Genomic DNA, 41,025 nt, shown 5'->3' with positions numbered 1-41,025 from the left:
GCACCGGAACGCCCGACCACCGCGACCGACACGCGGCGGACCGTCACACCCTCATGCCACAATCAGCTCGCGCACACCGGCAACGACGCCGGACACCGCCGCTCAGCAGCACCATGAAAGATCGAGGATAGGTCGTCCACGTCGCGCCCGACCATCATTCGGACGACGTCGGCGGGCTCGATCGCTTCCTTGTCGCGGGTGCCGACGAGCTTGCCGTCACGGAATACGGTGAGGCGGTCGGCGAGCCTCCAAACCTCCTCCATACGGTGCGAGATGAACACCAGAGCGACTCCTTTGTCCCGCATTTCTTCGACCAGCTCATAGAGCTGTTCCGATTCGCTGCGGGAAAGTGCCGCGGTGGGTTCGTCCAGGACGAGGACTCGGGCGTCCTCACCGACGGCGCGGGCAATCTCGACCATCTGCTGCATGCCGACGCTGAGTCGGCCGAGGGGAGTGCGCGGGTCTACCGTCGCGCCGATCAGGGCCAGCTTCGCGCGGGCGTCGGCGAGCATGCGCTTGCGGTCGAGCGTTCCCAAAGGGGTTCTCGGTTCGTGGCCGAGTGCTAGGTTCTCGGCGACGGTCATGTCCGGGACGGTGTTGAGCTCCTGATGGATGATCGCAATGCCGTGCTTGGTCGCTGCTGCGGGGGAGGCGATTTCGATCTCGTGCCCATCGAAGATGAGTTTCCCGGCGTCGCGGGGTTCGTTTCCGGCGAGGATCTTCATGAGGGTTGACTTCCCGGCCCCGTTCTCGCCCATGAGTGCATGGATTTCGCCGGGGTAGAGGTCGAGGTGGACGTCGTCCAGTGCTTGAGTTGCTCCGTAGCGTTTGGAGATTCCTCGCAGCTGTAGCAATGGTCGGGGAGAGGGGTCGTGGAGGTTCTGCTGTGTGGCCACGGTGCTCACCAGCCTTCGTAGGTGTCGATGGTCTCGTGGGTGTAGAGCTCGCTGGAGATGAGGATGGTGGGCTCGCTGGGGGGATTCCCGGCGACGATGTCCTGGGCCGCTTTGACGCCTTGCCGCACCATCTCGGCGGGGTCCTGGGTGGCGAAGCCGATGAACGGGGTGGTGGGGCGTTTGAGTTCCTCGACGGCTTCGGGGCTGCCGTCGATGCCCGTGACAATGATCTGGTCGGTGAGCCCGGCTTGTTCGACGGCGAGCACTGCGCCGAGTGCTGAAGGGTCGTTCATTGCCCAGATGCCGGTGACGTCTGGGGCGGAGGTGAGCATGTCGGTGGTGACGGTGAGTCCAGAGGCGCGGTCGTTGTTGGAGGACTGGTGACCGGCTATTTCGATGTCGGGGAACTCTTCGAGGACGTTCATGCACCCGGTGACGCGGTCGCGGATCGTCTGTAGGGGAGTCCCGTCGACGATGAGGATCCTGCCGGCGCCGCCCATCTGTTCGAACAGGTATCGGGCGGAGATCTCGCCAGCTTCGACGGCGTCCGTCATCACGGTTGCGTCGGCTCCGTCGGCGGCGGAGTCGACGGCGATGACGATCGCGCCGTTGTTCTGGGCTCGCGTGATTGCGGGCGCGATGCCTTCGCTGTCGATGGCGCTGATGACGATGAGGTCGACGCCTTGCAGTATGAAGTTGTCGATTTGGTTGTACTGCTCGGCGAGATCCAGCTGCGCATCCTGAACGTTTAGGTTAGCGCCTAGTTCACGTGCAGCGTCTTGCGCGCCCTTCTCCATCGCGGCGAAGAAGGGATTGGACATGTCCTGCACCATCAAGCCGATCGACTCGATCTTCGTAGTGCGTGGCTTCACGGCTTCGTCGCCGGTCGTGCAGGCAGTCAGCCCGAAAGCTGTTGCTGCAAAGGCGGCGCCGAGAGTGGTTCTTCGGCTGATCTTCATGACGTCCTTGTCGTGGTGTCGGAGACGGGATGGTGGCGGGTTCAGAGTCGGGTCAGGCGAGACATCCGCAGGACTCGCGAATCGTCAGCTTGGCGGGCATGACGATCCGGTCCTCTGGGAGGTAGGTGTCGGAGAATACGGCCGACTTCTCGGCGGTCTTGCGACGTTCGATCAGTTCCAGCAGTAGAGCGGCGGCTCGTCTGCCGATTAGAGAGGCGTTCTCGTCGATCACGGTCATCGACGGCGTGGTGAGAGGGGCCCAGGCGAACTCGTCGAACGAGACGAGGCCTACATCCTTCGCGGCGAGCAGCGAGTGCGCTGACAGTGCACCCATTACCCCTTGCAGTAGAGGGTTGTTGCCTGCGATGACGGCATCGGGCCGCGCTCCGGACGCCAGGTGCTCCGAGAGGGCTGCGGCGGCCGACCCGGGATCGTTCTCCGCGTCCAGGATGGTCAGGGTCGCGCTGTGCCGTAGGGCTGCTGCGCGCAGCCCCTCCACCCGGGGTGCACGGGTAGGCCACCGCGACGGATACATGACGCAGACCCAGTCGCGATAGCCGTGCATCCCGAGATGGTCGCCAAGGTCAGTGCTTGCCTGCAGGTTGTCCGTGGTGACGCTCGCTGCGCCGCCGGCTTCGGGAGGAGGGGGTGAGTCGACGAAGACTACATAAACCTCCCACCGCCTAAGGAGGTCGAGGTTCTTGGCGGACAGGGGGAGGGTCGTGATGAGTCCTGCCGGCCGCGTCCCGAGCACGGTCTGAATGGTCTGGTCCTCGGTGCTTGGTGTGTAGTGCCCCTTGGAAGCGATGTCAGAGACCATCGCGGTGTGAGGAGATCCTAATAGTTCGGCGTAAATTCCCTGCACGAGGTCGATGTAGTAACTGTTCTCGGTGCTGGCGGTGATCACTGAGATTCCGCTACGGCGGTTGCGTTTGAGGTCGCGCGCAGCGCTGTTGACGACATAGCCCAGATCGAGTGCGGCGTCGTGAACGGCCTGTTGGCTCTTCTCGGAGACGCCGGGCTTGCCGTTGAGAACTTGCGACACAGTCCAGACACTGAGTCCGCTGCGACGACTGACGTCGGCCATCGTGGGCTTCATCGCTCAACACCTCCCTAAACGTTTAGGACTGCCGGTGTGAGTAACTTACAGCTTGCCATCACAGGTGTCAAGCGTCGAGCCAGCGAGGCGAGCTCGGGTCTGCCGCTCGGATAGGTGACATCCGATCTGGCTTGCCCGTTGGGCGGCCTGGAAGGACGTGCACTATGCCCGTTCCCTATCCCCAGGAGTTCCGCGACGATGTCGTGCGGGTGGCCCGGTCCCGTGAGGACGGCATCACGATCGCGCAGATCGCGAAGGACTTCGGCGTCCACGAGATGACGCTCCACAAATGGATCCGCCAAGCCGATATCGACGACGGCAGCCGCCCCGGCAGGACCCGGGAGGAATCGACCGAGCTGCGCGAGACGGGCAAGCAGATCCGGCTGCTTCAGCAGGAGAACGAGGTCTTCCGCCGCGCCGGGGCCTACCTGTCCCAGGCGAACCTGCCGGGAAAAGGCTCCTCTACCCGCTCGTTAGCGATCTCTCCGTCGACGGGATCCCCGTCACGGTGTCCCTGCGGGTCCTGAAGCTCTCCCGCCAGCCCTACTACCGCTGGCGCCACCAGCAGCCGAACTGATCGAGGCTTACCGTGCCAACGCCCTGTTGGACGCCCACGACGACGACCCCGAGTACGGCTACCGGCTCCTGGTCGACGAAGCCGCCGAGGTCGGCGAGAAGATGTGTGAGAGGACCGCGTGGCGGTTCTGCCGGGACAACCAGTGGTGGTCCGTGTTCGGGCAGAAGCGCGACAAGAACGGGAAGCGCCCGGGACCACCGGTCCACGACGACCTGATCAAGCGCGACTTCACTGCTGATGACGTCAACGAGCTGTGGCTGACTGACATTCCCCCGCTGCGCGCTCCGCGCATGATCGCAGCGGGAGGTGCCCCTCCGAACACCCCACTGCTGAGGGCAAGCTCTACTTCTGCGCCATCAAGGACGTGTTCTCCGGCCGGATCGTCGGCTACTCCATGGACTCCCGGATGAAGGCGCGTCTGGCGGTGAACGCCCTGGACAACGCCGCTTCCCGCCGGGGTAACGTCGCTGGCTGCATCGTGCACTCGGACCGCGGATCCCAGTTCCGATCACGGAAGATCGTGCACGCTCTGAACCGTCATCACCTCATCGGTTCGATGGGGCAAGTCGGTGCTGACGGGGACAACGCCGCGATGGAGTCCTTCTTCGCACTGCTCCAGAAGAACGTCCTGGACCGCAAGCGCTGGCGGACCCGAGAAGAGCTCCGGATCGAGATCATCACCTGGATCGAGCGGACCTACCACCGACGCCGCAGGCAGGCCCGCCTGGGCCGATTGCCCCCCCATCGAATACGAGGCCATCATGAACCCGGCCGTGAGCCTCACGGCCTGATACCCCAAATGACATCTGATCGTGCGGCAGTCCCCCGCCCAGATGCTGTACTCCCGGTACGGGCTCGACTGATCTAGCTCTTCCCTCCGGTGCGATCCCGGGCATGGAGGCACGGTGGGCGCAGCGAGCCGTACGGGTCGGATCAGCGCAGGTCATCGCGCCCTACCTCGACCACCTGGTCTTTGATGACCGTGACGCCGGGGCCGATGTACCGCCCTTCGATGTCCTCCTGCAGCCCGCGAAGGGCCGGGTGCCTTGCGGTGCCCTGACGGACGGAGCCGTAATACCCAGCCGTGGGATCCACCTGGTTCGAGGACGTCCGCAGCACGCTGTTGTGGGCATTGTGGATCTGCGAGGCGGAGTCGTAGGTCTGGACGGGGGCGTCGAGCCACACGTCCCGCACATTCGGTGCGCCGATGCGCGAGCCGTCGAGGCGAAAGCCGTTCAGGTCCAGGCGCGGCACCGGGTCGGCTATATGGGTCAACATCGGAGCAGGTGAGAGGGCCCCGAGGCCCTGCGGCGGGTCAGCCCAGACCGGGTTGTGCGCCACATTGATCACCTGGGTCCCGGCCTGTGCCGGGGCCACCGTCTCCACAGGGGAGCCGATGGAGAAGCTGTGGGTCACGGTGTAGGAGCCCGGTGCGCCACTGGTGTTGTTGAACAGGGGATCTGCGGCCAGCTGCGCGGCGGTGAGACCGCCCTGTGAATGCCCCACGAACATCACCTCCGCACCAGGCGGGACGCCAGCCGCCTCCAGCGCTCCCCGGACATCGGCCATGGCCGCGGACTCTTGGCCCGCCATCGACCGCAGATTAGAATCCCACCCCGCCGAGTTGCCCTGGGCACCCCACGCATCGGGAGCCCAGATCGGCTCGCCACCGGTCGGCGGGGCGTACACGATGTATCCCGCGCTGCCATCAGCCTGCCGCACCGTCTGAATGCGGATCTGGCCAGCGGCTGTCGGGTCGAACCCGCCGCCTGGTGCAGCGAGGCCGAACATCTCCCGGCGTGCTTCGTCATGGGTGTACACAAGGTCCGCGAGAGTCTGCGGAGTGCTCGGATCCTGGACCTCACGGATCCGGTGAACCTCGACGTCCGTGCGCGGATCCAGCAGCCCAGTGTCGGTGACGAGCTCCACCGGAGCGAGCGCCATCGAGCCGCCAGCGAGGATCGCACTGGCACCGAGCTCGCTGATGGTCGGCATGCGCTCGCCGGTTGCGGTGTCCTCGAGCAGACCACCGAGATGCTCCAGGTCTCCGCGCGCCTGCTCGATGCCGTCGAGATCCCATCCCAGCGTCCCGGCGCTCCAGACCAGACCGCCCAGCAGCGCGTCCGCGCCCCAGCCGATCCCGTCGGACACCAGCCCAGCCAGATGCGACATCGCGCCCTCCGCGGGAGCCTCGAGCCAGTTCGGAATCCACGGGTTATCGCGGTCCAGATACCCCGAGCCATCCCGGCCAGGCCCGATGGTTCCCCTGTCCGTCGCGCCACGCGGAGACTGAGAAGACATGGCTCCGGTCGGATCGGAGGCCGCCTCCTGCTCCGCGGCGTGGACGTACAGCTCGAGGGCATACCGCCGGAGCGTTCGCTGGGCATCGGCCAGGTCCCGGGCGGCCACGGACTCCCAGGAAGCCTGGAACGTCTCCGCGTCCTCCCCGGTCCACGCCACCGCGTGCACTGCGCAGTCCACTCGGTCCCGGAGTCGCTCGAGTGCTCCCGCAGCGCGCATCACCCGTTGGCCGTGATCGCGGGCCTGCTGCGGTGCCATCCCCCAGAAGCTGCTCATCGCACGGACTCCAGCTGGGGCGCCGCGGTGCAGCGACGCTTCTCAGTGCGCCATGGCACTGCTGCGCCCGGCAGCTCGCGAGCATCGAACGCACAGCTGCCCGCCCCCGGCGCGCTCGCCGTCGCGGGGAGCCTCGCCTGCCGCTGGACCATCATCCGCCTCCTTGGCCACAACCCGTCCCGTCCTCGTGCCGGGAGCGTAGAAGCGCACGGAGCGCCGAATCATGGGTAGGGGCTCCGATGTGGATAAGGGGGCTTTGTGGAGGAGAGGTCGTCCGCCCCGCCCCGTCGTCCCTGGTCTACAACCGTCGGTCCCGTTCGCCCTCGTAGACTGAGCGCCGCCCGATCCATCCCTGTCGACCCCGAGGAGCCGCTTCGTGCCCCGACCGTCCCGTCCGGCGATCTCGCCGCAGCTGCGCGAGGTGTACGCGGCCCTGCTTGCCCGCGCCCCGGAGAACCGCATCGAACCGGACCTGAGCCGCATCACGCGCCTGATGGACCTCATGGGCAACCCGCAAAACTCCTACCGGTCCATCCGCATCGCGGGCACCAACGGCAAGACCACCACCGCCCGCATCCTGGAACGGATCCTGCGCGAGGCCGGTCTGCGCACCGGACGCACCACCAGCCCCCACCTGCATTCGCCCACCGAGCGGATCGCAATCGACGGTGCCCCCATCGACGAGGACGGCTTCATCCAGGCTTACGAGGACGTCGCACCCTTCGCGCAGATCATCGACGCGCAGTCCGCGCAGGCTGGCGGCCCGCCGCTGACGTATTTCGAATACCTCACCGCCATGGCCTTCCAGGCCTTCGCCTCGGCCCCCGTGGACGTCGCCGTGATCGAGACGGGACTCGGCGGCACCTGGGATGCCACCGGTGCGATCAGCCCGGACGTCACGGTCATCAACCCCATCTCCCTGGACCACCAGGACTATCTGGGGGATACCATCGCCGAGATCGCGGGGGAGAAGGCCGGAATCCTCACCCGCGAAGCCACCGCCATCATCGCCGACCAGCCCTTCGAGGACGCCGCCGATGTGCTGCTCGAGCGCATCACCGCGCTCGGCGCCGAGGCCGCGATCGAGGGCCAGCAGATCGGTGTCACCTCCCGCACCCCCGGGGTGGGAGGGCAGATGCTCACCCTGCAGGGCATCGCCGGTCGCTACGAGCAGGTGTTCCTCTCCCTGCTGGGCGAGCATCAGGCCAGCAACGCCCTGCTCGCCGTCGCCGCGGCCGAGGCGCTGCTGGGCGATGGCCGCACCGCCCTGGACGGCGAGCTGCTGCATGCGTCGCTGTCCACCATCACCTCCCCAGGCCGCGCCGAGGTGGTCCGCCAGGCGCCGACGATCCTCGTCGACGCCGCACACAACCCTGCCGGCGCCCAGACCCTCGTCGAGACTGTCCGCGAGAATTTCCGCTTCACCCGCACCATCGGCCTGGTCGGCATCCTGCAGGAGAAAGACGCCACCGAGATCCTCGCCGTCCTCGAACCCCTCCTGGACACCGTGGTCATCACCCGCTCGAGCTCCCCGCGCGCCATCCCCGCCGACCAGCTCGCGGACCTCGCCCGCGACGTGTTCGACGACGAGGACCGCGTGATCGAGGAGGCGAACCTGCCCGATGCGATCCAGGCCGCCGTCGACCTCGCCGAAGAGGGCGGAGACCAGTTCGGTGGGGTCGTCGTCGCCGGATCCGTCACCCTCGCCGCCGAAGTGCGGGACCTGCTGTGCGCCGACGGGGAGGCGTGAGCATGCCGCTGGATCTCACCCCCTCGACCCGCCCCCACGGGGCGCAGCGTGCGATCAGCGCCACCGTGCTGATCATCGAGGCGTTCGTCGTATTCTTCGCCGTTCTCGTCGCCCATCAGCTGGTGCGCGAAGACCGCGTGCTCACCTGGGCTTGGGGGATTGCGACCGTGGTCGCCCTGGTGCTCGCCTCGGGGCTGCTGCGCCGCGGAGCCTGGGCATACTGGCTGGGATTCGCCCTCCAGATCCCCGTGGTGCTGCTGGGTCTGCAGGTCAGCGCCATGTGGGTGGTGGGTCTCGCCTTCGCAGCGCTGTACGCCTACGGCGCGATCAAGGGTCACCAGCTCGATGCGGAGAAGGACGCGGTCGACGCCCGGGTGCTCGCCCAGCGCGATGACTGAGCACCAGCGCCCGGCCGTTACCCTGGTGCCATGACCGCACAGCGCACCCTCGTCCTGCTCAAGCCCGATGCCGTCCAGCGCCAGCTGCGCGGCGAGATCATCCGCCGCATCGAGGCCAAGGGCTACGACATCATCGCCCTCGCTCAGCGCACCGCCACCGCCGAGGAGCTGGCCGCGCACTACGCCGAGCATGAGGGCAAGCCGTTCTACCCCGGTCTCGTGGAGTACATGGGGTCCGCGCCGCTGGTGGCCCTCGTGGTCGAGGGCGTGAACGCCATTCCCGGGTTCCGCTCCCTGGCCGGTGCCACCAATCCCACCGAGGCCGCTCCCGGCACCATCCGCGGCGACCTCGCCTGCGAGCTCGACCTGCCGGTGATCCAGAACCTCGTGCACGGCTCCGACTCCGAGGAGTCCGCCGCCCGCGAGATCGCGATCTGGTTCCCCGAGCTCGGCTGAGCCCGACCCGCCGCCCCAAGACCGTGCCGGTGAGCCCATGAGCGCGATGATCGTCACCGTGATCTTCCTGCTGCTGGCCCTGCTGCTGGCAGCGGGGATCCTCGTCGCCGTCGCGCTGCCGCATCTGCGCTCCTCCCGTGAGCGCCGCGACCAGCGTGCCCCGGAGACTCGCCACCGCTCCCGCACGGGCGAGTGACCGCACGGCTCGAGCGTGCTCGCGGGGCGTGGCGTGGCTGTGGCGTGGTGGCTGTGCGCGGGGGCGGGGCGTGCCCGCGCCTCTGCCTAGACTGTCTGCTGTCCCGCCGCATGCCGGCCCCGTCGACCTCGGAGGTGACCCGTGGAGCCTGATGCCCTACTAGCCCTGATCGCCGGTGGTGGCGGCGGGATCGTCGTCCTCGGCGCCGGTGCCTGGGCGTGGATCCGGCACCGCACGCGCTCCGGCTCCTCCGATCAGCCCGGCGAGGACACGAAGGATTCTCGCAGCACCTCCGGCGGCAGCACCGCCACCGCCGTCAAGGAACGGCCCGCCGCCCCCACCTGGGATGACACGCTCTCCGCCCCCGCGCCGCCGCGACCGAGCGACGAGCAGACCGCCCCGGCGCCGGGCGTCGAGCAGGCCGACCCGGCACAGCCCCCGGCGCCGACCGAGCCCACGGGTGAGATGGCCCCGTCGGCCGATCCCCTTGCCACTCCCACGGCCCCCGCGCCGTCCGATGCGCCCACGGACACAGCAGCGCCGGTCGAACAGGACCCGTCGGCACAGTCCGCCGCACCGGCTGAGCCCGTCGCTCCCGCGGAGCCCGTCGCTCCCGCGGAGCCGGCAGCCCCCGTCGGCCCTGTCATCGAGACCCCCGAGGCGCCCGGCGACCGCATGGTCCGCCTGCGCGAGCGACTCTCCCGCTCCGGCGCTATCGGCCGCGGCATCCTCACCCTCCTCACCCGCGGCGGTGTGGACGAGGACACCTGGGATGAGATCGAGGAGACGCTGCTGCTGGCGGACCTCGGCCCCGACGCCACCGACGAGATGATGCAGAACCTGCGCCGCCGCATCCAGGTGCTCGGCACCGACGACCCCGTGGCCGTGCGCGACGTGCTGCGCGAGGAGCTCATCACCCTCGTCAACCCCGAGCTGGACCGCCGAGTCGCCGCCACCCGCCGCACCGCACCCGACGGCACCGAAGTGCCCTCCGTGCTGCTCATGGTCGGCGTCAACGGCACCGGCAAGACCACCACCGTCGGCAAGCTCGCCCGCGTCCTCGTCGCTGCTGAGCGCAGCGTCGTCCTCGGCGCCGCCGACACTTTCCGCGCCGCCGCCGCGGATCAGCTCGCCACCTGGGGCTCCCGCGTCGGCGTGGACACCGTCCGCTCCGACCGCGACGGCGCCGACCCCGCCGCCGTCGCCTTCGACGCCGTCAAGGAGGGCATCGAGCAGGGCGCCGACGTCGTCATCATCGACACCGCCGGGCGGCTGCAGAACAAGAAGGGTCTGATGGATCAGCTCGGCAAGGTGCGCCGCGTGGCCGAGAAGGGCCTGCATGGAGACACCGTCGCCGAGGTACTCCTGGTCATCGACGCCACCACCGGACAGAACGGCATGCAGCAGGCGCGCGTGTTCGCCGAGGCCGTGAGCATCACCGGCATCGTGCTGACCAAGCTCGACGGCACCGCCAAGGGCGGCATCGTCGTCAACGTCCAGCGGGAGCTCGGCGTGCCGGTGAAGATGGTCGGGCTCGGCGAGGGCATGGATGACCTCACGCCGTTTGACCCGTACGGCTTCGTCGACGCCCTGCTGGAGGGCTGAGAGGCCGGGGCCCAGGACGCCGGGGCCCAAGGCGCCGGGGGAGAGCGGCGGCCCGGCCTGAGCTGGGAGCCGGTGGCCTGGCCTGGGCTGGGAGCCGACGGCCTGGCCTGAGCTGGACGCGAGCGGCCTGGCCTGCGCCGCATGGCTGCGCCATCCGCCGAAAGGCGCATCGGCCCTGGACCGGGGCGCACGAGAGCCGACGGTCGTGGCGGTTCTCTCCCGGGTGCACCGGGTGCCGCCGCGGGGCGGCCACTACACTGGGGCGGTCCGCACCACCAAGGGGAATCGCTTCGTGTTCAACAACCTCTCCGATCGCATCACAGCGTCGCTGAAGGGACTGCGCGGCCACGGCCGGCTCACCGAAGCGGACGTCGACAAGACGATCCGCGAGATTCGGCGTGCGCTGCTGGACGCCGACGTCGCCGTCTCCGTCGTCCGCGAGTTCACCGGGCGGGTCCGGGAGCGGGCGCTCGGCGAAGAGGTCTCCAAGGCCCTGAACCCTGCCCAGCAGGTCGTCAAGATCGTCAACGACGAGCTGGTGGAAATCCTGGGTGGCGCCACCGGTGAGCTGCACTGGGCGAAGAACCCGCCGACGGTCATCATGCTCGCGGGCCTGCAGGGCGCCGGTAAGACCACCCTGGCCGGCAAGCTCGCGAAGTGGATGAAGTCCGAGGGGCACACCCCGCTGCTGGTCGCAGCCGATCTCCAGCGGCCCAACGCCGTGAACCAGCTGCAGATCGTCGGCGAGCGCGCCGGCGTGCCAGTGTTCGCGCCCGAGCCCGGCAACGGCGTGGGCAACCCCGTGCTGGTGGCCCTCAACGGCGTCTCCAACGCCCAGTTCCAGCAGCATGACGTCGTCATCGTCGACACCGCGGGCCGCCTCGGCATCGACGAAGAGATGATGCAGCAGGCGCGGGACATCCGCGACGCCATCAACCCCCACGAGACCCTGTTCGTGGTCGACGCGATGATCGGCCAGGACGCTGCGCGGGTGGCCGAGTCGTTCCGTGACGGCGTGGGCTTCACCGGCGTGGTGCTCTCCAAGCTCGACGGCGATGCCCGCGGCGGTGCGGCGCTGTCCATCACCGGCGTCACCGAGCGCCCCATCCTCTTCGCCTCCACCGGCGAGAGCCTCGACGACTTCGAACGCTTCCACCCCGACCGGATGGCCAGCCGCATCCTGGACATGGGTGACGTGCTCAGCCTCATCGAGCAGGCGGAGAAGGCCTTCGACCAGAAGGAGGCCCAGAAAGCCGCGGAGAAGCTCGCCAGCGGCGAGGACTTCACCCTCGATGACTTCCTGGCCCAGATGCAGCAGCTCAAGAACATGGGCTCCATCAAGAAGATGCTGGGCATGCTGCCGAACATGGGGCAGTACCGCGAGGCCCTCGAGAACTTCGACGAGTCCGAGCTGGGGAAGGTTGAGGCGATCATCCGGTCGATGACCCCGGCCGAGCGCAACAACCCCAAGATCATCAACGGCTCGCGCCGCTCCCGCATCGCCAAGGGCTCCGGCACTACGGTGCAGCAGGTCAACCAGCTGCTCGAGCGGTTCAAGCAGGCCCAGCAGATGATGCGGCAGATGGGTCGCGGCATGGCTGGCGGCGGCATGCCGGGGATGCCGGGCGGGCCCGGCATGGGCATGGGCAAGAAGTCGCGCGGCCGCCAGGCCCCGCAGCGCAAGGGCAGAAAGCCCAAGTCGAAGAACCCCGCCAAGGCAGCGCGCGAGCAGGCAGAAGCCGCGCGGAAGGCCCGCGAGGGCGGTGCAGGCGCGGGCGGTTCCGCGTTCGGTGCCGGAGCGGCCGGCCAGGGCGGGCAGGGCATGCCGGACCTCGGCGATTTCGACCCCAGCCAGCTGCCGCCGGAGATGCAGAAACTCCTCGGCGGGCGCTGACCCGCGGCGCGCCGGCCCGAGGGCCCGGCGCCTCTCCACCCTGCGAGGGCCCCACGCCGCGCCTCCACCTCGCGAGGGAGTCGTTTTGAGCCAAAATCTGGCTCAAAACGACTCCCTCGCGAGGCCGCGGGGTGCGCTGTGCTGTGGGGCCGTGCGGCGGTGCCTGCATCCACGGCACAGCGCCGGCGCCTCAGGCCGCCCGCTCAGCATGCAGGGCGCGGAGAAAAGCCTGCGGCCTGCGAATATCGGCGATGGAGATGCGCAACACCCTCCATCCCATGCGCCGCAGCGCCGCGTCCTTGCTGAGGTCCTTCTGCCATTGCGTCCGGTCCACGCGGTGGAAGTCGCTGTCGTACTCGATCGCGATGCGTTCTGCCGGATACGCGAGGTCCACGTAGTAGTGACGGCCGGTCGACGGGTCCCGCACCTTGAGGTTCGGCACGGGCTCCGGTAGCCCGGAGTCGATGAGGAGCAGGCGAGCTCGAGTCTCCATCGGCGACCACACGCCCTCGCGGGCTTCCGCCGTCGCTGCGACGACTGCGCGCGCCCCGGCTCCGCGCAGCTGACCAGCCATTCGCCGAACATCCTCGAGCGCCCATGGCATGACACACCCCTGCCCCGTGGTGACCAGCGCGTCGACGCAGATCACCAGGTCTTCGCGAGAGAACCGGCGGCTCAGTTGCTGCAGAACACGCACCGGATGGAAGAGATTCACTCCGCGGTGATCGAACGCCACGATTGGATGCGACTCATGCAGGCGAATGCGGGCTGTGGCTTTCTGACCGCCCCGGCGTTCGACGGCGCAATGCAGTGGCTCGCCGTCTGCGTGTGTCAGGCCGGCGGGGAGCGGGAGCCCGAGGTACTCCGCAGCGGTGACATGGGAGATCGGCGCGCCGGGCACAACGTATTTCTGCAGCGCGCGGACGGTTGTGCGCAAGTCTGCTGGCGCATCGGCGCGCGTCACGAAACCGGGCAACGGTGCGAGGATCTGGTCCGAGGCGAGGACCCGGGTGTGCATACCCTGGGCGAGAAGCTGTTTGCGCTGGTAGATCGCGCCCGGGCGAAGATCGTGTGCATGCCGCAGAGCCATGCTGTGACCCTAGACAGGGGCCGCCGCCCCTCGTCGCCCCGGACACCGCATTGTGGACAGCAGGGCACTGTGGAGGACGTATCGATGCGGGCACGGGGTATCGTGCACTGCGTCCAGCGCGAAGGAGTCATTCTGAGCCATTTTCTGGCTCAAAATGACTCCTTCGCGGGGTGGAGGGGGCCCCGCGCGCGGCTCGCCCGCCCCGCCAGCGCCGCGCCCGCCCCGCGCCGCGCCGCGCCCCGTAGGCTCGGGGCATGCTCCGTGACTCGATGCCTGCCCGCCGCACGCCCTCCTACCTGCGCCCCGCCCCGGACGGCGCGCCGGTGCTGCACCTGACGGGCCCGGTGATCCTCGACGAACAGCGGGAGCTGCCCGAGGCCTGGGTCGTCGGCGGGCTCATCCACCACGAGAAGCCCGAGCTGCCCCACGGCACCGAGGTGCGCACCCTGCGCGGCGCGGTCGTGCCCGGGCTCGCGGACCTGCACTGCCACCTCGGCATCGGAGACGGCGGGGGCGGGATCTCTATCGAGGAGGCCCGCGCCCAGGCCATCATCGATCGTGACACCGGGGTGCTGCTGGTCCGTGACGCCGGCTCGATCATCGACAACTCCCCGCTGCAGCAGCAGGGTGACCTGCCGCGCCTGGTGCGCTCCGGCCGACATCTCGCCCGCACCCGCCGCTACCTCATCGGGTACGCCGACGAAGTGGAGCCGGAGGACCTGCCGGGTGCCGTCACCCGCGAGGCGGGCCGCGGCGATGGCTGGGTCAAGCTCGTCGGCGACTGGATCGATCGTGAGGTCGGGGACCTGCGGCCCTGCTGGGACGCGCCGACGTTCGCCGCCGCGATCGATGCGGCGCATGCCGCCGGAGCACGGATCACCACCCACACCTTCGATGAGGAGACGCTGCCGCTGGTGCTGGACGCCGGGATCGACTGCCTCGAGCACGCGACCGGCCTCACTCCCGCGACCATCGAGCGGGCTGCCGCCGATGGCGTCCCCGTGATCACCACGCTCGTGAACGTCGACGAGTTCGAGACCTACGCCAGCCAGGGTGAACGCAAGTTCCCCGACTACGCGGCGCATATGCGGCGCCTGCGGGCCGGGCGCTTCGACCGCACCCGGGACGCCCTTGACGCCGGGGTGCAGCTGCTGGTGGGGACCGATTCCGGGGGAGTGCTCGGCCACGGCATCATTCACGATGAGCTCGACGAGCTGGCCCGGGCTGGGCTGACCGCCTCCGAGATCCTCACCGCCGCGGCCTTCGCCCCGCGCCGGTTCCTCGGCGCACCGCTGCTGGAGGACGGCGACCCCGCGGACCTGCTGGTTCTGCCGGGCGACCCGCGCGATGACCACCGGGTGCTGCGCGATCTCACGCACGTGGTGCTCGGCGGGCAGATCGTCGCCTGAACCGCCGCACCCCGGTCGCCTGACCGCCGCACCCGCATACCTGGCGCCGCCTCATGTGCCCCGGGGCACAGCCTCCTGGGCTGGATCCGTGCCGCCGCCACCTGGCATACTTGACGAGCGTATGTGCCCGAGCCGGCCCTCTACCCGCTCGTGCATGACACCCCGAGGACCGTCAGCGCCCGCATCACCCCACAGGCAGCGGCGGCACTCACCCGAACATCCCTGAAGGAGAGTCCACCCACGTGGCTGTCAAGATCCGCCTGAAGCGCATGGGCAAGATCCGTGCACCGTTCTACCGTGTCGTCGTGGCTGATTCGCGCAAGAAGCGTGATGGCGCCGTGATCGAGGAGATCGGCAAGTACCACCCCACCGAGGAGCCCTCGGTCATCGAGATCGACTCCGAGCGCGCGCAGTACTGGCTGGGCGTCGGCGCGCAGCCGACCGAGCAGGTCGCCGCGCTGCTGAAGGTGACCGGTGACTGGGCGAAGTTCAGCGGTGAGGGAGACTCCGCCGGCTCACTGAAGTCCGCGGAGGCGAAGAAGTCCGCGGAGGAGCTCATCGCCGAGGCCGACAAGGCTGCCTCTGAGTCCCGTGAGGGCGCAAAGAAGGCCAAGGCCGAGGAGGAGGCTGAGAAGGCCGCCGCGGACAGCGACGAGGAGTCCTCCGACGTCGAGCCCGGCTCCGAGGAGGCCCCGGCTGAGGGCGAGTCCGCCGAGGACGCCGACGCCGCCTCCACCGACGAGGCCTGAGATGAGCGCCCGCGCCGAAGCTCTGGACCACCTCGTCCGTGGCATCGTCGACGATCCCGAGGCGGTGCGTGTGACCGAGAAGTCCACGCGCCGCGGCCCGTTGCTCGAGGTGCGGGTCGCCCCCGCGGACCTCGGCCGCGTCATCGGCCGCTCGGGTCGTACCGCACGTGCCCTGCGCACGGTGACCACGGCGCTGTCCGAGGACGATGTGCGCGTCGACATCGTCGACGTCGACCGGCGCTGAGGTGCCCCGCATGACCATCGGGAGCGGTGCTGCCGCGGTGACCTACGGGTCCCGGCAGCACCGCTCCGGTCATTCCCGCTCCCGCGCGCTGACCGGCATCGCCGCATTCGCCGCGGCCGCTGCGCTGCTGGGCGGCTGCACCGACCCCGCGCCAGAACCCACCCCCGGTGCCGGAGTGTCCGACGGGGGTGGGGCGGCCCCGGGCGATCCCACCGCAGACCCCGCCGCGGAGGCTGCGCTCGAGACCGCCTGCACCGAGTTCTACGGCGACCCCGACTACACCGCGCCCCTGTCCCGGGTGGTGCTGGACCGCGCTGCGACAGCGCCCGACGTCGGCCCGTCGGACCCCTTCTTCTACACGATGACCGGTGATGACATCGACGCCGTCTTCGACGCTGCCCCCGAGGAGGCGCAGCAGGCTGCGACGGCCCTCGCCGAGTGGTTCCGCACCGAGCCCGAGCACGGCCAGGACGCCGACCGCGACGGATTCCGCGACGCCTGGGAGGGCCTGGCCGCCGCGTGCCAGGGCGCCTCGACGGCCGCCACCTGGATCATCGAGCCCGGGGAGGACGGGACGAAGCCCGCGCCGCTCGTGTGCTCGCGGATCTACGACACTCCCAGCACGCTGATCCATTTCGCCAACGCCAATGTCCTCACCTCGAACATGTTCCGCCTGGTGGGGCTGGGGGGTCGGAATGTTCCCGCGGAGCGGATGGACGATGTGCAGGCCACCGAGGATCTGCTGGCGCGGGAGAGCGCCGCGGTGGACGACGAGGCAGTGCGGGCCGGGATCGACGCGGTGCGCGTGCCATTCCAGGACGCTCTGCAGGGTGACATGTGGTCCGACGGGATCCAGCAGCCCCTGGATCAGCTCGCTGCAGCCTGCCGGGACGTCGGATATGACGTCCCCGCAGTGGTGGAGGACGAGGACAACAGTGCGGTGGTGGGCGCTCCGCGTCCCGGTGACCAGCAGGATCAGGAGACAGCATGAGCATGCGTGACGTCATCGTCGCGACCATCGGCCGGGCCCACGGCCTGCGCGGTGAGGTGGCGCTGCAGCTGCGCACCGACCAGCCCGAGGAGCGTCTGCGCCGCGGGGCGAGCTTCACCGTCATGGTCGATGGGCAGCAGCGCACCCTCACCGTGGCCCGCACCCGCCTCCAGCAGGACCGCTGGTACGTAGCCTTTGACGAGGTCACCGACCGCACCGATGCGGAGTCTCTGCGCGGCGTGGACCTCGTGATCGAGGTGGACGAGGCCGAGGAGGCCGCCGAGGACCCGGACGCCTGGTACCCCTCCCAGCTGAAGGGCCTGCCGGTGCGACACATCGAGGATGACCGGGAGCTGGGTGTCATCGTGGATGTGGAGCACTACCCGGCGCAGGACCTGCTGGTGGTGCGCGCCGCCACGGGCCGACGGGTGCAACTCCCGCTGGTCACCCAGCTCGTGCCTGAAGTGGACCTCGAGGAAGGCGTGGTGCGGGCCGATCCGCCCGGTGGCCTGCTCGAGGAGCTGCCGGAAGACGAGCAGGGCCCGGAGCCGGAGACCAGCCAGCCGAGCCGGAAGCGCTGAGCGACTGTGCGTCTGGACGTCATCACCCTGTTCCCGGACTACCTGGCCCCGCTAGAACTGTCCTTGATCGGCAAGGCCCGCCGCGAAGGCCTGGTGGACCTGCACGTGTATGACCTGCGCGAATGGACCCATGATCGTCACCGCACGGTGGATGACACGCCACTCGGAGGCGGGGCCGGCATGGTCATGAAGCCCGAGCCGTGGGCGGAGGCTTTCGCCGCCGTGCGGGAGGCGGGGCAGGCGCAGCTGGGAGAGCAGGCGGAACCGCTGATCGTGTTCCCGAACCCGGCGGGGGAGCTGTTCGCGCAGGCCACCGCCCAGGAGTGGTCGAGTCGGCAATGGATCATCTTCGCCTGCGGCCGCTATGAGGGCATCGACGAGCGGGTGTATGAGCATCTGGCCGATGCAGGCTGCGAGGTGGCTCTGGCCTCGCTCGGTGACTATGTCCTCAACGGCGGTGAGGTCGCGGTGCTCGCGATCACCGAGGCTGTGGTGCGGCTGATTCCCGGCGTGGTGGGCAACGCCGAGTCCCTCGTCGAGGAGTCCCACTCTGAGGGGCTGCTGGAGTATCCGCTGTATACCCGCCCGGCGCGCTGGGAGGACCCGCGCGGCGTGGTCCGCGAGGCCCCCGCGATCCTGCTGTCCGGAGACCATGGCCGCATCGCCGCGTGGCGGCGCGAGCAGGCGATCTCCCGCACCCGGGAGCGACGACCGGACCTGCTGGAGCCGGGCCACGCCGAGTCCTGACAGAGGCGCGGCGCGCAGCGCCCATCGGCCTCGGTGCGGGGCCCCGGTACGTGCGCAGCGGCGGGGGAGCGGCCCCGGTCGGCCCTGCGCGGTGATGACCGGCACGAACTGTGCCCGGCCGCTTGCCGTCGCGCCGGGCGCGCTGACAGAATGACCCCTCGTGCGCACCGCGCGTCCCTCTGCCTCAGGGGAGGGCGCGAGAAGCGGTCGGGCAGGTCCGTGGCGATGGGAGTCGCCGCCAGAGGCCCAGCACACCGGTACCCGGGCACGCCCGGGCCGGCCACACGGTTCCGCGAGGCCCCCGCCAGGGTGGCCGACGAACGACGCCGTCCGACCTGAGGCGGAGGGCAGGAGAAACAGACATGCAGAAGCTCGACGAGCTCGACAAGGCCTCGCTGCGCGAGGACCTTCCCGCGTTCCGCGCCGGCGACAACGTCAAGGTGCACGTGAAGGTTATCGAGGGCAACCGCTCCCGTATCCAGGTCTTCCAGGGCTACGTGATCGGCCGCCAGGGCCACGGCGTGGGGGAGACGTTCCGCGTGCGCAAGGTGTCCTTCGGCGTGGGTGTGGAGCGCGTGTTCCCCGTGCACGCCCCGACCATCGACAAGATCGAGGTCGTCACCCGCGGAGACGTCCGCCGCGCGAAGCTGTACTACCTGCGCAACCTCACGGGCAAGAAGGCTCGTATCCGGGAGAAGCGCGAGCACTCCTGATCCATCGGATGCGCTCTGCGACGATGTTCGGACGGCGGCGGCCCCACCTGCTGGTGGCCGCCGCCGTCTGCGTCGTGCTGGTGCTCGTGGCAGCGTTCGGCGTACGGACCTTCGTGGTGCGCCCCTTCCACATCCCGTCCGCGTCAATGGCTCCTACCGTCCAGCCGGGGGATGTGGTGCTCGTGGATCGCACCGCACGCGGTACCGCTGAGCGGGGAGAGCTGGTGGTCTTCGACGGCCGCGGGTACTTCGAGCCCACCACGGGGGAGGGGCAGGAGGGTGCCGACGGCGCCGTGGGCGGCCGGTTCTGGCTCAAGCGCGTCATCGCCATCGGCGGTGACCGCGTGACCTGCTGTGGAGCCGATGGACGCATCACCGTCAACGGGGAGCCGATCGGGGAGCCGTACCTCGCTGCCGGGGTTGCGCCCAGCGAGATCACCTTCGACCTCGAGGTGCCTGAGGGGCGTGTGTTCGTGCTGGGGGACAACCGCGCCGACTCCACCGATTCGCGCCACCTGCTGGGTGCACCAGGCGGCGGCATGATCCCCGTCGAGCGTGTGATGGGCCGCGCCGATCGAGTGGTGTGGCCACTGTCGCGTGCCGGTGAGCTCTGAGACTCAGGCTCGGCCGATAAGATCCCGACGATGAACGCGCCCGATCAGCACCGCACCGCCGACTCCGAGATCCCGGAGACGGCGGATCCTGCGGATGCTGCAGGCGCAGAGACCGTCGCCGCTGACCGACGCACCGCTGCCACAGATTCGACCGCCCCGGCAGGCTTCGCGGACCCGGCAGATCCGTGGGATGAGAGCGCAGAGGACGCTGCCAAGCTCGAGGACGCTGCAGACGGCGAGCAGCGCCGCACGCGGCTGCCGCTGTGGCTGGACACCCTGGTGACGATGGTGGTGGCGCTGGTCATCGCGGTGCTGGTGAAGACCTTCCTGATCCAGCCGTTCTACATCCCTTCCGCCTCCATGAACCCCACCCTGCTGACGGATGACAAGATCCTCGTCTCCAAGCTCAGCCCCGGCGTGTTCGATCTCGAGCGCGGCGACGTCATCGTCTTCGAGGATCCCGGCGACTGGATCCCGGGTGACGCCACCGACAACCCCACCCCGCGGGTGCGGGTGCTGATGGCCCTGTCGCTGGTGGGTCTGGCCCCCGATCCCTCCCAGGATCACCTGGTCAAGCGCCTGATCGGCATGCCTGGGGACCGCGTGGTCTGCGCCGAGGAGGGGGCGCAGCTCGAGGTCAACGGCGTGCTCGTCGACGAGCCGTACATCAACCCCGCCACCTCCCCCTGCCAGGTCCCCTTCGATGTCACCGTGCCCGCGGGCAAGGTGTGGGTGATGGGCGACAACCGCCACGCCTCCGCGGACTCCGCCTGGCATGAGCACCACGGGGAGAACGGCTTCGTGGATCAGGCCGACATCACCGGCCGCGCCGTCACCGTGTTCTGGCCGATGGATCGCTGGTCCGGCCTGAGCGGCGGCAAGGATGCCTTCGCCGACATCCCCGAGTCGCCGTGAGGGGCGCTGCGGCCCCCGACCTCACGACGGAGCTGACGCTCGCGGCCCGCTGCGGCCCCGGCCGCCGCATCGTGGTGGGCATCGATGAAGTCGGTCGCGGTGCGCTCGCCGGTCCTGTCGCGATGGGGGCCTGCGCGATCGAGATCCGCGACGGCACGGTCTCTGCGCTGCCCGAGGGCGTGCGCGACTCCAAAGCCCTGACTGCCCGGCGCCGCGAAGCGCTCATCGAACCGATTCAGCATGCGGCCCTCGCGACCGCCGTCGGCTGGGCCGGACCGGAGGAGATCGACGAGGCCGGGATCGTCACCGCCCTCACCCGCGCCGCCCTGCGCGCCCTCGCGCAGATCGAGGAGCAGACCGGGGAGGTGGATGCGGTCCTGCTCGATGGCAGCGTGGATGTCCTCACCCCCGTGCTCGCCGCCGCGGAGGGCACGGTGCCGCACGTTGAGCTGCGCGTCAAGGCCGATCGGGACTGCGCATCGGTCGCCGCGGCGAGCATCCTGGCGAAGGTCGCGCGGGATACGCGGATGGCCGAGCTGGCTGAGGAGACGCCGGAGTACGGCTGGGCCTCGAACAAGGGCTACGGATCGGCGGTGCACCGCGAGGCGATCGACCGCCTGGGCCCGCACGCCCAGCATCGGCGCTCCTGGCGCCTGGGCTCGGCAGGGCCTGCACCTGGCGTACTGTGGGAGGCCCCGCCGTCTGGGCACGACAGGGAGGAGAGTCGGTGAGCTCCCAGGACCTCGAGAACTACGAGTCCGATCTCGAACTGCAGCTGTTCCGCGAATACCGCGACGTGGTCAGTCTGTTCACCTACGTGGTGGAGACCGAGCGCCGCTTCTACCTCGCCAACCAGGTGGACCTGCAGGTCCGCTCCGCCGGCGGCGAGGTGTTCTACGAGCTGCGCCTGGCCGATGTGTGGGTGTGGGACATTTACCGCTCGAACCGCTTCGTGCGCTCCGTGCGCGTGGTGACGTTCAAGGACGTCAACATCGAGGAGCTCAACAAGCAGGATCTCTCCCTGCCCTGACGGCCCGACGGGCAGCGTCGGGGCTGCGGTACAGGGATCGAGCGGCGCGGGAGCCGGGCGCTGCGACCTCTCCTCCACAATGCCCCGTCATCCACAATCTGAGCGGTGACCTATCGCACTGTGCCCCGCTCCGGCCACGCTGGCGGGCATGGATGCACTGACGAAGACCCAGCCCCCGACCGCCGGACTGCACCCACCGCAGCCCCTAGACCCCACCGCCGCGACACCCCCGCGGGCCGTGCGGGCGATGAGCACCCGCGAACTCGGCGCCGTCGGCGAGCAGCTGGTCGCCGAACGCCTCGCCGCCCAGGGCTGGCAGATCATCGAACGCAATGTGCGCTTGCGGCACGGAGAGATGGACATCATCGCCCTGGACGGCACCACCCTCGTGTTCTGCGAGGTCAAGACCCGCCGCAGCTTCGTCACCGGCGTCCCGCAGGCCGCCGTGACCGGCCAGAAGCTGCGGCGTCTGCGCCTGCTGGCCGGGCAGTACCTCATGGAGCAGCAGATCCCGCACCGCGATGTGCGCATCGACGTGATCGCCGTTCACGCCCACCCCGAAGGGACCTTCACGCTTGAGCATCTACGGGCGGTGGGCTGAATGGGGCACGCCAGCACCCTGTCCGTCAGCCTCACAGGCCTGGACGGCTCCATGGTGGAGGTCGAGGCCGATGTCTCCCCGGGCCTGCCCGCCTTCGCGCTGGTGGGCCTGCCGGACTCCTCGACGTTGCAGGCCAAGGATCGGGTGCGCGCCGCTGCGGCCCGCTGCGGTCTGCATCTGGCCCAGCGTCGCATCACGGTGAACCTCTCCCCGGCCTGGCAGCCTAAGCACGGGTCCGGGTTCGACCTCGCGATCGCGGTGGCGGTCCTCGCCGCGCAGGAGGATCTGCCGCAGCCACCGCCCCCGGACACGGTGCTGCTGGGGGAGCTGGGGCTGGACGGGGTTCTGCGCCCGATCCCCGGGGTGCTTCCCGCCCTGCTGGCCGCCCGTGACGCCGGGGCACGGCGGGCCGTGGTCCCCGCTGGCAACCTGCCGGAGGCGCAGCTCGTGGAGGGCCTGGACGTGGAGGGGGCCGAGCACCTCGCGACCTTGCTGCTGCGCTGGGGTGCTGATATCCCTCCGCCCCCGGACCGGGAGGAGATCCCGGGCACCGGGGGCGCCGCCCCGCGTGAGGACGGTTCCGCGGTGCGTGAGGACACCGCGACCGGTGACGTGCCGGGCGGACATAGTCCGGATTTCGCCGATGTGATCGGGCAGGCACAGGCGCGGCTTGCCGCGGAGGTCGCCGCCGCCGGTGCGCACCACCTGCTGCTGGTGGGCCCGCCCGGGGCGGGCAAAACCATGATCGCCTCCCGCTTGCCGGGAATCCTGCCCCCGCTGGGGACCGAGGATGCTCTGGCCGTCTCCGCGATCCATTCGCTCTCCGGTGGTTTCGACGCGCGCGGTGGCCTGCTGCGCACACCCCCGTTCGAGAGCCCGCACCACACCGCGAGCGCCGCTGCTGTGGTCGGAGGTGGGGCCGGGATCGCTCGCCCCGGTGCGATCTCTCGTGCCCACGCCGGGGTGCTGTTCCTCGATGAGGCCCCGGAGTTCTCCGCCCGCGTGCTAGAGGCGCTGCGTGAACCCCTCGAAACCGGGGACGTCACCTTGCATCGCACCCGCAGCGTCACCCGGTACCCCGCCCGCTTCCAGCTCGTACTGGCCGCGAACCCGTGCCCCTGTGGGAAGGCGTGGGGCAAGGGCGCTGACTGCTCGTGCAGCCCGCTGCAGCGCCGCCGCTACCTCTCGCGGCTGTCCGGCCCGGTCCTGGACCGCGTGGACATGCGCCTGCACGTGGGGCCGGCCGATTTCCACCGCACCGCAGGTGAGGACACCGAACCCAGTGCGGCGATCGCGGCGCGCGTCGCCGCAGCCCGGGAGAGACAGGCAGCCCGCTATGCCGGACGGCCCTGGTCCACCAACGCCCATCTGCCCGGACCGCTGCTACGCGGGGAGTTCGCCCCCGCCCCGGCCGAACGCCGCCTCCTCGAGCACGCGGTGGCCCAGGGCCGCCTGACCCTGCGCGGCCATGACCGGGTGCTGCGCCTGGCCTGGACTCTCGCGGACCTCGCCGGTGCCGACGCCCCCGCGGCCGATCACATCGGCCTCGCCCTCACCTTGCGCGAAGGAGACCGACGATGACCAGCTCCGCCATCGACACCCGCAGCTCCCGCACCGCGGCAGCCGCGGAACGGACTGCGCGCCTGACCTGGTCGCTGATCGCCGAACCCTCCGACCCCGTCGCTCACCTGGCTCGCTCCGTGCTCGGGCCGGCAGCGGCCCTCGAGGCCGCGCGGGAGGCCACCGATCATGAGCTGCTCGAGGCCCTCGGTGGCACCCTGCCGAGCGACGCCGCAGATCCGTCCCCCGGCAGTCACCGCTCCCGCGCCGCGAAAGCCTTGGCCCGCTGGCGTGCCCGCCTGAAGGTCGTGGACCTGCCGCGCGCGCTCGCCGATGCTGAGCGACGCGGCATCCGCGTCATCACCCCCGCAGATGAGGAATGGCCGATGATGCTCGGGGACCTCGAGCACACCGCTCCGCACTGCCTGTGGCTGCATGGGCCCGGACTCCTCGACGAGCTCATCACGCCCCGGAGCATCGCCCTGGTGGGCTCACGCGCCTCGACCCCGTACGGCGAGGACACCGCCGGGTCGCTGGCCGCAGCCTTCGCCGCACACGGCGGCACTGTCGTCTCCGGCGGCGCCTACGGCATCGACGCCGCCGCCCACCGTGGGGCGCTCGCCGCCTCCGATGGCGCAACGATCGCGGTGCTCGCCGGGGGACTGGACCGCCTCTATCCGCGCGGCAACACGACGCTTCTCGAACGCATCCGGGAGCGGCACCTGCTGGTCAGTGAAGCCCCGCCGGGCACGGCGCCCACGCGCTGGCGGTTCCTGGCACGCAACCGGCTGATCGCCGCCCTCTCTCAGGCAACCGTGGTGGTCGAGGCGTCTTGGCGTTCGGGAGCGCTGTCCACCGCGCGCCATGCCGATGACCTCTCCCGTCCCGTCGGCGCGGTCCCGGGCCCGGTGACCTCCGCGGCGAGCGCCGGCTGCCACCGGATCATCCGCGAGCGCGGGGCCGTGCTCATCACCGAAGGACAGGACGTGCAGGACCTCCTGCCAGGCGGACCGGCGGCAGGGGAGGGGGCCTTCGCCCGCCAAGATGCACTGGATCTGCTGACCCCGGCGGATCGGCGCGTGCTGGATGCGGTCCCGCCACGTTCTGCGCTCTCTGCGGAGCGCATCGCCCAGGAGATCGGCTTCAGTCCCGTCGATGTCCAGGCGGCACTCGCTCGCCTGGATCTGATGGGGCACGTGGAACGGTCCGGGGGCCGGGTCCGACGCGCCCGGGCACGGTCCTGAGAGTCTTCGCGGAACGGTCTGCGGGAGACTGGATGTCATGCCCGCACCGTCCGTTCAGCCGCCCTCGCAGCCTGAGGCTGCGGTGCTCGACGCCTTCATCGAGCACCTACGGCTCGAGCGCGGGCGCTCCGAGCACACCGTGCGGGCCTACCGACGCGAGGCCGCGGGACTGCTCACCCACCTGCGCGACCAGGAGCGGATCCCCCTGGCAGAGCTCGACGTCACCGCCCTGCGGGCCTGGCTCGGTGCGCGCGCCGAGACCGGTGCAAGTGCCAGCACGCTCGCCCGTTCTGCTGCGGCAGCCCGTACCTTCACCACCTGGCTCGCCGCCACCGGGCGGATCCCGCATGACGTCGGCGGGCGGCTGCGTGCCCCAAAGCGTGGCCGCCACCTGCCCGCCGTCCTCACTGGGGCGCAGGCGAAGCAGCTCCTCGACCAGGCAGGGGAAAGCAGCGCTGGCGAGAACGGAGCCGCGGGCGAGAATGGAGCTGCGGACAGCGACAGACACAGCCAACACCCTGGAGGGGACCACGCCGGGACAACCCGGTCGACCTCGAATAATGGGACCCCGGCGAATAATCGGATCCCGGCGAATAATGGGGCCCCGGCCGTGGCCGCGCTGAACTCTCTGGACCGCCCCGCCGAGGACCCGCTCGCGCAGGCGATCCAGCTGCGCGATGCCGCGGTCCTCGAACTGCTCTACTCCTCCGGCCTGCGCGTCTCCGAGCTGGTGGCACTCAACCTGCCGGGCATCGACGCCACCGCCCGCACCGTGCGCGTGCGCGGCAAGGGCGACAAAGAGCGCATCGTCCCCGTCGGCCGCCTCGCCGTGGAGGCAGTGGAGCGCTGGGTGCGCGAGGGCAGGCCCGTCGTCCTGGAGAATGCATCAGCCGCGACCGCGGGCCCCGCCCTGTTCCTCGGGGTGCGCGGAGGCCGACTCGGCGATCGGGCCGTCCGCACCCTCGTGGACCGGCATGCCGCCGCCGCCGGGGTCGAACGCCACATCACCCCCCACACGCTGCGCCACAGCGCCGCCACCCACCTCGTCGAAGGCGGAGCGGACCTGCGCAGCGTCCAGGATTTCCTCGGGCACTCCTCGCTCGCCACCACCCAGATCTACACGCATGTCAGCGCCGAGCGACTGCGCCGCACCGTCGAGCAAGCCCACCCGCGCGCCTGACCCTGCTCCCGCCACGCCCCTCGACGTTCCCGCCGCAGGCCCCGACGCTCCCGCGATAGCGCCTGACCCTGCGCTCACACCAGAGCCCGCGCCAGCCCCGCCGCTCCAGGGCAGCAGCACGCTCGGCCCTCGCATCCCCAGCAGCAGCAAGGGGTCCACATAGTCCGCACCCCGCCGCGCCCCCAGATGCATGCACAGCTGCCCCGGACAGTGCCCCGGCGCCGAGCCCGGCTCCACCGTCCCCAGCACGTCCCCGGCCTGGACCTGCTGACCCCGTCGGACCGTCCCTGCCACCGGCTCATAGGTCGAGATCAGCCCGTCGGCATGCGTCACCGAGACCACCCCGCGCCCCGCCACCATCCCCACGAAGCGCACCACCCCGTCCTCCACCGCGCGCACGGATGCCCCGGCTGCGGGCACGGCCAGGTCGATCCCTCGATGCCCGGGGCCATACCGGCTCTCCGGTGCCTCGAAACCCCGCACCACCTCCGGCCGCGGCACAAGCGGCCAGATCCACCGCGCCGACGATGCCGGTGAGTCCTCCGCCCCGCCCAGGCCATCGGCACCGCCCACGCCATCGGCACCGTCCACGCCATCGGCGAGAGCCGCTGACGGCAGCAGACAGATGACGAGCGCCAGACCCATGAGGACGGCGCGCAGCAGGGTGCGAGGACGGGGGAGAGCATGTGGTGCAGTCATGCCGAGAGCCTGCCGGTCCGGCGCCTGGCTCCGCTGCCGTGCCGCCCGGATTGTGGATGAAGGGGCATTGTGGAGGAGAGGTCGCCCCGGCACCCGGCACCCGGCCACCGGTCACCCCGGCACCCGCCCACAGGTGACGCATCACGCGCGCACGGCGAGCCCAGCGTCGGATAGACTCGCCGCAGCATCCGGTCCGTCCGGATGACTTCGCGTGCCCACCAGGGCTCGTCGGCCATCGGTCCTGACCCACCACCCGCATCCGGGCGGCGGCGAGGGCGGCAGACCACCCGGGCACCAGGCCCCGCACCATCCGGTGGCGGGGGAAGAACCGAGAAAGCAGGTCCTGCGCGAGGACCGCGGACGCCCACCGGGCGCGTCGCGCGAGCCCAGGATCGGAAGACAAGAGGACACCATCATGGCAGTCGTCACCATGCGCCAGCTCCTGGAGAGCGGCGTCCACTTCGGCCACCAGACCCGTCGCTGGAACCCCAAGGTCCGTCGCTTCATCTTCACCGAGCGCAACGGCATCTACATCGTCGATCTGATGCAGACGCTCGAGTACATCGACAAGGCCTTCGACTTCGTCAAGCAGACCGTGGCCCACGGCGGCACCGTGCTGTTCGTCGGCACCAAGAAGCAGGCCCAGGAGTCCGTCCAGGAGCAGGCCACCCGCGTGGGCATGCCCTACGTGAACCAGCGCTGGCTGGGCGGCATGCTCACCAACCTGCAGACCGTCTCCCAGCGGGTCAACCGCCTCAAGGAGCTCGAGCAGATCGACTTCGACGATGTGGCCTCCTCCGGCCGCACCAAGAAGGAGCTGCTCATGATGCGCCGCGAGAAGGAGAAGCTCGAGAAGACCCTCGGCGGCATCCGCGACATGGGCAAGGCTCCCTCCGCCCTGTGGGTCGTGGACACCAACAAGGAGCACCTCGCCGTCGACGAGGCGCAGAAGCTGAGCATCCCGGTCGTCGCGATCCTGGACACCAACTGCGACCCCGACGAGATCACCTACCCGATCCCCGGCAACGACGACGCCATCCGCTCGGTCACCCTGCTGACCCGCGTGATCGCCGACGCCGTCGCCGCCGGCCTGCAGGAGCGCCACAGCGCCTCCTCCGGTGGCGAGAAGAACGTCTCCGCCGTGGACGCTGAGCCGCTGGCCGAGTGGGAGCAGGAGCTGCTCAAGCAGTCCGAGGTCCAGCAGCAGGACGCCCCCGCTGAGGAGTCCGTCGCCTCGACCGAGGACAAGCCGGCCCAGGACGCCCCCGCCGACCAGGCCCCGGCCGACGAGAAGTCCGAGCAGGAGAAGCCCGCCGAGGCTCCCACCGCCGAGTGACCCGCGGGCCCGAGGGCGATACCGTCGTCCTCGGGCCCCATCCCGGGGTCCCCGGACCCCTCTCTGGGGCGCCACCGCGCCCCGCCCCCTGAGCAGCACCTCCCACAAGGAAGAGGAACATGGCCAACTACACGGCAGCAGACATCAAGGAGATCCGCGAGTCCACCGGCGCGGGCATGCTCGACGTCAAGAAGGCGCTCGATGAGGCCGGCGGCGACAAGGCCAAGGCCGTCGAGCTCCTGCGCGTCAAGGGCCTCAAGGGCATCGCCAAGCGCGAGGGCCGCTCCGCCTCGGAGGGCCTGATCGCCGTCGACGTGCGCGACGCCGAGGGTGGCCAGACCGGCACCCTGGTCGAGCTCAACTCCGAGACCGACTTCGTCGCCAAGAACAGCAAGTTCGTCGCCCTGGGCGATGAGGCTGTGGCCGCCGCCGTCGAGTCCGGCGCCTCCGAGCCCGCGGACCTCGAAAAGACCCCCTTCGGTGAGGCGCTCACCAATGCCGGTGCCTCCATGGGCGAGAAGATCCTGGTGCGCCGCATCGGCCGTCTGTCCGGCGAGGTCGTCACCGAGTACATGCACCGCACCAACAAGGACCTGCCCCCGCAGGTCGGCGTGCTGGTCGCCACCGACAAGGCCGGCGCCGAGGTGGCCAAGGACATCGCGATGCACATCGCGGCGTTCACCCCCACCTACCTCTCCCGTGACGAGGTCCCCGCCGATGTGGTCGAGAACGAGCGCCGCATCGCTCAGGAGACCGCCGTCAACGAGGGCAAGCCCGAGGCCGCCCTGCCCAAGATCGTCGAGGGCCGCCTGAACGGCTTCTACAAGGAGAACTGCCTGCTGGATCAGGCCTTCGCCAAGGACAACAAGAAGTCTGTGGGCAAGGTGGTGGAGGAGGCCGGCGGCACCGTCACCGGCTTCATCCGCTTCCGCGTCGGCAGCTGACCGACCCCCGCAGCACCCCGGCCGCGCGTGAGCGTGGCCACCGGCACGCGGCCCCGCACCATCGGTGCGGGGCCGCTCCGGTATCCTCACCGAGGACCCCGCGCGGAAGGACACCCATGACCCAGACGATCACCTCGCCGATCCCCGTTCTCCCCAAGAAGCAGGACGGACGTCGGGTCCTTTTGAAGCTCTCCGGCGAGGCCTTCGGTGGTGGCGCTGTGGGTGTGGACCCTGATGTGGTCTCCCGGATCGCCGGGGAGATCGCCGAGGGCGTGGCCCAGGGTGTCGAGTGCGCGATCGTGGTGGGCGGCGGCAACTTCTTCCGCGGCGCCGAGCTGTCCCAGCGCGGCATGGACCGCCGCCGCGCCGACTACATGGGCATGCTCGGCACCGTCATGAACTGCCTGGCCCTACAGGACTTTCTCGAGCAGCGCCACGTCTCCACCCGCGTGCAGACCGCCATCGCGATGGGCCAGGTCGCCGAGCCGTACATCCCCCTGCGCGCCGTCCGGCACCTCGAGAAGGGCCGCGTGGTCATCTTCGGCGCCGGTGCCGGCATGCCGTACTTCTCCACCGACACCGTCGCCGTGCAGCGCGCCCTGGAGATCGGCTGCGAAGAGGTGCTCATGGCCAAGAACGGCGTGGACGGCGTCTACGACTCCGATCCCCGCGAGAACCCCGATGCCACGAAGCTCGAGCACGTCACCTATAACGACGCCCTCCAGCAGGGCCTGAAGGTCGTGGACTCCACCGCCTTCAGCCTGTGCATGGACAACGCCCAGCAGATGATGGTGTTCGGCCTGGACACCCCGGGCAACATCACCCGGGCGATGCGCGGGGACCGCATCGGCACCGTCGTCACGGCCTGAGCGCGGCAGTCCTCGCCCCGTCCGCCACGGTGGAGGACAATGGACGACAGACACCCCTGGCGGACGCCCCGCACCGACGATCCACCACCGACACCTGAGGAGAACCCCGTGAACGACACGTCCAGCATCCTGAAGGACGCCGAAACGAAGATGGCGAAGTCCGTGGAGGTGACCAAGGAGGAGTTCACCACCATCCGCACGGGCCGGGCCAACGCCGCCATGTTCCAGGGCATCACCGTCGAGTACTACGGCGCCCCCACCCCGCTGAACCAGCTGGCCTCCCTGCAGTTCCCCGAGGCCCGCACCGTCATCGTCACCCCCTACGACAAGTCCGCGATGTCCGGTGTGGAGACCGCTTTGCGCGAGTCCGACCTGGGAGTGAACCCCACCAACAACGGGGACACCCTGCGCATTGTGCTGCCGGCCCTGACCGAGGAGCGCCGCAAGGACTATGTGAAGCTCGCACGCACCAAGGCCGAGGACGGCCGGGTCGCGGTGCGCGCCTCTCGTGGCACCGCGAAGAAGGCCATCGAGAAGCTCGTCAAGGACAAGGAGATCGGCGAGGACGAGGGCACCCGCGCGGAGAAGGAGCTCGAGTCCATCACCAAGAAGTACAGCGAGCAGGTGGACGAGGCCCTGGCCGCCAAGGAGACCGAGCTCGAGACCCTCTGAACCGCATCGCGCCCCGCGCATGAGCCCCGCTGCATCGTCGACCGCCTCGAGCCCGCTTGAGGCGGTCGATGCCATGCCCACCTCAGATCCTGGGCGTGCACCGCGTCGTCGCGGTCCCGGCCGCAACCTGCCGGCCGCGATCGCTGTGGGTCTGGGTTTGCTGGCCCTGCTGCTGGCCTCCCTGTTCGTGCTCCCGCAGGCATTCCCCGTCGTCGCTGCGATCGCGATGGTCCTGGCCGTGCTGGAGCTGGTGCGCGCACTGTCCTTCGGCGGCCTCGCGGTCCCCGCCGTGCCGCTGCTGGTGGGAGTGGTGGGGATGGTGGTCTCCACCGTGGTCCTCGCCGAACCGGGGCTGCTGTTGTCCACCGCCGTGGCGGTGTGCGTACTGATCCTGTGGCGCATCAGCGAGTCGATGGGCCTGTCCGCCCTGCGTGATGTGGCCGGGGGAGTATTCACCCTGACCTGGATCCCGTTCCTGGGATCCTTCCTGCTGCTGCTCATGCAGCGCGACGACGGGCCGCTGCTGGTGCTGCTGGCGATCCTGGGGCCGATCGGCAACGACGTGGGCGGCTACATCGCCGGTGTCCTGCTGGGCAAGCACCCGATGGCCCCCTCCATCAGCCCCAAGAAATCCTGGGAAGGCTTCGCCGGTTCCCTGCTGCTGGGGATCACGCTGGTCGCTTCCGTGGCGACCCTCGCCCTCGGCATGCCCTGGTGGGCGGGAGTCGCGATCGGCGTGATGCTCGTGCTCGTATCCACCTGCGGTGACCTCGCCGAATCGCTGCTCAAGCGCGACCTCGGCATCAAGGACATGGGGCACCTGCTGCCCGGGCACGGCGGTGTCATGGACCGTGTGGACTCGATCCTGCTGGCCGCCCCCGCCACCTATCTCATGCTGGAGGTTCTGCTGCCATGAGCACCCCCGAGACGCCCCGTCGGCCCGGTGCCGGCGCGAACCCCGATCTCTCCCGCGAGGCCATCCCCGGGCAGAAGGTCGCCCTCGCCCCCGGCCAGCTGCAGCTGCGCCCCACCCGGCGCGGCAAGCCGCCCGCACATCTGGCAGACCTCACCCTCGCCGAGCGGCAGGACGCAGTGACGGAGATGGGGCTGCCCGCCTTCCGCGCGAAGCAGCTGTCCGTGCACTACTTCGAGCATTTCACCACCGATCCGTCGGACCTCACCGATCTCCCCGCCGACCGCCGCGAGGAGCTCGTCGAGCGCTTCTTCCCGCGCCTGCTCACGGAGGTGTCCCGCCAAAGCGCCGACCACGGCGCCACCCAGAAGTTCCTGTGGCGCCTGTTCGACGGCGCTATGGTCGAGTCGGTCCTCATGCGCTACAGCGACCGCACCACGCTGTGCATCTCCTCCGAGGCCGGCTGCGGGATGAACTGCCCGTTCTGCGCCACCGGGCAGATGGGGCTGACCCGCAACCTCTCCGCCGCGGAAATCCTCGAGCAGGTGCGGATCGCGAACCTCCTGCTCTCCCGCGAGGAGCTGCCCGGAGGCCCGGGCCGCGTGAACAACATCGTCTTCATGGGCATGGGGGAGCCGCTGGCGAACTACAAGGCCGTCGCCGCGGTGTGCCGACGCCTGAACGCCCCTGCCCCGGAGGGTTTCGGGATGGGCGCCCGTCACATCACCGTCTCCACGGTGGGCCTCGCACCGGCGGTGCGCAAGCTCACCGCCGAAGGCATCCCGCTGACGCTCGCGGTCTCCCTGCACGCCCCGGATGACGCGCTGCGCGATGAACTGGTGCCCATCAACACCCGCTACGACATCGACGACATCCTCGACGCCGCGCATGAGCATTTCCTGGCCACGGGGCGCCGCGTCAGCATCGAGTACGCGCTGATCCGGGACATCAACGATCAGCAGCATCGCGCCCAGCTGCTGGCCGATCGCCTGATCGCGCAGGGCGGGGCGCACTGGGTGCACGTGAACCCCATCCCGCTGAACCCCGTCAAGGGCTCGAAGTGGACCGCCTCAGACCCTCAGGTGGAGAAGACCTTCGTGGAGACTCTGCGCAGCAATGGGATCTCCACGACCATCCGCGACACCCGCGGCTCGGACATCGACGGGGCCTGCGGCCAGCTGGCCGCCGAGGTGATCGAGACCGACGAGCACCGCGCCGACCGTGAGGCCCGCGTGGCCCGCGTCGAAGCGGTCGCCGCGGCCGAGGAGTGACCGACGATCCGCGTCACAGCGGCGGTGCCTCCGACCCCGTCCCGACCTGCCCCGCTACAGTGACACCGACAGCACCCTGGGAGGACCACTGGTGAGCACATCCTTCGACCGCGTCTCGCGCTTCAGCATCGGCTACGACATGCATGAAGTGGACGAGTTCCTGGCCCGCGCCCGCAGCGCCTACGAGGGCCGCGACGGCAGCTTCAGCGGCGCCGATATCACCGCGGCGAGCTTCGGCACCGAGCGCGGCGGCTACGACATGCGCGTGGTGGATGAGGCACTGGATCGCCTCTCCGACGCCTTCGCGCTGCAGGCCCGCGACGACGCCATCGCCCAGCAGGGCGAGGAGGCCTGGATCGCGCAGCTCACCGAACGGGCTGAGGTCCTCAAGGAGCGCCTCGAACGTCCGGCCGGGGAGCGCTTCGCCCCCGCCGCGCAGGGCGAGCCCGCCTACGACCGGGCGGATGTGGACGCCCTGTGCGACCAGCTCATCGCCTACTTCACCGACGGGCATGCGATGAGCGTGGACGATGTGCGCCGCGCCGCCTTCGGGCGTCGCCGCGGCCCGGACGGGTACCGCGAGGCCGTGGTGGATGTGTACCTCGACCATGTCGCGGACGTGATGGCTTCCGTGCCGTGACCGGCACCCCCGCGCCGATGAACCCTGCCGCCCGCGCGGTCGCCACCACCCCGCACAGCCCGACGCGCCGCCTGGTGCTGCTGGGCTCCACCGGATCCATCGGCACCCAGACCCTCGAGGTCATCGACCGCTTTCCCGAGGTGGCCCGCGTGCACGGCCTCGCCGCCCGTGGCAACCGCCCCGAGCTCGTCGCCCAGCAGGTCCTGCACCACCGACCTGAGCACGTCGTGGTCTCCGACCCCGCGCGCGCTGAGGCTGTCGAGGCCGCGATCGGCTCCGCCTGCGCCGCCGGGATCCCCGCCCCGCAGCTCGCTGCCGGACCCGACGCCGTCGAGACCCTCGCCGGGTCCCTCGGCGCCGGGGACGTGGTGCTGAACGCCATCACCGGCTCGATCGGCCTGCTGCCCACCCTGGCGGCGCTCGCCTCCGGGGCGCGCCTGGCGCTCGCGAACAAGGAATCCCTCGTCGTCGGTGGGGAGCTCGTCACCCGCGCCGCCGCCGAGGGGCAGATGCTGCCGGTGGACTCCGAACACACCGCGATCGCGCAGGCCCTCGCCGGGGTGCGGCACGACCAGATCGACCATCTCGTGGTCACGGCCTCCGGCGGCCCCTTCCGCGGCCGCCGCCGCGAGGAGCTCACGGACGTCACCCCCGACCAGGCCCTCGCCCACCCCACCTGGCAGATGGGCCGCGTGATCACCACGAACTCCGCGACCCTGGTCAACAAGGCACTCGAGGTCATCGAGGCCTGCCACCTGTTCGACCTCCCCGAAGAGCGGGTGCAGGTGGCCGTCCATCCGCAGTCCATCGTCCACTCCATGGCGACCCTCGTGGACGGTTCCACGATCGCGCAGGCCAGCCCCCCGGATATGCGTCACGCCATCGGCTGGGCCCTCGCCCACCCCGAGAAGCTGCCCGGCCTCGCGCAGGCGCTCGACTTCTCGTCCGCCCAGTCCTGGACCTTCGAACCGGTCGACGAGGACACCTTCGATGCGATCACCCTCGCCCGTGCCGCGCACCGCGCCGGGGCTGGTGCGATGGCCGTGTACAACGCTGTGAATGAAGAGGCGGTCGAGGCGTTCTTCGCCGGGCGCCTGCCCTTCCTCGGCATCACCGCGCTGATCCGCCGGGTGCTCGAGGACCCGGATCGTCCCCGTGTCACCCCGGCCGACGGGGTGCGTGCCCTGTTGGACCTCGAGGGGTGGGCCCGCGCGGCCGCGCGGTCTGCTCTTTCTACTCCGGAGGCCTGAGATGCTGCTGTTCCTCCTGGGGATTCTCATCATCGGCCTGGGGCTCGCGCTCTCGATCGCCCTGCACGAAATCGGCCACCTGGTCCCCGCGAAGCTGTTCGGCGTGCGCGTCACCCAGTACATGATTGGCTTCGGCCCCACCCTGTTCTCCCGCCACCGCGGGGAGACCGAGTACGGCCTCAAGGCCATCCCGCTAGGCGGCTACATCCGCATGATCGGCATGTACCCACCGCACCAGGGCGACCCCGAGGGGACGGTCCGCGAGGACTCCACCGGGCTGCTGCAGCAGGTCACGGAGATGAGCGAGGACGCCAAGAAATACGAGTCCTCGCTGTACGGCCCCGAGGACGCCCACCGCACCTTCGTGGCGCTGTCGGTCCCGAAGAAGCTCGTGGTGATGCTGGGCGGACCGACGATGAACCTGCTGCTGTCCATCCTGTTCATGGCGATCTTGGTCAGCGGAATCGGCCTGCCGGCCATCACGCCCACCGTGCAGTCCGTCTCCCAGTGCGTCGTGCCCGCTGACGCCCCGCCGGATGCCTCCTGCGAGGGCCGCCCCGAGGCTCCCGCACTCGCCGCGGGGATCCGCCCCGGCGACACCCTGGTGCGGATCGACGGGCATGACATCCGCCGCTGGGAGGACGTCACCACCGCGGTGCGGGCTGCCGAGGACCGCACCGTCCCCGTGGTCGTCGACCGCGACGGGGAGCGGCTCGAGCTCGAGGCGACCATGATCGTCGATGACCGTCCGGTGCTCGATGAGAACGGCCAGGCCGTCCACGACGCGGACGGTAACCTCGTCACCGAGCAGGTGGGATTCCTGGGCGTCGCCGGAACCCCGGACCTCGTGCGGCAGTCCCCGCTCAAGGTGCCGGCGCTCGCCTGGGACGCCTTCACCCGCACCGGCCAGCTCGTCATCACCCTGCCGATGCGCCTCATCGACGTGGGGCAGGCGGCCTTCGGCCCCGAGGAACGCGACCCCAACGGCCCGCTCGGAGTGGTCGGAGTATCGCGCCTGGCCGGAGAGGTCGCCGCGGCCGATGAACCGGGCTTCGACCTGCGCGCCAAGGCCGGCACGATGATCTCGATCCTCGCCTCGCTGAACATGGCGCTGTTCGTGTTCAACCTCATTCCGTTGCTGCCGCTGGACGGCGGGCACGTGCTGGGAGCCCTCATCGAAGGGATCCGACGGATGATCGCCCGCCTGCGCGGCCGCCCCGACCCCGGGCCCGTGGACATGTCGAAAATGCTGCCGCTGACGAACGTTGTCGCCCTGTTCTTCCTCGTGATGACGCTGCTGCTGGTCTACGCCGACATCGTCAAGCCGATCACGCTGTTTCCCTGAGGTGGACGCGCCCACCCGTCGGCCGCTCCCCGGGGACCGGGCCGTGCAGGTGCGGTGGAGGTGTCGCACCTGACGCCACGAGCCCGCAAGTCGCCGCCATAATGGAGGGGTGACTTCCGTGAGCCTCGGCATCCCCACCGTCAAGACCCCGCCGCCGGTCCTCGCCCCCCGGCGGAAGACCCGCAAGGTCAAGCTGGGCGATATCGCCGTGGGCGGCGATGCACCGATCACGGTGCAGTCGATGACCACCACCCCCACGCATGACATCAACTCGACCCTTCAGCAGATCGCGGAGCTCACCGCGGCTGGCTGCGACATCGTGCGCGTGGCCTGCCCCCGGCAAGAGGACGCCGATGCGCTGAAGGCCATCGCCGCGAAGTCCCCGATCCCCGTGATCGCCGACATCCACTTCCAGCCCAAGTACGTGTTCGCCGCGATCGAAGCGGGCTGCGCGGGAGTGCGCGTGAACCCCGGCAATATCCGTCGCTTCGATGACCAGGTGAAGGACATCGCGAAGGCCGCGAAGGACCACGGCACCGCGCTGCGCATCGGCGTGAACGCCGGGTCGATCGACCAGCGCATGATGACCGGCGACCGCGTCACCCCGGAGGCGCTCGTCGCCTCCGCGAAGTGGGAAGCCTCCCTGTTCGAAGAGCACGACTTCCACGACTTCGGCATCTCCGTGAAGCACAACGACCCGATCATCATGGTCGAGGCCTACCGGCAGCTCGCCGCCGAAGGGGACTGGCCGCTGCACCTGGGCGTCACCGAAGCCGGCCCCGCCTTCCAGGGCACCATCAAGTCCTCCGTCGCCTTCGGGATCCTGCTCGGCGAGGGCATCGGCGACACGATTCGTGTGTCCCTCTCCGCCCCGCCGGTGGAGGAGGTCAAGGTCGGCAACCAGATCCTGCAGTCGCTGAACCTCAAGCCCCGCAAGCTCGACATCGTCTCCTGCCCCTCCTGCGGCCGCGCCCAGGTGGACGTGTTCACCCTCGCCGAGGAGGTCACCGAGGGTCTCAAGCACCTTGAGGTGCCGCTGCGCGTCGCGGTGATGGGCTGCGTCGTCAACGGCCCGGGCGAGGCCCGCGAGGCGGATCTCGGGGTCGCCTCCGGCAACGGCAAGGGGCAGATCTTCATCAAGGGCGAGGTCATCAAGACCGTGCCGGAGTCCGAGATCGTCGAGACTCTGCTCGCAGAGGCGAACCGCCTGGCCGCCGAGATGGGTGAGGACGCCGAATCCGGCGCGCCCTCGGTCTCTGTGAGCTGAGCACGTCGTGTTCCGCCGCGCCGGGAGGGTCCGTGCGATCCGCCCCGCCGGTGCGGACGCTGCGCTGCAGCTCGCGCTGCGCGATCCCCTGATCAATGCCCTCGCCGGGGCGCGCCTGCAGGAGGTCGCGCACACCACGGCGCTCGGCCAGGAGTTCGTCGCGAGCGGCGAAGAGAGCGCTCCGCAGGGCCTGCTGTGGAACGGGGTGAACACCTCCCCGCTGTCCGCGAACCAGCAGGCGCTCACCGAGTTCGGCCGATACCTGGCTGGGCGCACCCGACGCTGCAGCTCCATGGTGGGGGAGCGCCGCGCCATCGAGGCACTGTGGGAGCGCGTGGCGCAGTGGTGGGGGCCGAATGTCCGGGAGTACCGGTGGAGCCAGCCCCTGCTGGCCGCCATGCCCGATGCGGAGCTGCCCGTCCTGCCGCCCGCAGGGCTGCGCGCCGCCCGCGATGCGGAGGCGGAGCTCGTGTTCCCCGCGGCCGTGGCGATGTTCCGCGAAGAGGTGGGCGTGGATCCGCTGCGCGGCGACGGCGGGCGCGGCTACCGTCGGCGCGTCGGCGAGCTCATCCGCCAGCGCCGCACCTACGTCGTCATCGAGGACGGGCAGGTGCTGTTCAAGGCCGACGTCGGTGCTCTGTTCGGCCCGGTCGCCCAGATCCACGGCGTGTGGACCCGGCCCGAGGCGCGCGGCCGCGGCATCGGCCGCAGTGCCATGGCTGAGCTGACCCGCGCCGTGCGCCGCGACCACGCCGCGCAGGTGTCGCTGTACGTCAACGACTTCAACGAGCCCGCCCGCCGCGCTTACGCTGCCGCCGGGTACCGGCAGGTGAGCGAGCTGGCGACGATCCTGTTCTGAGCGGCTTGAGGAGGATGGACGTGACGGGTGCTTGGCACGGCGGCCGGTTGACGACCGACCACGAGCGCGTCGTACGGCGTCACCTGGACGCGCCGCGACTGGTGGCGGACATGTCCTGGGGCCTGGTGGACACCGTCGTGCTGCATGTGCGGGACGGGAACCGTCAGTTCGTGGTGAAAGCCGCGGGGCCCAAGAACCACCACATCGGTCGGGAGATCACCGCGCATGAGCATTGGACGGGCCCGCTCGTGTCCGCCGGGCTCATCGGACGTATGGTCGCGGCGGATCGCCGGGCGAACCTCCTCATCACCACGTACCTGCCTGGGGAGTTGGTGGAAGGGACCGCCGTCGAGCATGATCCGGAGACCTACCGTCAGGCCGGCGAAGCGCTGCGGCTCCTCCACCGGCAGCATCGAACGCCGGACGTGGACTACGAGGCTCAGCAGCAGGAGCGCAGCCTGCGCTGGCTGAACGGCGAGCATCGGATCGCCCCGAGCATCGAGGCCCGGGTGCAGGAGATCCTCGCGTCCTGGCAGCCGTCCCCGCGCGATGTCGTGCCGTGCCACGGAGATTTCCAGCCGCGTAACTGGCTCATGGACGAGGAGCGCCTTCGCGTCATCGACATGGGACGCTTCGCGCTTCGGCCTGCGGAGACGGACCTTGCACGGCTCACCGTGCGACAGTGGCGAGAGCGTCCGACGCTCGCCACTGCGTTCCTCGCCGGATACGGGGATGATCCGCGTCAGGGAACCCAGTGGTCGATCGATCTGCTGCGCGAGGCGGTGGGCACCGCGGTGTGGGCGCACCAGGTGGGGGACGAGCGGTTCGAGGCCGAGGGGCATCGCCTGCTCGCCGAGACGCTGATGCGACCGGATCTGGACGCGCGGTGATCCGATGGCGGCCGACACGGGCTGAGCGTCCGCGTATGTCCCAGAACTTTGAGGGCTCCGCCGCTGCGCTCCCGCCGCCTCCGGTGCTCCTGTCCGGCCTGCTCGCCGTCTGTAGGTTGCGACCACTCTGTGCGCTATCGACGCTGTGTAGGCTCGATGCATGTCCGTGATGCGCACGCTGCAGGAGGTGCTCGCTGACCGGGAGAACGGCCGGCTTGCAGCGCTTTGCGCCCAGCGCGACATTGATCTGCTGGTGCTCTTCGGCAGCGCCCGACGGGACCCGCACCGCGCCGGAGACGTGGATGTCGCCTATTCCTTCACTCATGGACGTCATCGCCCCCACCTGGAGGTGGTCAACGCCTTCGGGGAGCGCTACGGAGACCATGTGGACGTCATGAGTCTTGAGGGCGCGAACCCGGTGGCGCGCTACGCGGCGCTCGGCGGAGGGGAGATCCTGGTGGAGAGCACGCCGCAGAAGTTCGTTCTGTCGCAGATCGCAGCATGGGGCGAGTTCATCGACACGCAGAAGTTCCGCGACGCCGAGCTCGAGAGGCTTGCTCGATGACTCCTCGGGACTTCTCCAGCGCTGTGGTCACCCGACGGCTCAGCCTGATGCATGAGCTCCTCGAAGACCTCGAGGCGCTCGGCCCGGTGTCGCGAGAGCGCCTTGAGACGGACCGCCTCGCGCTCCGCGCGCTCGAGCGGATCATGACGCAGCTGGTGGATTGCGCGACGGATATCAACCAGCACATCGCGAGCAGCCACCGGGATGAGATCCCCGGTGACTATCGCGCGTCGTGTGACCTCGCTGCACGGACGGGCGCGATCTCCGCAGACCTCGCAGGATCGCTCAAGCCCAGCGTGGGATTGCGCAACGTGCTGACGCACGAATACATGGCCGTGGACCTCGACGCTCTCGTCTCCGCGGTCCCCCCGGCAGCGGACCAGTACGGGGCGTATGTGCGTTCGGTGGCACGGTGGGTCTCTGACCGCTGAGGAGCGGCGCCACGCTCAGTCCGGCCGATGCGCCGTGAGCACGAACTGCAGCGGGAGGCGCTCGGGGCGGTCCCGTAGCCGGTACCCGGGACCGTGCGGCTCCATGAGCTCGGGCCAGGGCATCCACGCGGCGGTCTCGGTCTCCTCGAAGGAGTCGAGCACCAGGCCTGCGTCGAGCACCGCGGTGATGATCTCCCCGATGGAGTGGTTCCACTCATGGCTCACCGTGTGGGTGATCTCCGGGGCGTCCTCGGCGGTCTCGATGTAGGTGGCGTCATCGTCCCAGGTCTGGGGCTGCTCTTGCTGGAAGTACGGCTGCTCGATACGGAACCCGGTGGACACGTCCTCGCCGATGGTCATGAACATCGGGTGGTCATCGCGGATCAGGAACCGCCCGCCGGGCCGCAGCAGGCTCGCCACCACCCGCGCCCACTCGGCGACGTCCGGCAGCCAGCACAGCACCCCGAGCGAGGTGTAGACGAGATCGAAATCCCCGGTGACCGCCTCCCGCGCCGCGTACACGTCGGAGACGACGTATTCGATGTCCGCCCCGGCCTGCTGGGCGATGCGCCGGGCTCGCGTGATCGCCTCGGGGGAGAGGTCCAGGCCGACGGTACGGGCCGACCCCAGCCGCTGCAGGCTCACGGTGTCCGTACCCAGATGGCACTGGAGATGGATGACGTCCTTTCCGGCCAGATCGCCCAGGCGCTCGCGGTCCTGCAGCACCTCCGTGGTGATGTGCGTGGGGTCCTCGATCAGTCGGGCGATGCCATAGCCGGAGGCTTCATGCACTGCGGCGCGGTCGTTCCAGTTGGCGCGATTGTCCGCGATGAGCGCGGCGCGGTCGCGCGGGGACGGTGCGTCAGGATGTGGAGCGGGGGCGTCGGGAGCGGTCATACCCCCATCATCATCCCGCCGAGGGAGTCATTTCGAGCCATTTTCTGGCTCGGAATGACTCCCTCGCGGGGTGGCGAAGGTGGCGGGGTGACGGGGTGGTGC

The 41,025-nt window shown here is 69.9% G+C and carries 41 protein-coding genes and 2 pseudogenes; 36 read left to right on the top strand and 7 right to left on the bottom strand.

The annotated features are described in order from the left end of the window. Window positions 1-62: 62 nt before the first annotated feature. Genes MU407_RS08035 through MU407_RS08025 form a run of 3 tightly spaced genes read right to left on the bottom strand, consistent with a single transcriptional unit; the run spans window position 63 to window position 2,954 of the window. Window positions 63-905, bottom strand: coding sequence for a sugar ABC transporter ATP-binding protein (locus tag MU407_RS08035; protein ID WP_246956628.1), 843 nt, complete (start codon window positions 903-905; stop codon window positions 63-65). Continuing rightward, entirely contained in the window at window positions 902-1,855 is a 954-nt protein-coding gene (locus tag MU407_RS08030) for an ABC transporter substrate-binding protein (RefSeq protein WP_246956627.1), read from the bottom strand. Before MU407_RS08030 ends, MU407_RS08035 begins: the two co-directional genes overlap by 4 nt. A gap of 52 nt (window positions 1,856-1,907) precedes the next feature. Next, the gene (locus MU407_RS08025; protein ID WP_246956626.1) at window positions 1,908-2,954 is read right to left on the bottom strand and encodes a LacI family DNA-binding transcriptional regulator; all 1,047 of its coding nucleotides are present in this window, start codon (window positions 2,952-2,954) and stop codon (window positions 1,908-1,910) included. A 164-nt stretch (window positions 2,955-3,118) separates the two neighbouring features. Between MU407_RS08025 and MU407_RS08020 the strand changes: the two are divergent. After that, window positions 3,119-4,322, top strand: a pseudogene (locus MU407_RS08020) (IS3 family transposase). A gap of 142 nt (window positions 4,323-4,464) precedes the next feature. Here MU407_RS08020 and MU407_RS08015 read toward each other — a convergent pair. Next, a complete protein-coding gene (locus MU407_RS08015) occupies window positions 4,465-6,108 on the bottom strand; it encodes a hypothetical protein (RefSeq protein WP_246956625.1) in 1,644 nt (547 codons plus the stop codon). Between the two features lie 376 nt (window positions 6,109-6,484). Between MU407_RS08015 and MU407_RS08010 the strand changes: the two genes are divergently transcribed. The 6 genes from MU407_RS08010 (at window position 6,485) to ffh (ending at window position 12,407) form a co-directional block, all read left to right on the top strand. Continuing rightward, window positions 6,485-7,858 (top strand): folylpolyglutamate synthase/dihydrofolate synthase family protein, encoded by a 1,374-nt coding sequence (locus MU407_RS08010; RefSeq protein WP_246956624.1) that lies wholly within the window; start codon window positions 6,485-6,487, stop codon window positions 7,856-7,858. Between the two features lie 2 nt (window positions 7,859-7,860). Next, window positions 7,861-8,256, top strand: coding sequence for a DUF4233 domain-containing protein (locus MU407_RS08005; protein ID WP_246956631.1), 396 nt, complete (start codon window positions 7,861-7,863; stop codon window positions 8,254-8,256). Window positions 8,257-8,286: 30 nt separating this feature from the next. After that, window positions 8,287-8,712, top strand: coding sequence for a nucleoside-diphosphate kinase (gene ndk, locus MU407_RS08000; protein ID WP_102236641.1), 426 nt, complete (start codon window positions 8,287-8,289; stop codon window positions 8,710-8,712). Between the two features lie 37 nt (window positions 8,713-8,749). Then, window positions 8,750-8,908, top strand: a complete 159-nt coding sequence (locus tag MU407_RS07995; protein ID WP_158239438.1) for a hypothetical protein — start codon at window positions 8,750-8,752, stop codon at window positions 8,906-8,908. Window positions 8,909-9,049: 141 nt separating this feature from the next. Beyond that, window positions 9,050-10,513 (top strand): signal recognition particle-docking protein FtsY, encoded by a 1,464-nt coding sequence (gene ftsY, locus MU407_RS07990; RefSeq protein WP_246956623.1) that lies wholly within the window; start codon window positions 9,050-9,052, stop codon window positions 10,511-10,513. 292 nt (window positions 10,514-10,805) lie between these two features. Beyond that, a complete protein-coding gene (gene ffh / locus MU407_RS07985) occupies window positions 10,806-12,407 on the top strand; it encodes a signal recognition particle protein (protein ID WP_246956630.1) in 1,602 nt (533 codons plus the stop codon). Window positions 12,408-12,597: 190 nt separating this feature from the next. On the opposite strand, the gene MU407_RS07980 is transcribed toward ffh, so the two are convergent. Further along, window positions 12,598-13,497 carry a DUF559 domain-containing protein gene (locus MU407_RS07980; RefSeq protein WP_102236639.1) on the bottom strand — a complete coding sequence of 300 codons (900 nt, stop codon included), beginning with the start codon at window positions 13,495-13,497 and terminating at the stop codon, window positions 12,598-12,600. A gap of 269 nt (window positions 13,498-13,766) precedes the next feature. On the opposite strand from MU407_RS07980, the gene MU407_RS07975 reads away from it, so the two are divergent. From MU407_RS07975 to MU407_RS07905, 15 genes are all read left to right on the top strand, one after another. Next, window positions 13,767-14,906, top strand: coding sequence for an amidohydrolase family protein (locus tag MU407_RS07975; protein ID WP_246956629.1), 1,140 nt, complete (start codon window positions 13,767-13,769; stop codon window positions 14,904-14,906). Window positions 14,907-15,148: 242 nt separating this feature from the next. Further along, window positions 15,149-15,655, top strand: a complete 507-nt coding sequence (rpsP, locus tag MU407_RS07970) for a 30S ribosomal protein S16 (protein ID WP_102236637.1) — start codon at window positions 15,149-15,151, stop codon at window positions 15,653-15,655. 1 nt (window position 15,656) lies between these two features. Further along, on the top strand, window positions 15,657-15,899 hold the full coding sequence (locus MU407_RS07965; protein WP_246956622.1) for an RNA-binding protein: 243 nt from the start codon (window positions 15,657-15,659) through the stop codon (window positions 15,897-15,899). A 10-nt stretch (window positions 15,900-15,909) separates the two neighbouring features. Continuing rightward, window positions 15,910-16,890, top strand: coding sequence for a hypothetical protein (locus MU407_RS07960; RefSeq protein ID WP_246956621.1), 981 nt, complete (start codon window positions 15,910-15,912; stop codon window positions 16,888-16,890). Beyond that, a complete protein-coding gene (rimM, locus tag MU407_RS07955) occupies window positions 16,887-17,471 on the top strand; it encodes a ribosome maturation factor RimM (protein ID WP_246956620.1) in 585 nt (194 codons plus the stop codon). The genes MU407_RS07960 and rimM overlap by 4 nt, the downstream gene beginning before the upstream one ends. Window positions 17,472-17,477: 6 nt before the next feature. Next, a complete protein-coding gene (gene trmD, locus MU407_RS07950) occupies window positions 17,478-18,218 on the top strand; it encodes a tRNA (guanosine(37)-N1)-methyltransferase TrmD (protein WP_246956619.1) in 741 nt (246 codons plus the stop codon). A gap of 362 nt (window positions 18,219-18,580) precedes the next feature. Next, entirely contained in the window at window positions 18,581-18,931 is a 351-nt protein-coding gene (gene rplS, locus MU407_RS07945; protein WP_102236632.1) for a 50S ribosomal protein L19, read from the top strand. A gap of 8 nt (window positions 18,932-18,939) precedes the next feature. Continuing rightward, entirely contained in the window at window positions 18,940-19,545 is a 606-nt protein-coding gene (gene lepB / locus MU407_RS07940; RefSeq protein WP_246956618.1) for a signal peptidase I, read from the top strand. A 30-nt stretch (window positions 19,546-19,575) separates the two neighbouring features. After that, entirely contained in the window at window positions 19,576-20,460 is an 885-nt protein-coding gene (gene lepB, locus MU407_RS07935) for a signal peptidase I (protein ID WP_246956617.1), read from the top strand. Then, window positions 20,457-21,191, top strand: coding sequence for a ribonuclease HII (locus MU407_RS07930; protein WP_246956616.1), 735 nt, complete (start codon window positions 20,457-20,459; stop codon window positions 21,189-21,191). Before lepB (MU407_RS07935) ends, MU407_RS07930 begins: the two co-directional genes overlap by 4 nt. Next, on the top strand, window positions 21,188-21,490 hold the full coding sequence (locus MU407_RS07925; RefSeq protein ID WP_102236629.1) for a DUF2469 domain-containing protein: 303 nt from the start codon (window positions 21,188-21,190) through the stop codon (window positions 21,488-21,490). The genes MU407_RS07930 and MU407_RS07925 overlap by 4 nt, the downstream gene beginning before the upstream one ends. Before the next feature lie 148 nt (window positions 21,491-21,638). Next, window positions 21,639-22,091, top strand: a complete 453-nt coding sequence (locus tag MU407_RS07920; protein ID WP_246956615.1) for a YraN family protein — start codon at window positions 21,639-21,641, stop codon at window positions 22,089-22,091. Beyond that, window positions 22,092-23,672 carry a YifB family Mg chelatase-like AAA ATPase gene (locus MU407_RS07915; protein WP_246956614.1) on the top strand — a complete coding sequence of 527 codons (1,581 nt, stop codon included), beginning with the start codon at window positions 22,092-22,094 and terminating at the stop codon, window positions 23,670-23,672. Next, on the top strand, window positions 23,669-24,895 hold the full coding sequence (dprA, locus tag MU407_RS07910; RefSeq protein ID WP_246956613.1) for a DNA-processing protein DprA: 1,227 nt from the start codon (window positions 23,669-23,671) through the stop codon (window positions 24,893-24,895). The genes MU407_RS07915 and dprA overlap by 4 nt, the downstream gene beginning before the upstream one ends. A 37-nt stretch (window positions 24,896-24,932) precedes the next feature. Next, entirely contained in the window at window positions 24,933-26,075 is a 1,143-nt protein-coding gene (locus MU407_RS07905; RefSeq protein ID WP_246956612.1) for a tyrosine recombinase XerC, read from the top strand. 210 nt (window positions 26,076-26,285) lie between these two features. On the opposite strand, the pseudogene MU407_RS07900 reads toward MU407_RS07905, so the two are convergent. Then, window positions 26,286-26,720: pseudogene (locus MU407_RS07900) on the bottom strand (M23 family metallopeptidase); the annotation flags it as partial. A gap of 469 nt (window positions 26,721-27,189) precedes the next feature. Here MU407_RS07900 and rpsB point away from each other — a divergent pair. The 14 genes from rpsB (at window position 27,190) to MU407_RS07830 (ending at window position 40,026) form a co-directional block, all read left to right on the top strand. Further along, window positions 27,190-28,110, top strand: coding sequence for a 30S ribosomal protein S2 (rpsB, locus tag MU407_RS07895; protein ID WP_246956611.1), 921 nt, complete (start codon window positions 27,190-27,192; stop codon window positions 28,108-28,110). 119 nt (window positions 28,111-28,229) lie between these two features. Then, a complete protein-coding gene (gene tsf / locus MU407_RS07890; RefSeq protein ID WP_246956610.1) occupies window positions 28,230-29,054 on the top strand; it encodes a translation elongation factor Ts in 825 nt (274 codons plus the stop codon). A 116-nt stretch (window positions 29,055-29,170) separates the two neighbouring features. Beyond that, complete coding sequence (gene pyrH / locus MU407_RS07885; RefSeq protein ID WP_102236623.1) at window positions 29,171-29,923, top strand: UMP kinase; 753 nt, start codon at window positions 29,171-29,173, stop codon at window positions 29,921-29,923. A 150-nt stretch (window positions 29,924-30,073) separates the two neighbouring features. Next, window positions 30,074-30,595, top strand: coding sequence for a ribosome recycling factor (gene frr, locus MU407_RS07880; RefSeq protein WP_233190848.1), 522 nt, complete (start codon window positions 30,074-30,076; stop codon window positions 30,593-30,595). A 73-nt stretch (window positions 30,596-30,668) separates the two neighbouring features. Continuing rightward, on the top strand, window positions 30,669-31,511 hold the full coding sequence (locus MU407_RS07875; RefSeq protein ID WP_233190834.1) for a phosphatidate cytidylyltransferase: 843 nt from the start codon (window positions 30,669-30,671) through the stop codon (window positions 31,509-31,511). Continuing rightward, window positions 31,508-32,779 (top strand): 23S rRNA (adenine(2503)-C(2))-methyltransferase RlmN, encoded by a 1,272-nt coding sequence (rlmN, locus tag MU407_RS07870; protein ID WP_102236620.1) that lies wholly within the window; start codon window positions 31,508-31,510, stop codon window positions 32,777-32,779. The genes MU407_RS07875 and rlmN overlap by 4 nt, the downstream gene beginning before the upstream one ends. 91 nt (window positions 32,780-32,870) lie before the next feature. After that, entirely contained in the window at window positions 32,871-33,419 is a 549-nt protein-coding gene (locus MU407_RS07865; RefSeq protein ID WP_102236619.1) for a DivIVA domain-containing protein, read from the top strand. Continuing rightward, window positions 33,416-34,669: a 1-deoxy-D-xylulose-5-phosphate reductoisomerase gene (dxr, locus tag MU407_RS07860; protein ID WP_246956609.1), complete on the top strand. Its 1,254-nt coding sequence runs from the start codon at window positions 33,416-33,418 to the stop codon at window positions 34,667-34,669. Before MU407_RS07865 ends, dxr begins: the two co-directional genes overlap by 4 nt. A 1-nt stretch (window position 34,670) precedes the next feature. Beyond that, window positions 34,671-36,014: a site-2 protease family protein gene (locus MU407_RS07855; RefSeq protein WP_246956608.1), complete on the top strand. Its 1,344-nt coding sequence runs from the start codon at window positions 34,671-34,673 to the stop codon at window positions 36,012-36,014. Between the two features lie 109 nt (window positions 36,015-36,123). Further along, entirely contained in the window at window positions 36,124-37,281 is a 1,158-nt protein-coding gene (gene ispG / locus MU407_RS07850; RefSeq protein ID WP_246956607.1) for a flavodoxin-dependent (E)-4-hydroxy-3-methylbut-2-enyl-diphosphate synthase, read from the top strand. A gap of 7 nt (window positions 37,282-37,288) precedes the next feature. Further along, window positions 37,289-38,140: a DUF4081 domain-containing GNAT family N-acetyltransferase gene (locus MU407_RS07845; RefSeq protein WP_102236616.1), complete on the top strand. Its 852-nt coding sequence runs from the start codon at window positions 37,289-37,291 to the stop codon at window positions 38,138-38,140. A gap of 20 nt (window positions 38,141-38,160) precedes the next feature. Next, a complete protein-coding gene (locus MU407_RS07840) occupies window positions 38,161-39,030 on the top strand; it encodes an aminoglycoside phosphotransferase family protein (protein ID WP_246956606.1) in 870 nt (289 codons plus the stop codon). 160 nt (window positions 39,031-39,190) lie between these two features. Beyond that, window positions 39,191-39,595 (top strand): hypothetical protein, encoded by a 405-nt coding sequence (locus tag MU407_RS07835; protein WP_246956605.1) that lies wholly within the window; start codon window positions 39,191-39,193, stop codon window positions 39,593-39,595. Continuing rightward, a complete protein-coding gene (locus MU407_RS07830) occupies window positions 39,592-40,026 on the top strand; it encodes a DUF86 domain-containing protein (RefSeq protein WP_246956604.1) in 435 nt (144 codons plus the stop codon). Before MU407_RS07835 ends, MU407_RS07830 begins: the two co-directional genes overlap by 4 nt. 15 nt (window positions 40,027-40,041) lie before the next feature. Here MU407_RS07830 and MU407_RS07825 read toward each other — a convergent pair whose 3' ends face one another. Continuing rightward, entirely contained in the window at window positions 40,042-40,923 is an 882-nt protein-coding gene (locus MU407_RS07825) for a class I SAM-dependent methyltransferase (RefSeq protein WP_246956603.1), read from the bottom strand. Window positions 40,924-41,025: the final 102 nt, after the last annotated feature.

The sequence above is a fragment of the Brachybacterium sp. Marseille-Q7125 genome, assembly GCF_023062615.1.
Taxonomy (GTDB): Bacteria; Actinomycetota; Actinomycetes; order Actinomycetales; family Dermabacteraceae; genus Brachybacterium.
Note: the sequence above shows the minus strand (reverse complement) of the source record. Positions and strands in the feature narration are given on the sequence as shown.

What these genes read in the sequence shown, in the direction of transcription:
- MU407_RS08030 (WP_246956627.1), bottom strand. Translation starts at nt 1,855, where the DNA reads ATGAAGATCAGCCGAAGAACCACTCTCGGCGCCGCCTTTGCAGCAACA.
- MU407_RS08025 (WP_246956626.1), bottom strand. Translation starts at nt 2,954, where the DNA reads ATGAAGCCCACGATGGCCGACGTCAGTCGTCGCAGCGGACTCAGTGTC.
- MU407_RS08015 (WP_246956625.1), bottom strand. Translation starts at nt 6,108, where the DNA reads ATGAGCAGCTTCTGGGGGATGGCACCGCAGCAGGCCCGCGATCACGGC.
- MU407_RS08005 (WP_246956631.1), top strand. Translation starts at nt 7,861, where the DNA reads ATGCCGCTGGATCTCACCCCCTCGACCCGCCCCCACGGGGCGCAGCGT.
- ndk (WP_102236641.1), top strand. Translation starts at nt 8,287, where the DNA reads ATGACCGCACAGCGCACCCTCGTCCTGCTCAAGCCCGATGCCGTCCAG.
- MU407_RS07995 (WP_158239438.1), top strand. Translation starts at nt 8,750, where the DNA reads ATGAGCGCGATGATCGTCACCGTGATCTTCCTGCTGCTGGCCCTGCTG.
- MU407_RS07980 (WP_102236639.1), bottom strand. Translation starts at nt 13,497, where the DNA reads ATGGCTCTGCGGCATGCACACGATCTTCGCCCGGGCGCGATCTACCAG.
- MU407_RS07975 (WP_246956629.1), top strand. Translation starts at nt 13,767, where the DNA reads ATGCCTGCCCGCCGCACGCCCTCCTACCTGCGCCCCGCCCCGGACGGC.
- MU407_RS07965 (WP_246956622.1), top strand. Translation starts at nt 15,657, where the DNA reads ATGAGCGCCCGCGCCGAAGCTCTGGACCACCTCGTCCGTGGCATCGTC.
- MU407_RS07960 (WP_246956621.1), top strand. Translation starts at nt 15,910, where the DNA reads ATGACCATCGGGAGCGGTGCTGCCGCGGTGACCTACGGGTCCCGGCAG.
- rimM (WP_246956620.1), top strand. Translation starts at nt 16,887, where the DNA reads ATGAGCATGCGTGACGTCATCGTCGCGACCATCGGCCGGGCCCACGGC.
- rplS (WP_102236632.1), top strand. Translation starts at nt 18,581, where the DNA reads ATGCAGAAGCTCGACGAGCTCGACAAGGCCTCGCTGCGCGAGGACCTT.
- lepB (WP_246956618.1), top strand. Translation starts at nt 18,940, where the DNA reads ATGCGCTCTGCGACGATGTTCGGACGGCGGCGGCCCCACCTGCTGGTG.
- lepB (WP_246956617.1), top strand. Translation starts at nt 19,576, where the DNA reads ATGAACGCGCCCGATCAGCACCGCACCGCCGACTCCGAGATCCCGGAG.
- MU407_RS07920 (WP_246956615.1), top strand. Translation starts at nt 21,639, where the DNA reads ATGGATGCACTGACGAAGACCCAGCCCCCGACCGCCGGACTGCACCCA.
- MU407_RS07915 (WP_246956614.1), top strand. Translation starts at nt 22,092, where the DNA reads ATGGGGCACGCCAGCACCCTGTCCGTCAGCCTCACAGGCCTGGACGGC.
- dprA (WP_246956613.1), top strand. Translation starts at nt 23,669, where the DNA reads ATGACCAGCTCCGCCATCGACACCCGCAGCTCCCGCACCGCGGCAGCC.
- MU407_RS07905 (WP_246956612.1), top strand. Translation starts at nt 24,933, where the DNA reads ATGCCCGCACCGTCCGTTCAGCCGCCCTCGCAGCCTGAGGCTGCGGTG.
- rpsB (WP_246956611.1), top strand. Translation starts at nt 27,190, where the DNA reads ATGGCAGTCGTCACCATGCGCCAGCTCCTGGAGAGCGGCGTCCACTTC.
- tsf (WP_246956610.1), top strand. Translation starts at nt 28,230, where the DNA reads ATGGCCAACTACACGGCAGCAGACATCAAGGAGATCCGCGAGTCCACC.
- pyrH (WP_102236623.1), top strand. Translation starts at nt 29,171, where the DNA reads ATGACCCAGACGATCACCTCGCCGATCCCCGTTCTCCCCAAGAAGCAG.
- frr (WP_233190848.1), top strand. Translation starts at nt 30,074, where the DNA reads ATGGCGAAGTCCGTGGAGGTGACCAAGGAGGAGTTCACCACCATCCGC.
- MU407_RS07875 (WP_233190834.1), top strand. Translation starts at nt 30,669, where the DNA reads ATGCCCACCTCAGATCCTGGGCGTGCACCGCGTCGTCGCGGTCCCGGC.
- rlmN (WP_102236620.1), top strand. Translation starts at nt 31,508, where the DNA reads ATGAGCACCCCCGAGACGCCCCGTCGGCCCGGTGCCGGCGCGAACCCC.
- MU407_RS07855 (WP_246956608.1), top strand. Translation starts at nt 34,671, where the DNA reads ATGCTGCTGTTCCTCCTGGGGATTCTCATCATCGGCCTGGGGCTCGCG.
- MU407_RS07835 (WP_246956605.1), top strand. Translation starts at nt 39,191, where the DNA reads ATGTCCGTGATGCGCACGCTGCAGGAGGTGCTCGCTGACCGGGAGAAC.
- MU407_RS07830 (WP_246956604.1), top strand. Translation starts at nt 39,592, where the DNA reads ATGACTCCTCGGGACTTCTCCAGCGCTGTGGTCACCCGACGGCTCAGC.
- MU407_RS07825 (WP_246956603.1), bottom strand. Translation starts at nt 40,923, where the DNA reads ATGACCGCTCCCGACGCCCCCGCTCCACATCCTGACGCACCGTCCCCG.